This window comes from Synechococcus sp. Tobar12-5m-g (assembly GCF_024345415.1).
In the GTDB taxonomy this organism is placed as follows: domain Bacteria; phylum Cyanobacteriota; class Cyanobacteriia; order PCC-6307; family Cyanobiaceae; genus Regnicoccus.
Genome location: NZ_JAGQBB010000007.1, coordinates 1 through 54132, shown reverse-complemented (window position 1 = coordinate 54132; position 54132 = coordinate 1). Strand labels below are relative to the sequence as shown.

59 protein-coding genes, 1 tRNA gene and 1 pseudogene (1 of these 61 only partly in view) are annotated in these 54132 nt (G+C 68.9%); 29 read left to right on the top strand and 32 right to left on the bottom strand.

The genetic code is table 11. The annotated features are described in order from the left end of the window. The 3 genes in view from devC to KBY66_RS06155 are tightly spaced (at most 23 nt apart) and all read right to left on the bottom strand, a layout consistent with a single transcriptional unit that may run on beyond the window. Positions 1 to 472 carry the start of an ABC transporter permease DevC gene (gene devC, locus KBY66_RS06165; RefSeq protein ID WP_399224949.1) on the bottom strand. 716 nt of this gene lie to the left of the window's left edge, so the window shows 472 of its 1188 coding nt (coding positions 1-472); its start codon is at positions 470 to 472; its stop codon lies off the left edge, out of view. Continuing rightward, complete coding sequence (locus tag KBY66_RS06160) at positions 469 to 1326, bottom strand: HlyD family efflux transporter periplasmic adaptor subunit (RefSeq protein ID WP_255088376.1); 858 nt, start codon at positions 1324 to 1326, stop codon at positions 469 to 471. Before KBY66_RS06160 ends, devC begins: the two co-directional genes overlap by 4 nt. Before the next feature lie 23 nt (positions 1327 to 1349). Next, entirely contained in the window at positions 1350 to 2198 is an 849-nt protein-coding gene (locus KBY66_RS06155; RefSeq protein WP_399224971.1) for a phycocyanobilin:ferredoxin oxidoreductase, read from the bottom strand. Here KBY66_RS06155 and KBY66_RS06150 point away from each other — a divergent pair. Both KBY66_RS06150 and KBY66_RS06145 read left to right on the top strand, forming a co-directional pair. Beyond that, positions 2177 to 3445: a M16 family metallopeptidase gene (locus KBY66_RS06150; RefSeq protein WP_255088374.1), complete on the top strand. Its 1269-nt coding sequence runs from the start codon at positions 2177 to 2179 to the stop codon at positions 3443 to 3445. The genes KBY66_RS06155 and KBY66_RS06150 overlap by 22 nt on opposite strands. Then, the gene (locus tag KBY66_RS06145) at positions 3442 to 4758 is read left to right on the top strand and encodes a M16 family metallopeptidase (protein WP_255088373.1); all 1317 of its coding nucleotides are present in this window, start codon (positions 3442 to 3444) and stop codon (positions 4756 to 4758) included. Before KBY66_RS06150 ends, KBY66_RS06145 begins: the two co-directional genes overlap by 4 nt. Here KBY66_RS06145 and KBY66_RS06140 read toward each other — a convergent pair. Next, positions 4719 to 4976: an NAD(P)H dehydrogenase assembly family protein gene (locus KBY66_RS06140; protein ID WP_255088372.1), complete on the bottom strand. Its 258-nt coding sequence runs from the start codon at positions 4974 to 4976 to the stop codon at positions 4719 to 4721. The two genes, KBY66_RS06145 and KBY66_RS06140, sit on opposite strands and share 40 nt — an antisense overlap. Positions 4977 to 5036: 60 nt before the next feature. Here KBY66_RS06140 and KBY66_RS06135 point away from each other — a divergent pair, with 60 nt between their 5' ends. The 4 genes from KBY66_RS06135 to KBY66_RS06120 are packed head-to-tail and all read left to right on the top strand — an operon-like array spanning position 5037 to position 9870. Beyond that, the gene (locus KBY66_RS06135) at positions 5037 to 5612 is read left to right on the top strand and encodes a biotin transporter BioY (protein ID WP_255088370.1); all 576 of its coding nucleotides are present in this window, start codon (positions 5037 to 5039) and stop codon (positions 5610 to 5612) included. A gap of 10 nt (positions 5613 to 5622) precedes the next feature. Next, positions 5623 to 6102 carry a signal peptidase II gene (gene lspA, locus KBY66_RS06130; protein WP_255088369.1) on the top strand — a complete coding sequence of 160 codons (480 nt, stop codon included), beginning with the start codon at positions 5623 to 5625 and terminating at the stop codon, positions 6100 to 6102. Further along, complete coding sequence (locus KBY66_RS06125) at positions 6041 to 8278, top strand: transglycosylase domain-containing protein (RefSeq protein WP_399224952.1); 2238 nt, start codon at positions 6041 to 6043, stop codon at positions 8276 to 8278. Before lspA ends, KBY66_RS06125 begins: the two co-directional genes overlap by 62 nt. Beyond that, positions 8278 to 9870 carry a YcjF family protein gene (locus tag KBY66_RS06120; RefSeq protein WP_255088368.1) on the top strand — a complete coding sequence of 531 codons (1593 nt, stop codon included), beginning with the start codon at positions 8278 to 8280 and terminating at the stop codon, positions 9868 to 9870. The genes KBY66_RS06125 and KBY66_RS06120 overlap by 1 nt, the downstream gene beginning before the upstream one ends. Before the next feature lie 80 nt (positions 9871 to 9950). On the opposite strand, the gene KBY66_RS06115 is transcribed toward KBY66_RS06120, so the two are convergent. Continuing rightward, positions 9951 to 11393, bottom strand: a complete 1443-nt coding sequence (locus KBY66_RS06115; protein ID WP_255088367.1) for a pyridoxal phosphate-dependent decarboxylase family protein — start codon at positions 11391 to 11393, stop codon at positions 9951 to 9953. 179 nt (positions 11394 to 11572) lie between these two features. Here KBY66_RS06115 and KBY66_RS06110 point away from each other — a divergent pair, with 179 nt between their 5' ends. Further along, on the top strand, positions 11573 to 12070 hold the full coding sequence (locus KBY66_RS06110; RefSeq protein ID WP_255088448.1) for a nucleoside deaminase: 498 nt from the start codon (positions 11573 to 11575) through the stop codon (positions 12068 to 12070). Here the strand turns inward: KBY66_RS06110 and KBY66_RS06105 are convergent. Further along, entirely contained in the window at positions 11988 to 13199 is a 1212-nt protein-coding gene (locus KBY66_RS06105) for a pyridoxal-phosphate-dependent aminotransferase family protein (protein ID WP_399224974.1), read from the bottom strand. The two genes, KBY66_RS06110 and KBY66_RS06105, sit on opposite strands and share 83 nt — an antisense overlap. 76 nt (positions 13200 to 13275) lie before the next feature. Further along, on the bottom strand, positions 13276 to 13794 hold the full coding sequence (locus KBY66_RS06100) for an allophycocyanin subunit beta (protein WP_255088365.1): 519 nt from the start codon (positions 13792 to 13794) through the stop codon (positions 13276 to 13278). 224 nt (positions 13795 to 14018) lie between these two features. Between KBY66_RS06100 and KBY66_RS06095 the strand changes: the two genes are divergently transcribed. After that, a complete protein-coding gene (locus KBY66_RS06095; protein ID WP_255088364.1) occupies positions 14019 to 15080 on the top strand; it encodes a class I SAM-dependent methyltransferase in 1062 nt (353 codons plus the stop codon). Between the two features lie 4 nt (positions 15081 to 15084). Here KBY66_RS06095 and KBY66_RS06090 read toward each other — a convergent pair whose 3' ends face one another. Further along, positions 15085 to 15363, bottom strand: a complete 279-nt coding sequence (locus KBY66_RS06090) for a hypothetical protein (protein WP_255088363.1) — start codon at positions 15361 to 15363, stop codon at positions 15085 to 15087. Positions 15364 to 15399: 36 nt separating this feature from the next. Between KBY66_RS06090 and KBY66_RS06085 the strand changes: the two genes are divergently transcribed. Continuing rightward, positions 15400 to 15741 (top strand): DUF6439 family protein, encoded by a 342-nt coding sequence (locus tag KBY66_RS06085; RefSeq protein ID WP_315855486.1) that lies wholly within the window; start codon positions 15400 to 15402, stop codon positions 15739 to 15741. A 9-nt stretch (positions 15742 to 15750) separates the two neighbouring features. Here KBY66_RS06085 and KBY66_RS06080 read toward each other — a convergent pair whose 3' ends face one another. Beyond that, on the bottom strand, positions 15751 to 16161 hold the full coding sequence (locus KBY66_RS06080) for an ATP-binding protein (RefSeq protein WP_255088445.1): 411 nt from the start codon (positions 16159 to 16161) through the stop codon (positions 15751 to 15753). A 106-nt stretch (positions 16162 to 16267) separates the two neighbouring features. After that, a complete protein-coding gene (locus tag KBY66_RS06075) occupies positions 16268 to 16990 on the bottom strand; it encodes a GUN4 domain-containing protein (protein ID WP_255088362.1) in 723 nt (240 codons plus the stop codon). Positions 16991 to 17061: 71 nt separating this feature from the next. Here KBY66_RS06075 and mnmH point away from each other — a divergent pair, with 71 nt between their 5' ends. Genes mnmH through KBY66_RS06055 form a run of 4 tightly spaced genes read left to right on the top strand, consistent with a single transcriptional unit; the run spans position 17062 to position 20626 of the window. Continuing rightward, positions 17062 to 18111 carry a tRNA 2-selenouridine(34) synthase MnmH gene (mnmH, locus tag KBY66_RS06070; RefSeq protein WP_255088361.1) on the top strand — a complete coding sequence of 350 codons (1050 nt, stop codon included), beginning with the start codon at positions 17062 to 17064 and terminating at the stop codon, positions 18109 to 18111. 24 nt (positions 18112 to 18135) lie between these two features. Beyond that, entirely contained in the window at positions 18136 to 18537 is a 402-nt protein-coding gene (gene psb28, locus KBY66_RS06065; RefSeq protein WP_255088360.1) for a photosystem II reaction center protein Psb28, read from the top strand. Beyond that, a complete protein-coding gene (locus tag KBY66_RS06060) occupies positions 18534 to 19613 on the top strand; it encodes an AI-2E family transporter (protein WP_255088359.1) in 1080 nt (359 codons plus the stop codon). The genes psb28 and KBY66_RS06060 overlap by 4 nt, the downstream gene beginning before the upstream one ends. Beyond that, positions 19610 to 20626: an AI-2E family transporter gene (locus KBY66_RS06055; RefSeq protein ID WP_255088358.1), complete on the top strand. Its 1017-nt coding sequence runs from the start codon at positions 19610 to 19612 to the stop codon at positions 20624 to 20626. Before KBY66_RS06060 ends, KBY66_RS06055 begins: the two co-directional genes overlap by 4 nt. Before the next feature lie 32 nt (positions 20627 to 20658). Here KBY66_RS06055 and KBY66_RS06050 read toward each other — a convergent pair whose 3' ends face one another. The 8 genes from KBY66_RS06050 to KBY66_RS06015 form a co-directional block, all read right to left on the bottom strand. Further along, positions 20659 to 20841: a hypothetical protein gene (locus KBY66_RS06050; protein ID WP_255088357.1), complete on the bottom strand. Its 183-nt coding sequence runs from the start codon at positions 20839 to 20841 to the stop codon at positions 20659 to 20661. Then, positions 20838 to 21815 carry a protein translocase subunit SecF gene (secF, locus tag KBY66_RS06045; RefSeq protein ID WP_255088356.1) on the bottom strand — a complete coding sequence of 326 codons (978 nt, stop codon included), beginning with the start codon at positions 21813 to 21815 and terminating at the stop codon, positions 20838 to 20840. The genes KBY66_RS06050 and secF overlap by 4 nt, the downstream gene beginning before the upstream one ends. 20 nt (positions 21816 to 21835) lie before the next feature. Beyond that, positions 21836 to 23350, bottom strand: coding sequence for a protein translocase subunit SecD (gene secD, locus KBY66_RS06040; RefSeq protein ID WP_255088355.1), 1515 nt, complete (start codon positions 23348 to 23350; stop codon positions 21836 to 21838). 1 nt (position 23351) lies between these two features. Then, positions 23352 to 24335, bottom strand: coding sequence for a pyruvate dehydrogenase complex E1 component subunit beta (locus tag KBY66_RS06035; RefSeq protein ID WP_255088354.1), 984 nt, complete (start codon positions 24333 to 24335; stop codon positions 23352 to 23354). Between the two features lie 216 nt (positions 24336 to 24551). After that, positions 24552 to 24875, bottom strand: coding sequence for a DUF3082 domain-containing protein (locus KBY66_RS06030; protein ID WP_255088353.1), 324 nt, complete (start codon positions 24873 to 24875; stop codon positions 24552 to 24554). Further along, positions 24872 to 25822, bottom strand: a complete 951-nt coding sequence (gene ispE / locus KBY66_RS06025) for a 4-(cytidine 5'-diphospho)-2-C-methyl-D-erythritol kinase (RefSeq protein WP_255088352.1) — start codon at positions 25820 to 25822, stop codon at positions 24872 to 24874. Before ispE ends, KBY66_RS06030 begins: the two co-directional genes overlap by 4 nt. Positions 25823 to 26222: 400 nt before the next feature. Beyond that, entirely contained in the window at positions 26223 to 27038 is an 816-nt protein-coding gene (gene rsmA / locus KBY66_RS06020) for a 16S rRNA (adenine(1518)-N(6)/adenine(1519)-N(6))-dimethyltransferase RsmA (RefSeq protein ID WP_255088351.1), read from the bottom strand. A gap of 54 nt (positions 27039 to 27092) precedes the next feature. Continuing rightward, positions 27093 to 27485 carry a YraN family protein gene (locus KBY66_RS06015; RefSeq protein ID WP_255088350.1) on the bottom strand — a complete coding sequence of 131 codons (393 nt, stop codon included), beginning with the start codon at positions 27483 to 27485 and terminating at the stop codon, positions 27093 to 27095. A gap of 53 nt (positions 27486 to 27538) precedes the next feature. Here KBY66_RS06015 and KBY66_RS06010 point away from each other — a divergent pair, with 53 nt between their 5' ends. From KBY66_RS06010 to KBY66_RS05995, 4 genes are read left to right on the top strand one after another with little or no spacing between them, the layout of a single operon-like run. Beyond that, complete coding sequence (locus tag KBY66_RS06010) at positions 27539 to 28057, top strand: pentapeptide repeat-containing protein (RefSeq protein WP_255088349.1); 519 nt, start codon at positions 27539 to 27541, stop codon at positions 28055 to 28057. Positions 28058 to 28070: 13 nt separating this feature from the next. Beyond that, positions 28071 to 28490: a hypothetical protein gene (locus KBY66_RS06005; protein ID WP_255088348.1), complete on the top strand. Its 420-nt coding sequence runs from the start codon at positions 28071 to 28073 to the stop codon at positions 28488 to 28490. Positions 28491 to 28544: 54 nt separating this feature from the next. Continuing rightward, entirely contained in the window at positions 28545 to 28928 is a 384-nt protein-coding gene (locus KBY66_RS06000; RefSeq protein WP_399224960.1) for a LexA family protein, read from the top strand. A 35-nt stretch (positions 28929 to 28963) separates the two neighbouring features. Then, complete coding sequence (locus KBY66_RS05995; protein WP_255088347.1) at positions 28964 to 30271, top strand: Y-family DNA polymerase; 1308 nt, start codon at positions 28964 to 28966, stop codon at positions 30269 to 30271. Between the two features lie 2 nt (positions 30272 to 30273). Here KBY66_RS05995 and KBY66_RS05990 read toward each other — a convergent pair whose 3' ends face one another. Continuing rightward, the gene (locus tag KBY66_RS05990) at positions 30274 to 31593 is read right to left on the bottom strand and encodes a Rieske 2Fe-2S domain-containing protein (protein WP_255088346.1); all 1320 of its coding nucleotides are present in this window, start codon (positions 31591 to 31593) and stop codon (positions 30274 to 30276) included. A gap of 54 nt (positions 31594 to 31647) precedes the next feature. Then, positions 31648 to 33741 carry a DNA primase gene (gene dnaG / locus KBY66_RS05985; protein ID WP_255088345.1) on the bottom strand — a complete coding sequence of 698 codons (2094 nt, stop codon included), beginning with the start codon at positions 33739 to 33741 and terminating at the stop codon, positions 31648 to 31650. Positions 33742 to 33847: 106 nt separating this feature from the next. Here dnaG and KBY66_RS05980 point away from each other — a divergent pair, with 106 nt between their 5' ends. Next, positions 33848 to 34669, top strand: coding sequence for a DMT family transporter (locus KBY66_RS05980; RefSeq protein ID WP_255088344.1), 822 nt, complete (start codon positions 33848 to 33850; stop codon positions 34667 to 34669). Here KBY66_RS05980 and KBY66_RS05975 read toward each other — a convergent pair. After that, complete coding sequence (locus tag KBY66_RS05975; RefSeq protein ID WP_255088343.1) at positions 34653 to 35132, bottom strand: hypothetical protein; 480 nt, start codon at positions 35130 to 35132, stop codon at positions 34653 to 34655. The two genes, KBY66_RS05980 and KBY66_RS05975, sit on opposite strands and share 17 nt — an antisense overlap. Before the next feature lie 22 nt (positions 35133 to 35154). On the opposite strand from KBY66_RS05975, the gene ruvA reads away from it, so the two are divergent. From ruvA to KBY66_RS05960, 3 genes are read left to right on the top strand one after another with little or no spacing between them, the layout of a single operon-like run. Beyond that, positions 35155 to 35802 carry a Holliday junction branch migration protein RuvA gene (ruvA, locus tag KBY66_RS05970; RefSeq protein WP_255088342.1) on the top strand — a complete coding sequence of 216 codons (648 nt, stop codon included), beginning with the start codon at positions 35155 to 35157 and terminating at the stop codon, positions 35800 to 35802. A gap of 53 nt (positions 35803 to 35855) precedes the next feature. Next, positions 35856 to 36125: a 30S ribosomal protein S15 gene (gene rpsO / locus KBY66_RS05965; protein ID WP_255088341.1), complete on the top strand. Its 270-nt coding sequence runs from the start codon at positions 35856 to 35858 to the stop codon at positions 36123 to 36125. Between the two features lie 9 nt (positions 36126 to 36134). Beyond that, the gene (locus KBY66_RS05960; protein ID WP_255088340.1) at positions 36135 to 36575 is read left to right on the top strand and encodes a PAM68 family protein; all 441 of its coding nucleotides are present in this window, start codon (positions 36135 to 36137) and stop codon (positions 36573 to 36575) included. Between the two features lie 10 nt (positions 36576 to 36585). Here the strand turns inward: KBY66_RS05960 and KBY66_RS05955 are convergent, their stop codons facing one another. From KBY66_RS05955 to KBY66_RS05915, 9 genes are all read right to left on the bottom strand, one after another. Beyond that, positions 36586 to 40122 (bottom strand): DNA polymerase III subunit alpha, encoded by a 3537-nt coding sequence (locus tag KBY66_RS05955; RefSeq protein WP_255088339.1) that lies wholly within the window; start codon positions 40120 to 40122, stop codon positions 36586 to 36588. Between the two features lie 38 nt (positions 40123 to 40160). Further along, positions 40161 to 41627: an Asp-tRNA(Asn)/Glu-tRNA(Gln) amidotransferase subunit GatA gene (gatA, locus tag KBY66_RS05950; protein WP_255088338.1), complete on the bottom strand. Its 1467-nt coding sequence runs from the start codon at positions 41625 to 41627 to the stop codon at positions 40161 to 40163. A gap of 29 nt (positions 41628 to 41656) precedes the next feature. Next, a complete protein-coding gene (locus KBY66_RS05945; RefSeq protein ID WP_255088337.1) occupies positions 41657 to 41905 on the bottom strand; it encodes a DUF1816 domain-containing protein in 249 nt (82 codons plus the stop codon). Between the two features lie 64 nt (positions 41906 to 41969). Beyond that, entirely contained in the window at positions 41970 to 43661 is a 1692-nt protein-coding gene (gene rlmB / locus KBY66_RS05940; protein ID WP_255088336.1) for a 23S rRNA (guanosine(2251)-2'-O)-methyltransferase RlmB, read from the bottom strand. After that, positions 43658 to 44062: a ribonuclease III domain-containing protein gene (locus KBY66_RS05935; RefSeq protein WP_255088442.1), complete on the bottom strand. Its 405-nt coding sequence runs from the start codon at positions 44060 to 44062 to the stop codon at positions 43658 to 43660. Before KBY66_RS05935 ends, rlmB begins: the two co-directional genes overlap by 4 nt. 67 nt (positions 44063 to 44129) lie before the next feature. Next, positions 44130 to 44480, bottom strand: coding sequence for an STAS domain-containing protein (locus tag KBY66_RS05930; protein ID WP_255088335.1), 351 nt, complete (start codon positions 44478 to 44480; stop codon positions 44130 to 44132). A 104-nt stretch (positions 44481 to 44584) separates the two neighbouring features. Beyond that, the gene (carA, locus tag KBY66_RS05925) at positions 44585 to 45766 is read right to left on the bottom strand and encodes a glutamine-hydrolyzing carbamoyl-phosphate synthase small subunit (protein WP_255088334.1); all 1182 of its coding nucleotides are present in this window, start codon (positions 45764 to 45766) and stop codon (positions 44585 to 44587) included. Further along, positions 45763 to 46818, bottom strand: coding sequence for an anthranilate phosphoribosyltransferase (trpD, locus tag KBY66_RS05920; RefSeq protein WP_255088333.1), 1056 nt, complete (start codon positions 46816 to 46818; stop codon positions 45763 to 45765). Before trpD ends, carA begins: the two co-directional genes overlap by 4 nt. 146 nt (positions 46819 to 46964) lie before the next feature. Beyond that, positions 46965 to 47291 (bottom strand): DUF3288 family protein, encoded by a 327-nt coding sequence (locus tag KBY66_RS05915; protein ID WP_255088332.1) that lies wholly within the window; start codon positions 47289 to 47291, stop codon positions 46965 to 46967. A gap of 81 nt (positions 47292 to 47372) precedes the next feature. On the opposite strand from KBY66_RS05915, the gene KBY66_RS05910 reads away from it, so the two are divergent. From KBY66_RS05910 to KBY66_RS05880, 7 genes are all read left to right on the top strand, one after another. After that, the gene (locus KBY66_RS05910; RefSeq protein ID WP_255088331.1) at positions 47373 to 49121 is read left to right on the top strand and encodes an ABC transporter ATP-binding protein; all 1749 of its coding nucleotides are present in this window, start codon (positions 47373 to 47375) and stop codon (positions 49119 to 49121) included. Positions 49122 to 49223: 102 nt separating this feature from the next. Continuing rightward, complete coding sequence (locus KBY66_RS05905; RefSeq protein WP_255088330.1) at positions 49224 to 49487, top strand: hypothetical protein; 264 nt, start codon at positions 49224 to 49226, stop codon at positions 49485 to 49487. Between the two features lie 72 nt (positions 49488 to 49559). Beyond that, the gene (gene msrA, locus KBY66_RS05900; protein ID WP_255088329.1) at positions 49560 to 50270 is read left to right on the top strand and encodes a peptide-methionine (S)-S-oxide reductase MsrA; all 711 of its coding nucleotides are present in this window, start codon (positions 49560 to 49562) and stop codon (positions 50268 to 50270) included. 31 nt (positions 50271 to 50301) lie between these two features. Then, on the top strand, positions 50302 to 50631 hold the full coding sequence (locus tag KBY66_RS05895; RefSeq protein WP_255088327.1) for a hypothetical protein: 330 nt from the start codon (positions 50302 to 50304) through the stop codon (positions 50629 to 50631). A gap of 5 nt (positions 50632 to 50636) precedes the next feature. Then, complete coding sequence (locus tag KBY66_RS05890; RefSeq protein WP_255088326.1) at positions 50637 to 50822, top strand: hypothetical protein; 186 nt, start codon at positions 50637 to 50639, stop codon at positions 50820 to 50822. Positions 50823 to 50828: 6 nt separating this feature from the next. Further along, on the top strand, positions 50829 to 51191 hold the full coding sequence (locus KBY66_RS05885; protein ID WP_255088325.1) for a hypothetical protein: 363 nt from the start codon (positions 50829 to 50831) through the stop codon (positions 51189 to 51191). A 15-nt stretch (positions 51192 to 51206) separates the two neighbouring features. Next, positions 51207 to 51280: transfer RNA gene (locus tag KBY66_RS05880), tRNA-Pro, on the top strand. An 83-nt stretch (positions 51281 to 51363) separates the two neighbouring features. Here the strand turns inward: KBY66_RS05880 and KBY66_RS05875 are convergent. Both KBY66_RS05875 and KBY66_RS05870 read right to left on the bottom strand, forming a co-directional pair. After that, positions 51364 to 52245: a transglutaminase family protein gene (locus KBY66_RS05875; protein ID WP_255088324.1), complete on the bottom strand. Its 882-nt coding sequence runs from the start codon at positions 52243 to 52245 to the stop codon at positions 51364 to 51366. 70 nt (positions 52246 to 52315) lie between these two features. Then, complete coding sequence (locus KBY66_RS05870) at positions 52316 to 53854, bottom strand: ABC transporter permease/substrate-binding protein (RefSeq protein ID WP_255088323.1); 1539 nt, start codon at positions 53852 to 53854, stop codon at positions 52316 to 52318. 151 nt (positions 53855 to 54005) lie between these two features. Between KBY66_RS05870 and KBY66_RS05865 the strand changes: the two are divergent. Continuing rightward, positions 54006 to 54132: pseudogene (locus tag KBY66_RS05865) on the top strand (phycocyanin subunit beta); the annotation flags it as partial.

Sequence of the window (54132 nt, the reverse complement as noted above, 5' to 3'; positions counted from 1 at the left end):
GCTCGTCGAAGAGCACCCGGTCCCGCTGGGTGAGCAACTGGGCCTTGGCCTTCAGGCTGGGATCGAGGAACAGGGGATCGTTGGGCTCGAAGCCGATCGCCAGGATCGAGCGGGTGCTTTTGTTCTGGGGGTTCCGCCAGAGCAGGAAGTTCCAGTTCACCGGCGTGATCCCTTTCACCTCCGGATCGCCCAGGGCCTGAACGAGGCGCCGCCGCGGAAAGCCCGACATGCTGATCGAGCTGATCGTCCGCGGACTGATCAGCACCAGGTCGGCGTCGAAGAGCTTGTGGATGGTCACGCTGGCGTCGAACAGCCCGTCGCGGAAGCCCAGCTGCATGAACATCAGGATTCCGGCGAAGCTGATCCCCGCCAGGGCCACCGCCAGGCGCACGGGCTGGCGGGTGAGCAGCAACCAGGCGAGAGGTATCTTCCGGGACCTCCAGAGCAGGCCCACAGCGGGCAGCTCACTCACGGCTGGAAGCGGGTGATGGTTTTCATGCCCACCAGGTTGCGCACCCGGCGGGCATCGGCGGGGTCGAGTTCGAGGCGCACTTCCACCACCCGGGCGTCGGCGTCGCCGGTGGGGTCGGTGGAGAGCACCTGCCGCTGGCGCACCTGGGGGCTGATCCGGATCACCCGGGCCTGGAGGGTGCCGCTGAAGCCGCCGTTCTCACTGGTGATGGTGGCCGTCTGGCCCGGGCGCAGCCGGTTGATGTCGCTTTCATAGACCTCCGCGACGGCCTCCATCCGGTCACTGGCTCCGATCTCGAGGATGCCGTCGTCGCCTGGTCGCTCCCCTACCCTGGCCTGCAGACGAAGCACGGTGCCTGTGATCGGCGAGCGCAGTTCGGTGTTTACCAGATCCGTGTCGGTTTTAAGCAACAGGTTTTGCGCCTCCAGCAGGCTGCCCTTCAGCTCGATCAGTTTGAGTTCGCGGGCCTCCAGATCGGCGGCCGCAGTGGCGCCTGCCCTGGCCAACTGTCGGTAGCGGTTGATCTCCCGCTCCAGCACCGTCACCTGGCTGGTCAGGTTGGCGATGCGGCTGCGCAGAAGCTTCCGCTCGGCCTGCAGGGTGGGGCCGTTGTCGAAGCGGGCCAGCAGTTGCCCCTTCTCGACCCGATCGCCCTCCTCGACCAGCAGGTCTGACAACCGCGGGCTGCCACCGAAATCGGTCATCGGGGCGGCCAGTTTGCGGACATCACCGGCCGGCTCGAGCCGGCCAAGGGCGGAGACCGCTTCAACGACAGCTGCTGGGCGGGTGCGGGCAGCCGGCGCCGGCCCTGCGCTGCGCTGCCTGGCTTGCCAGATCACGACACCGCTGCCCACCAGCAGCAATGCCGCCGCACCGATCAGCAGCTTGCGCCCACGTCCGGATCCGCCGCTCGGATCGGAGGAGGATTGTCGAACAGGAGTTCCTCGATGTAGCGGTTCGCCCAGGCTGGGTTGAACGCCTTCTCCAGGACCCGCCGGGTCTTGTCGTTGCGTTTCTGCTGCTGGCAATACGACAGCTGGCCATGGTAGCGATTGATCGTAGCCGGGTGATCGAGGGACTGTTCCTGGGCCTCCGCGATGGCGGCGGCGAGCACCGTGAGCAGGCCGTTCACCTCCGCGATGAACCAGCCCTCCTCGGTGGCCCCCACTGGCCGCACGAAACGGACGAAGGGGGAGAAGATCGTGCCCCAGCCTGGAAGCTCCCGGACCTGGCTGAAGGGATGGACCGGCAGGGCCTCGAGGCCGGCCACGATTCCCGGAGGCAGCAACCCCACGGTGGGGGAAAGGTCAGCGATGGCGGCGGAAACCCCCGCCGGCCCGGCCACGATGTCGGCACCGAACACGGGCAGATCGAAGCGGGGATCCGGGAAGAACACACAGTGAAGGATCTGCAGACCGGCCCCGAGGCGGGCCGTTTCCAGGTGGAGCTTGCGCAGGCCGCGGCACTGCTTCAGCTCGTTGCGGATGAACAGCCGTTCACCGTCGAGGCTGCCTGTGATCGCCTCGAGGTCTGCAGCGATCGGCAGGGGCTCCAGGCCTGGGAGGGAGAGCCAGCTCGCCCGGATCTGCTCGGCCAAGGCATCCACCAGGGGATGGACGCCGCCGGCGCTGGGTGCGGTGCTGGTCACGAACGCTGCCTCAGCCAGCAGAATGCTGATCCTGCCACGTGTGATCGGTCCAGCCCTTGCCCCTGTCGCCCGATTCAGAGGAAATCTTTCCGTCCCCTCACGCCTTCAGTCTCGAGAACGGGGTTCGGGTCGTCACCATCGACCAGGAGCAGGCACCTGTGGTCTGCCTGGATTTCTGGTGTCAGGCGGGAAGCCGCACCGAGGCTCCAGAGGAATTCGGTCTCGCCCACTTTCTTGAGCACATGGTCTTCAAGGGCAGTGGTCAGCTGGCGGCAGGGGAGTTCGACAGGCGCATCGAGGCCCTCGGCGGCAGCAGCAATGCGGCCACCGGCTTTGACGATGTTCATTACCACGTGTTGATTCCGCCCGCCGCGGCCCCGGAAGCCCTGGATCTGCTGCTCGACCTGGTGCTGCATCCGCGCTTGAACGCAGCTGATTTCGGCCTCGAGAAGCAGGTGGTGCTGGAGGAACTGGCCCAGAGCGAAGACCAACCCGAGGAGGTCGCCTTCCAGCGCCTGCTGGCCCTGGCCTGCCCCGGGCATCCCTACGGCCGCCCGATCCTGGGCGACCGGCAGGCTTTGCTCGACCATGACCCGGAGCGGATGGCGCGCTTCCACCGCCGCCGCTATCAACCCCAGCACTGCAGCCTGGCCATGGCAGGCGCGGTTGAAGACCTCGACCTTGAAGCCTTGCTGGCCCCCAGCCCCCTGGCACGCCTCGAAGCCACCGATCTCGAAGCCACCGATCGCTTCCCGCCGTTGCGACTCCAGAGCGGACGCCACCAGCTCAGGCTTCCCCGGCTGGAGGCTGCCCGGCTGTTGCTGGCCTGGCCCTTTCCGGCGGCGGCCGACCTCGATGCGGTGGCCGGCGCCGATCTGCTCACCACCTTGATGGCCGAGGGAAAACGCAGCCGGCTGGTGCAACGGCTGCGCGAAGATCTCCGGCTTGTTGAAAGCATCGATCTGGATCTGAACGTGCTGGAGGCGGGCAGCCTCGGCCTGCTGGAGGCGGTCTTTGAGCCGGACCAGGCGGAGACGGTGGAGGCCCGGATTTCCCAGGTGTGGCAGGAGCTCTGTTCGGCGCCCCCCACGGACCAGGAGCTGGAGCGGGCGCGTCGCCTCGTGGCCAACGGCTACCGCTTCGGGCTGGAGTCGGCTTCCGCCGTGGCCGGGCTCACCGGCCACCAGGGGCTCTGGGGACGCCTTGCCCCCCTGCGCCATCCCCTCGACCTGCTTGACGCCTGGTCGGCGGAGCGGATCCACCAGGAGATGGTGCCGCTGCTCGATCCCGAGAAGGCATGCCGCCTGCTGGTGCTGCCGGCATGATCGCCTCCCTTCATCCCCCCCTGCCCACCCCGGAGACGTTCACCCTTTCAGGCGGTTGCCCGGTGTGGGTGCTGCGCCGGTCCGGTCCTGCGATCGTTTCCGCGAAACTCTGGATCCGGGGCGGCAGTGGCGCCGATCCCAGGGGTCAGCGCGGCCGCGCCCAGCTGTTGGCGGGCCTGCTCAGCCGGGGCTGCGGCGACCTCAGTGGCGAGGCGATGGCCGATCTGGTCGAGGGCCTCGGCGATGAGCTGCGCTGCGAGGCCTCTGAGGATGGGCTGCTGATCAGCCTGAAGTGCGCCAGCGCCGACAGCGCTGCCCTGTTGCCTCTGCTGCACACGATGGTGCTGAATCCCTGGCTGGCGAGTGACCAGATCAGCCTGGAGCGACAGCTCAACCTGCAGGCCCTCCATCGCCAGCGGGAGGACCCGTTCCAGCAGGCCCATGACCGGCTGCGCCACCAGCTCTATGGGGACGGCCCCTACGGCCACGATCCCCTCGGCGTGGAGGAGGAACTGGCGGGTCTGGAGAGGCCCCTTCTGCTCGAGGCTGCCGGCCAGCTCGGCGGCGAGGGGGCCGTCCTGGTGATCAGCGGTCAGCCGCCGCCGGATCTCCGCACCCTCCTGGAGCCTGCGGCCGCTCCCCTCTGGCCCGCCGTGGCGCCCCTGGCGGCTGCGGGGCCTGGCGGCCGCTCAATTGCCGCCCTGGTGAGCGAAGAACTCGACACCGAGCAACTCGTGCTGATGCTGGGGGCGGCCACGGTTCCCCTGGCTGACCCCCGCTCCCTGGCCCTGCGCCTGCTGCAGTGCCATCTGGGGGTCGGCATGTCCAGCCGACTGTTCGTGGTGCTGCGGGAGGAGCAGGGCCTCGCCTACGACGTGGGTGTGCACCTGCCGGCCCGGCGTGGCGCCGCCCCCTTCGTGATCCACCTCTCCAGTTCGGCGGATCGGGCCGCCGAAGCCACCGGCCAGCTGCTGCAGGAATGGCAACGGCTGCTGGATCAGCCCCTGACCACCAAGGAGTGGCAGCTCGCTCTCGCCAAGTTCCGCGGCCTTGTCGCCGCCGGTCGCCAGACCTGCGGTCAGATCGCCGATCGCCAGGCCCTGGTGCTGGGCCATGGCCTGGCCTGGTCCTATCCCGATGAGGCCAGTGAACGGGCGGAGGCCCTCGATCCAGCTGCCCTGTGGGAGGTTGCCCGAACCCTGCTGGCTCACCCCAGCCTGAGCCTGTGCGGGCCGGCCGCGGCGTTGTCCGCCGCCCAGAGGGCCTGGGCCGCTCACCCCCTGGGCCGCTCCGCTTCGGCGCTGCTGAGCTGATCGGCCCGCAGCAGAAAGGTGCCACGACGGAAGCGAACGGCCAGCTGGTCCAGGGCCCTGAGGGCGGTCACCTGACCGATCTCGCCGGCGTCGACCAGATCGGGGGGCCGCAGCATCGGCATCGGATCGGCGGTCTTGAGAAAGGGGGGGCTGCCGTTCAAGCGCACCCGGGTGCCGATCGTCAGGGGATTGGGCTGGTCGGTTTCTGGTGACTCCATCGTTCGATGCACTTCACTGCCCTCCACTACAGCAGGATGGGGGAAGCCAGATTCCTTCGATTGCGGGCCTTAGCCAACTGGAGCGGCGCCGTCGTGGGGCTGCTGCTGATCATCAGCGGTGGTCTGATTCAGACCTTCTTTCCCTTGCCTGCACCGGGGGGTGGCCTTGCCCTCCAGGAGCTGCCCGTCACAGCCCAGGTTCCGGCCCTGCTGCTCACGGCCCTGGTCTGCGGACCCAGGCCAGCCCTGCTGGCGGCCGTGGCTTACCTCAGTCTCGGGCTGCTGATGCTGCCGGTATTCCACGGCGGTGGCGGCATGGCCTACTTGCTCGATCCGGGCTTCGGCTTTCTGGCCGGGTTCGTGCCGGCCGGCTGGCTGGCCGGGCGACTCGCGCGTCAGGAGGGGATGGGGGAGCTGCTTCGTCTGCTTGGGTCGGCCGTAATTGGCCTGCTGGTGATTCAGCTCTGCGGCATCGCCAACCTGCTGATCGGCGCCCTGGCGGGCCGTTGGGGTGGCAGCCTTACGGATCTGCTGCTCAGCTACAGCCTCGGCCCGCTGCTGCCACAACTTCTTCTTTGCTGCGCCGTTGCGGTTCTGGCGGTGCCGCTGCGCAAGCTGCTGCTCGTCCAACCATGAATGACGCGTGATGACGCCACCCGCCAAGCCATGGCGACGGGTTGCCTGGCTGGTCGCCACCGCCGTTGTTCTGCTGGACCAGTTCACCAAGGCCTGGGCCGTTGCAACCCTGGCACCATCGGCGTCCCAGCCGTTCCTGCCCGGCCTGCTGCGCCTGCGCTTGCTGTTCAACACCGGTGCCGCTTTCAGCCTCTTCCAGGCATCCACCGCCCTGCTGGGGGTGGTGAGCCTCCTGGTGGCCCTGGGCCTGATCATCTGGATTCAGCGGCAGAGCTCCCTGCGGCGCTGGCAGGCGCTGGGGGTGGGCGCCCTGCTTGGGGGCGCCCTGGGAAATGGCCTCGATCGCTGGCGCCTGGGCGGGGTGGTCGATTTCCTGGAGCTGGTGCCGATCCAGTTCCCGGTGTTCAATCTGGCCGACGTGGCGATCAATGTGGCGGTGGCCTGCCTGGCCGTGGACCTTTGGGAGGGACGGGGCGGTGCTGGGCGCTGAACGGTTGAAACCGCTGGTTGCCCGGTCTACCCTCCCCTCGGAGGCCCTGCTGGAGATCTTCCTGCCCGGCCATCCCAGCCGCCGCATCAACCTGCACGGCGGCCTCTATCGCCTTGGCCGCGACAGCCGGCTGGAGGTCTGCCTCGACCACCCGGCCGTCAGCAAGCGGCACGCCCTGCTGGAGCAGATCGGTTCGGATTGGCTCCTGCGCGACGACGGCTCCACCAACGGTCTGTACTGGCGCGGACAACGCATCCGGCAGCTCCTGCTCTGTGATGGCGATGCGGTGCGTTTCGGGCCGGCGAGTGAGCCGGGCCTGCCGGAGCTGGTCTTTCAGCGCCGACCGATTCCCCGCCTGCCGTCCCTGGCGCGGGCGGCCGTCGCCGCCGCCACCGCCGCGGCCACGGCCGGCACCCTGCTGCTGAGCTTGTCGGTGCTGCAGGTGCCGGTGCGGGGCAGCCTGGCGCCTGTGCGGGGCCCGGTGGCCCTCTACGACCGGCTGAATCGGCCGCTCAGCTCGGCCGATTCAAGCGAACACCGCGAAAACAAGGCGCTGAGCAACTATCCGAGCGTGCTGGTGGAAGCGTTGCTGGCCAGTGAGGACAGCCGCTTCTGGTGGCACCCCGGCGTGGACCCGATCGGCACCGGCCGGGCCCTGGTCACCAACCTGCTGGGGGGCCGGGTGCTGGAGGGGGGAAGCACCCTCACCCAGCAGCTGGCCCGCAGCCTTTATCCCGATCAGGTGGGGGAGGGGGAAACCCTGCTGCGCAAGTGGCGGGAGCTGCTCGTGGCCCTGCAGCTGGAGGCGCGGTTCAGCAAGGGCGCCTTGCTGCTCAGCTACCTGAACCGGGTCTATCTCGGGGTGGGCTGGGGGTTTGAGGATGCCGCCCGCTCCTATTTTGACAAGCCCGCCGCCAAGCTCAGCCTCGAGGAGGCTGCCCTGCTGGTGGGGCTGCTGCCATCCCCCAACGGCAACGATCCCTGCGCCAACCCCCAGGCCGCCCTGGAGGCCCGCAACGGGGTGTTGCTGAAGATGGCCAACACCGGCCGGATCAGTGCCGATCTGGCCCGTCAGGCCCGCCGCCGCCCGGTGCAGCTCGGTGCCGGTGCCTGCCGCGGCGGGCGCATCCGGCCGGTGCCCTTCTACACCGACCAGGTGCGCAGCGACCTGGAGAATCTGCTGGGCTCCGATGTGGCCGCCGAAGGCAACTTCCTGGTTGAAACCCACCTGGATCCCCTGCTGCAGCAGGTGGTGGAGAGCCAGTTGCGCCAGCGGCTCGATTTTGGCGCGCCGGCCGGGGTGAGCGAGGGGGCGGTGGTGGTGCTCGACAGCCGCAACGGCGGCGTTCTGGCCATCGCCGGCGGCCGGGACTACCGCCGCAGCCAGTTCAACCGAGCCAGCATGGCCCTGCGCCAACCGGGCAGCACCTTCAAGCTGTTCACCTATCTGGCGACCCTGCAGCAGGGGACCAAACCGACTGCCAGCGTCAGCTGCGGCCCCCTGAGCTGGGCCGGCCAGACCTTCGCCAGCTCCTGTGGCGGCAATCTCAGCCTGGCGCAGGCCTTTGCGATCAGCAGCAACACCGCCGCCCTGCGCCTGGCCCGGCGGGTCGGGCTGGAGAAGGTGGAGCAGATGGCGCGGGATTTGGGCATCACCACGCCGATGCAGGCGGTGCCCGGCCTGGCCCTCGGCCAGAGCGAGGTGCGTCTGATCGAACTCACCGCCGCCTACGCCGCCGTCGCCAACGATGGGGTCTGGCATGCCCCCAGCACCGTCCGCCGTCTCACCGACGCCGAAACCTGCGGCGGGCTCGACAGTGCCCGCTGCCGCAAGCAGGCCGGTGGCCGGGGCCGCACGGTCAGTCCGTCACGAACGGTGGTCAAACCCGAGGTGGCCAGGCAGATGCAGGGGCTGTTGCGGGGGGTGGTGCGGGGCGGCACAGGCACCGCGGCCTACCTGGGCGGGGAGGAAGGGGGCAAGACCGGCACCACCAACAAGGGCCACGATCTGGTGTTCGTGGGCTATGAGCCGAGCCGCCACTGGGTGATGGGCATCTGGCTGGGCAACGACGAGAACCGCCCCACGGCGGGCTCCAGCGCCCTGGCCGCCGGTCTGTGGGGCGACATCATCCGTGCGGCCGGCCGGGGCTCCCAGCCGGCCGCGGCCAAGCCCTGATGCGCCGGTTCCGGCCCTGGCTGTGGTTGGGGCTTGCCCTGGTGGGGGTTGTGGCTGTTTCGCTGCTGCTGGGGGCCTTCAACAATCTCCTCTGGCAGCTGAGTTATCTGCTGCCCTACTGGCTGGTGGGCCCGGTGACGCTGCTGCTCTTCGGCGGCGGAGCCCTGCTGGCGTTGCGGTTGGCCTGGCCCTGGCTGGTGGCCTGGCGCCAGCCCCGCCCGGGCGGGGCGCCACCGCCCAAGGCCCTGGGACCGCTCGGCAGCCGTCAGGAGGCGGCCGAGCGCAACCTGCAGGCGATCGACCAGGTGCTCGAGCGGGTTCGCGACGACGTCGAGCGGCAGGCCCTCCAGCAGGAGCGGCAGCGGGTTGAGGCCGAACTCGCCCGGGGCGACCTGGTGTTGGTGGTGTTCGGTGCGGGGTCCACCGGCAAGACCTCCCTGATTCGGGCCCTGCTCAGCGAGGTTGTTGGGGAGGTGGGGGCGCCGATGGGGTCCACCGCCGAGTGCCACACCTACCGATTGCGCCTGAAGGGCCTGCGTCGCGGCCTGAAACTGGTGGATACGCCCGGAATCCTGGAAGCGGGAGCCGATGGCCGTGGGCGGGAAAGCAACGCAAGGGAACAGGCGGCCCGGGCCGATCTGCTTCTGCTGGTGGTGGACGGGGACCTGCGGGCCGCCGAGCTGGAGGTGTTCGAAGCCCTGGCCGGCCTGGGCAAGCGCTTGCTCCTGGTGCTCAACAAGTGCGACCTGCGCGGTGAACAGGAGGAGCGGCGCCTGCTCGAGCTGCTGCGCCAGCGCGCCGCCGGCCGGATCGATGCCGATGACGTGATCCCGGCCAGTGCGGCGCCCCAGTCGGTGCCGATGCCTGGCGGGCGGCCCCTGCAGCCGGAGCCGGAGGTGGAGGGCCTGCTGCGGCGTCTCGCCACCGTGCTGCTCCAGGACGGCGAGGAATTGATTGCCGACAACATCCTGTTGCAGAGCCGTCGCCTCAGCGATGCCAGCCGCGAGTTGCTGGCCCGCCAACGGCGGCGGGATGGCAGCGGGATCATCGAGCGCTACATGTGGATCGGGGCGGGGGTGCTGGTGGTGAACCCGCTGCCCGTCGTCGACCTGCTCGGCACCGCGGCGGTCAACGCCCAGATGGTGGTGGAGATCGCCCGGGTGTACGGGGTCAATCTTTCCCGCGAAACGGGGCAGGAGCTGGCCCTGTCGGTGGGGCGCACCCTGGCGGGGCTCGGCGTGATCAAGGGAGGCCTGGGCCTGATCACCTCGGCCCTGACCTTGAATCTGCCGGCGCTGGTGGTCAGCAAGGTGGTGCAGGGCGTCAGCGCGGCCTGGTTGACCCGGATCGCCGGCTTGAGCTTCCTCACCTACTTCGAGCAGGACCAGGACTGGGGCGAAGGTGGCCTGCAGGAGGTGGTGCAACGTCAATACGACCTCAACCGCCGCGACGGGGCCTTGAAGCGATTTCTGGATGCCGCCTTCAACCGGGTGGTGGAGCCGTTGCAACGCCGGAAGGATCTGCAGTTGCCGCCCCGGCCAGGGCCTCGGGGGGAGGCGGCAGGAGAGGGCCGCGGGCGTCGAGCACCGTGATCAGGCCGAGATAAAGCACACCGATCAGTATCGAGATCGCTCCGGTGAGGATCGCCACCCAGCGCCCGCGGCGGCTGCTCTCAGCCATGGAGCGACTGCCTCACCACCCTGCTCAGCCGCTCCAACTCGGCCTCGCCGGTGTGGGGGTTGCCCAGCACCGCCTTGAGATGGTGGTGGCCCTGGTAGAGCGGCCGCGACAGCATCAGCTGCTCCGCCAGCAGGGCGCTGCGGCATTGGGTCGACCAGCGCTCCGAAGCCTCCGCATCGAGGCCGCCGGGCCGGAAGGCCAGCAGATGGAGCGGGCCGCTCAGCAGCACCAGGGCTCCCTCGGGCAGCCCCTCCTGGAGCTGTTGCCGCAAGCGTCGCCGTCGATCGATCGCCGCTTGGATCAGGTGATCAATCCCCGCCAGACCCAGCTGGCGCAAGCCCAGCCAGAGCTTGAGAATCTCGGCACTGCGGGTTCCCTGCAGCCCGCATTCGCCCCCATGGGCGCCGCCCCAGCTCGGCTCCATGTAAGGGAGCCCGGTGCCGAAGGTGCGCTGCAACTCGGCGGGATTGGCCAGGAGCAGCAGGGAGGACGTCTTGGTGATCCCCAGCAGTTTCTGGGGGTTCAGGGTGATCGAGTCGGCCAGGCCCATCCCCTCCACCCGGTGGCGGTGTCGCTCGCTCAGGGCCAGCACCCCTCCGATCGCCCCATCCACATGCAGCCAGACCCCCTGGCGGCGGCAGACCGCCGCCAGGGCCCCGAGGGGGTCGACCGCCCCCCGCACGGTGGTGCCGGCGGTGGCGACGACGGCGATCACCGGCTTCCCCTGCCGCCCCAGGTGCAGCAGCTCATCCTCCAGCCGGTCTGGCTGCAGTCGCCCGGCCGCGTCGACCGGCAGGCGCCGCAGGGCCTCGGGAGGCAGGCCCATCACCATCAACGCCTTCTCGATCGACACATGCAGGTCGGAGCTGCCGAGCACCACGGCGTCCTGGCGTGTTCCCAGGCCGCGGCTCTGCCGCGCCGTGACCAGGGCCATCAGATTGCTGAGGCTGCCGCCGCTGGCCGGAACACCGCTGGCGTTCTCCCCCAGGCCGACCCGGCGGGCCAGCCAGCCGCAGAGGCCCCGCTCCAGGCGGCTCAGGGAGGGGGAGAGTTCCTCGGCCAGGAGGTTGTTGTTGAGGCCTGCGCAGATCAGGTCCCCCACCACTGAGGCGGTCAGCGGCGGCGGGTCAAGGTGGGCCAGGGCCCCCGGATGGCTGGGGTTGTAAGCCCCTTCCATCAGCTGCTGAAGATCCGAAAGCAGCCGTTCCCCGCCGAGACCCTCCCTGTGCGGTTCAATCCCGGGCAGCAGGCTGAGACCGGGCAGGGGGGGGCGGCTGGTGGCTGAGCCCAGCCAGCGGCAGAGCTGGTGGGCGGCATCCTGCAAAAAGGATTCCAGGCCGGGATCGAACTGGCCAGGCGATGCGAAGGGCAGCGGCCCTGCGTCTCCAACCTGGTTGGGGGCTACGGCCGCTGGCAGGGTGATCGGGCCGGTCATTCTCCTGGGGTGCAGCGCATGGTCCTGTCCGGTGATCCTTGCCTGGAGAGGACCGCACTCTGGCGTGCTGTCAGCCTGAGCGGATCAGACGCTGATGAGCACGCCCGTTTCGCCCCTTTCGCGACCGCCAGCCATTGCCCACCCCTTCTCCCCACGCAGAAGCCCAGCGACGGCTGTGGATGGAGCGGTTGCTGCGCCTGGCCCGCCGTGCCGGGGAGATCGGGGAAGTGCCCGTGGCCGCCGTGGTGCTGGATGGTGGCGGTCTCTGCCTCGGCTGGGGCACGAATCAGCGTCAGACCCAGCAGGATCCCCTCGGTCATGCGGAGTTGGTGGCCCTGCGGCAGGCTGCCGCCCTCCGTGCCGACTGGCGCTTCAACGACAGCACCCTGCTGGTGACCCTGGAACCCTGCCCGATGTGTGCCGGGGCCCTGATCCAGGCCCGGATGGGGACCGTGGTGTTTGCTGCCGCCGATCCGAAGCGTGGTGCCCTCGGGGGCTGCCTCGATCTCTCCGCAGATCCGAGTGCCCACCACCCGATGGTGGTGGTGGGGGGGGTGCTGGAGCCGGAAGCCCAGGCGTTGCTGGAGGGCTGGTTCAGGCGGCGGCGACGGCAACAGCGGCTTGATCGCTGGGGCGTTCGGCCCGGAAAGACGGAAGCTCCGTTTCCAGCAGATTGAGAAGCCGGTCGACGTTCTCGGCCCGGCTGTTGTACCCCATCAGGCCGATCCGCCAGACCTTGCCGGCCAGGCTGCCCAGGCCGCCACCCACTTCGATGCCGTGGCTGTTGAGCAGGTGAAGGCTGAAGGCCTTGCCATCGATCCCCTCCGGAATCCGCACCGTGGTGAGGGTGGGCAGCCGCAGGGGCTCGGGCACGTGCAGTTCGAGCCCAAGCGACTCCAGACCACTCCAGAGCCGTTCTGCGTTCTGGCGATGGCGGGCCCAGGCGTTTTCGAGGCCTTCTTCGGCCAGCAGCCGCAGTGCTTCGCGCATGCCGAAGTTCATGTTGACCGGGGCCGTGTGGTGATAGATGCGGTTGCTGCCCCAGTACTGGTTGAGCAGGGAGACATCGAGGTACCAGTTGGGCACCTTGCCGCTGCGGGCAGCCAGCTTGGCCTCGGCGCGGGGGCCCATGCTGAAGGGCCCCAGGCCGGGGGGGCAGCTGAGGCCCTTCTGGCTGCAGCTGTAGGCCAGGTCCACTCCCCAGGCATCCAGGTGGACCGGCACGGCCCCGAGCGACGTGACCGTGTCGAGCAGGAGCAGGCAGTCGTAACGGCGGCAGAGTTCACCGATCCCCTCCATCGGCTGGCAGACGCCGGTGGAGGTTTCGGCATGAACGATCGCCAGGATTTTGGGGCGATGCCGTTGCAGCGCGGCTTCGATCTCTTCGAGGCTGAAGGCTTCGCCCCAGGGACGCTCGATCGTGTGAACCTCGGCTCCATACCGCTGCGCCATGTCGACAAGCCGAAGACCGAAGTAGCCCTTGACAGCCACCAGAACCCCGTCGCCGGGCTCGACCGTGTTGGCGAGGGTGGCCTCCATCGCCGCGCTGCCGGTGCCACTCATCGGAATGGTGAGGCGGTTGTCGGTTTGCCAGGCGTAGCGCAGCAGTTCCTGCACCTCCCCCATCAATTCGATGTAGAGGGGGTCGAGGTGGCCGATCGGGCTGCGGGCCAGGGCCGCGAGCACGGTGGGATGGGCGTTGGAGGGTCCAGGGCCCAGAAGCAGCCTCTCCGGAGTGGCGATCGGCCCGAGCGAAAGGCGATGACGATCGCTGATGGGGGCAGACGAGAACTGGGTGACCAAGATCCAGTGGCGCGATAGGAAGGTGTTGCGAAGCCTACGCAGCGATGGGACGCAGGCACGGGGCAAGGCTGGATGCGGCCTAGCGGGCCCGGAGATTGGTGGCGCCCAGCCCCCGGACCATGTGGTTGAACGGCATCCGGACCACCTCGGCAGGCCCCAGCCCGGCCTCTTCGAGACGCTCACTCACCACATCACCCAGCAGGTTGATGCTGCGCACGGTGGGTCCGGTGGGCACGCCCAGACTCTTGTAGGTGTCGTCGAGGCCGTTGAGAACCCGTTCATTGAGGATGGAGGGGTCGCCAGCCACCAGGGCATAGCTGGCGTAGCGGAGGAAGTAATCCATGTCCCGCAGGCAGGCTGAGAGGCGGCGGGTGGTGTAGGCGTTGCCGCCGGGGAGCAGCAGCTCGGGATCCCCCTCGAACAGCCGCCGGCTGGCCTCGCGCACGATGTCGGCGGCATCACGGTTGATGATTTCCGCCGCCGCCAGGCGCAACTGGGACTGGGCGAAGTAGCTGGAGATGCGGTCGATCGCGTCGCGATCGAAATAGCGCCCCAGCTGGTCATACCGACCGATCAGGCCGGTAATGGCATCGCGCATGACGTGGAGATCCATTGACCTGGGTTGGAAACTAGCATCTGCGACCCGGAAGAACCCTGTCCAGCCATGGGATTTCAAGAATCCGACAGAAACGGTTACGCGGGTGCCTGGTTCGCTTCGAGGTCCTGTCGGCCCTGGTGCCGCCGGCCCAGGACGGCTCGCGGCACCAGGGCCGATCCGTTGGAATGGGGGTCCAATCCAGGCTCAGACCCCTGATCCAGCCGATGCCCGATCCGGTCAGCAAGCTCGCGTACCAGACGCTGCAGCAGGGCAAGAGCCTGATGGGCCTGGCCCACAAGGAAGTGAGCACCAGGCTCCTGGAGATGCTTGCGCCGGGAACCCTGCCCCAGACCGTGCCGGTTCCGCCGGGAATGTTCGAGCAGTTCCGCGCCTCGATGAACAGGCTCCTGGAGATCGATTGGCAGGACGCCGAGCGGGGGGTTTACCCATCTTCGCTGTTGTTCGAGGCTCCCTGGCTGGAGTGGGCCAGCCGCTATCCCCTGGTCTGGCTCGATCTGCCCAGCATCTGGAGCCGCCGCAGCCAGCGCAAAGTGCGCGATCTGCCCCGCGCGGTGGAACCCGCCGACTTTCCCGGCTACTACCTTCAGAACTTCCACCACCAGACCGACGGCTACCTGAGCGATCGCTCCGCCGTTCTCTACGACCTGCAGGTGGAGATCCTCTTCAACGGAACGGCTGACCCGATGCGCCGCCGCCTGCTGGCGCCGTTGCGGCGGGGGCTGCGGGCGTTCTCCAGCCGCACCCCCGGCCAGCTGAGGGTGCTGGACGTGGCCACCGGCACCGGCCGGACCCTGCGGCAGTTGCGGGCCGCTCTTCCTGGCGTTCAGCTGGTGGGCCTCGATCTGTCCACCGCCTATCTGCGGGAGGCCAACCGCTTCCTGGCCCAGTTGCCCGGCGAGCTGCCCCAGCTTGTTCAGGCCAATGCGGAAGCGATGCCGTTCGCCGATGCAACCTTTCAGGCGGTGAGCTGTGTGTTTCTTCTGCACGAACTTCCCGGAGCGGCCCGCCAGAAGGTGATGGCGGAGTGTTTCCGCTTGCTGGAGCCTGGCGGCACCCTGGTGATGGCCGATTCCGTTCAGATGGCTGACTCGCCCGAATTCATGCCGGCGATGGAGAACTTCCGCCGGATGTTCCACGAGCCCTACTACCGCGATTACATCGGCGATGGCATCGATGGGCGCCTGAGGCAGGCGGGATTCGCCGCGACTCAGGCGGAGTCCCATTTCATGACCCGGGTCTGGACCGCCACCAAAGCCGCCACCTGAGCGATCAGCGCTGGAGCAACCAGGCCAGCACCATCCCTCCGCCCCCCCAGCGCAACGCCTTCCAGAGCCACTCCTCCTGCCCGTTTCCAGCGCGCAGGGGTTTGGGCAGTGGATCCAGCAGCCGCTGGCCCAGTTCAAGGTGCTGACGCAGACGGCGGGCCCCGCTGCCGCCGTCGTCGGGTTGCAAGCGTTCCCCTCGGGCCGCCACCGCCAGCAGGGAGGAGAGGCTGTGCAGCCAACCCGATGGTCGGCGGCGGCTGGATCGGCGCAGGCCTTTTGGCATGGCGCCAGGATGGAGCCCCCTGCCGCTTCGCGTCCAGTGACGCTTTCCCCCGACCCCAGCATCCCCGTGGTTGCCGCCGCTGGCGATCCTTCCCCACCGGCTCAGCGCCCATGGCCGGAAGGCAGCCGCCAGCTGGCTGAGGCCCTGCACCGCCTCCTGGCGATCGAGGGGCGTGACTGGCACGCCCTCAAAGCGCAGAAGCCCCGCCGCGGAGCCGAGCAGATCGCCGCCGCCCTGGTGCAGCTGATCGGTGACGACAGCCCTCCGCACCGCCTGGGGGGAGAGGGCCAGGAGCGGGCCATCGCCCTGCTGGACCATGGCCTGGCCTGGCTGAAGGGGGATCTCAAGGATCCGGGTTGCCCCAGCCACGGCCGTTGAGCGGCCCGCTCAACGCCGGCGTTGGGCCGCCAGTTGGAGCCGGTTACCCCGACCGCTCCAGCGAACGTCATCGAAACAGTGGTGAATCAGGAAGAAGCCCCTGCCGCAGCAGGCGGCCGGGTTCGCCGGCAGCTCCTTCGTGCGGCTGGCCGGCGGCACGCCGAAGCCCTCGTCCTGGATCTGCCAGATGATCCAGCGGGGAGAGAGGATGCGTCGGATGCGCAGGCACTTGCTCGGATCGCCGCCGTTTCCGTGGCGAACGGCGTTGACCAGGGCTTCATGCAGGCCGAGCTGAAGTTCAGGCAGGTTGGCCGCTTTCGCCATCGGCTCGAGCAGCACCTCAAGCAGCGGAGCGAGCTGCAGGGTGGAGGGGATGGTGAAATCGGTCCAGCGACACACGGCCCAGGGGAGCACTCTCAAATGAAAACCTGTCCAGGGACGTGGTGGCCAGGGAAGCCTTGGGGTGATCAAACGCCGGGGCATTCACTCCATCGACCACTGGATTTGACCCTAACTGGAGGCTTCCTCAGCTGGGTATGCGCTGTTGCAGAGCGGGATGGGAGAGCAGGGCATCCATCAACCGCACCCCGCGCAACTGGTTCACCAGGGGCAGGTGCCCTTCCGGCGCCTCCAGCGTCCAGGAGAAGCCAGCGGGATAGCGGGTCCAGGCCCCGCCGGTCTTCCAGCCCAGCTTCGGCCACAGCAGTGGCCAGCGCCCGCCGACGCTCCGCAACAGCCGACCCTGGACGGAGAAGCCGAACCTCCCGAGCGAGTAGCAGATCCAGAGCCGGTCGAGGCTTTCCAGATCCACCGCCCCGATCGAAGCCACCTCACTGAAGTACACGTAGCCGCGCTGCTCGGCTGCCGGCCCGGCCAGCTGGCGCAGGATCGCACTGGTGAGACGGTCGGCCTCCTCGAAGGACTTGGCCATCAGGGCGCTCTGCAGCGGCTGATGGTCGATGCCCTGGGCGCTGCCCAACGCCAGCCAGCCCTGGGGGTAGCGGGAGAGGAAGTCGCCAGCCAGGGCATCCGGCTGGCCCAGCAGCAGATGGATCAGGGCGCCGGCGGCCCAGTCGTCGCCGTTGGCATCGAGATGGGCCAGGCAGTCGATCAGCAAAGGACGCAACTCGTCGCTGCGGGCTTCGAGCTGGGGCAGTAGGTTGCGCCGCTGCCGCAGCGAACTGGTCAGAAACCGCTCCAGCAGCTCTTCGGCGCTGACGGTGGTGGAGGCGGACGGTCCTGAGAGCATGACGTTCAGCTGGCCTGATCGGGGCCAGCGTGGGCCCACTATGTCAGGGCAGGTCGGTCCCGGGTTGGAGGATGGCGGTGCGGCTGGCGATCGAGCCTTTCCTGGCCGCCCAGGGGCCGCTGATCGATGGGCGCAGCCCCGCCGAGTTCGAGCGGGGCCACATCCCCGGTGCCCAGAGCCTGCCCCTGTTCAGTGATTCCGAACGGGCCGAGATCGGCACCCTCTACAAGCAGCAGGGTCGCCAGGCCGCTGTTCAGCTCGGCCTGGCCCTGGTGGGTCCGCGGCTGGTCGAACTCGGCGAAAGCCTCCTGGGGCTCGATCAGGGCAGCCCACTGCGGATCCATTGCTGGCGGGGCGGCATGCGGTCCGCCAGCCTGGCCTGGCTGGCGGAAACCCTTGACCTGCCCGTGCTGCTGCTGGAGGGGGGGTACAAGGCCTACCGGCAGTGGGTGCTGGGGCGCTTCGAGCAAGCCTGGCCGCTGAGGCTGCTGGGGGGTCGCACCGGCACCGGCAAAACCGACCTGTTGCTGGAACTGGGCCGGCGCGGCGTGGCGGTGGTAGATCTGGAGGGGCTGGCCCACCACCGCGGCAGCAGCTTCGGCGGCCTGGGCCTGCCGCCCCAACCCAGCACCGAGCACTACGAAAACCGACTGGCCGAAGCGCTTCAGCGCCTCGGCGAGGCCAGGGAGATCTGGCTGGAGGCGGAGAGCGTTCAGGTGGGCCGCTGCCGGATTCCCGCCGGCCTGTGGCGGCAGATGCAGGCGGCGCCCCGGCTGGAGCTGCGGCGCCCGCTGGAGGAGCGGGTGCGGCGGCTGGTGGCGGTTTATGGGGTCCAGAACGGGGCGGAGCTGGCGGAGGCCACCGCGCGGATCGCCAGGCGGCTCGGTCCGGCCCGGACCAAGGCGGCCCTGGAGGCGATCGCCGCCGCGGATTGGGCGGCAGCCTGTCGTCAGATGCTCGATTATTACGACCGTTGTTACGATCACGAAGCGAAACAACAGCCCTTGTCTGCGGGGATCTGTCTGCCGCTGCAGGGGGATGGGGTCGATCTCGGCGACTGGCCCGAATCAAAAGCTGCGGAGTGGTTGCTCGAGCAGGGCCGCATCAGGTGTGATGTTTAGGATCGTTTTTTCGTGCCGCCTCCGATGACTGCGATTCAGTTCTTTCGTGGGGTGGATGAGCCCGTGGTGCCCGATATCCGCCTGACCCGTTCCCGCGATGGACGCACCGGTCAGGCGGTGTTCGTGTTTGAGGAGCCCGAGGCCCTGGCCCCCGAAACGATGGGCGACATCACCGGCATGTTCCTGCTCGATGAAGAGGGAGAGCTGGTCACCCGGGATGTCAATGCCCGCTTCGTGAATGGCCGGGCCAGCGCCATCGAGGCCACCTACACCTGGAAGACCGAGGCCGATTTCGATCGGTTCATGCGCTTCGCTGATCGCTACGCGGCCGGCCATGGCCTGGGATTCGCCGAGAAGGATGGCGAGCAGCCGGAAGACAAGCCGGATGCGGAGCCGGAGCCTGAGACGGAGCCGGAAGCGATTTGAAGTTCGGCCAGTGGCTGGGTCTGGCCGCAACGGGCGCTGCCGTCGCGCTGCTCTGGAGCCTGCGTGATGTGCTCGTGCAGGTTTTCGCCGCCATCGTGCTGGCGATGGCGCTCTGCACCCTGGTCGGGTTCGTGGGCCGGCAACTGCGTTGCAGCCGCTCCCTCGCCCTGCTGCTGAGCCTGCTGGGTCTGCTGGTGTTGCTGGTCCTGGGCGTCACCGTGCTGATCCCTCCTTTCGCAGCCCAGTTCGCCGAACTGCTCACCAAGGTGCCAGCCGCCGCGGCGCTCTTGCTGAAGATGGGTCGCAGTGCCCTCACCGAGACGGCCCAGATGATCTATGGGCGCCAGGACGCCACCCTGGAGCTGGACTGGCTCCAGGAGATCCTGCCCGGCAGCTCCGACGGCAGCGCCGCGCTGGCCAGCGGCCTGGGCGAGGGACTCAACCGCCTGCTCGGCCTGGCCGGCAACCTCGGGGGTGCGGTGCTGCAGCTGCTGTTCGTCGTGGCGGTGAGTGTGATGGTGGCGCTGCAGCCCACTGCCTACCGGGATGTGGCGGTGCTGCTGGTGCCGTCCTTCTATCGGCGCCGGTTCCGCCAGGTGCTCGATTCCTGCGGTGCGGCCCTGAGCGACTGGATGGTGGGCGTGCTGATCAGCTCCTGCTGTGTGGCGCTGCTCTCGGGCATCGGCCTGATGTTGCTCGGGGTGAAGCTGGTGGTTGCCAATGCCCTGCTCGCCGGGTTGCTCAATGTGATCCCCAACGTCGGCCCCACCTTGAGCACCGTTTTTCCGATGTCGGTGGCCCTGCTCGATGCCCCCTGGAAGGCGGTGGCCGTGCTCGGCCTCTACTTCGTGATTCAGCACCTGGAGAGCTACCTGATCACCCCCTCGGTGATGCAGCACCAGCTCAAGCTCCTGCCCGGCCTCACGCTTTCGGCCCAGTTTCTGTTCACGGTGCTGTTCGGGCCGCTGGGGCTGTTGCTGGCCCTGCCGATGGCGGTGTGCCTGCAGGTGATTGTGCGGGAGGTGCTGATCCACGACGTGCTCGATCCGTGGAAGCGCCAACGGCAGGCCGCATGAACACCCGTGCCCTGCTCGGTTGCCTGGCCCTGGTGGTTCTCGGCCTGTTGCTCTGGGAGCTGCGCTGGGTGCTGCTGGTGTTGTTCGGCGCCGTGGTGCTGGCTGTCGCCCTCGATGTGCCGGTGACCCAGTTGCGCCGTCGCCTGCCGCTCAACCGGCCGACCGCCCTTGCCCTGGTGCTGGCGGTGCTGGCGGTGCTGGGCTGGAAGGTGTCGGAGCTGCTGCTGCCGGAGTTGGTGCAGCAGGCCAATGAGTTCACCCAGTTGGTGCCGGTGCTGATCCAGCGCCTTGGCGCCCTGGCCGGCCAGTTCCGGGGGCTCCAGACCCTGGAGGAGCAACTGCTGGATCTGGGCAGCTGGGACCGGCTGCAGCCCCTGGGCTCCCAGTTGCTCGGCGTGGCTGGAAGCACGGCCAACACCACGATCCAGATGCTGCTGATGGGCCTGCTGGCCGTTCTGTTCGCCCTTGATCCCCGCAGCCACCAACGCCTGTTGATCGCCGCCACGCCGCGCTTCTACCGACCGACGATGCAGGGGCTGCTCCACGATTGCCGCCAGGCCCTCGGCGGCTGGTTGGCCGGCATGACGATCTCGGCGGTGACGGTGTTCGTGCTCACCTGGGCTGGACTGGCCTTGCTGAAGGTGCCGCTCGCCCTGCTGAGTGGGTTGGTCTGCGGCCTGCTCACCTTTGTTCCCACCATCGGCCCCACCGTGGCGACCCTGCTGCCCATGGCCGTGGCCCTGTTGATCTCTCCGGCCAAGGTGGTGCAGGTGCTGATCCTGCGGCTCCTGCTCCAGAACGTGGAGGCCTTCGTGCTCACCCCCGTGCTGCTCAGTCGGACGGTGAACCTGCTGCCCACCGTGGCCCTGATGGCCCAGCTCAGCCTCGGTGCCCTGCTGGGTCTGCCGGGTGTGTTGCTGGGTCTGCCCCTGGTGGTGGTGATCCAGGTGGTCTGCCAGCGGGTGCTGGTGGAGCAGATCATGGACCGCTGGACCCTGCCGGGTGGGGGCTAGTGGGAGCCTTGGCGGGAGCTGGGTGGCGGGGCTCAGCGGAAGCGACGCCACAGGCTGGGAGCGAGCAGCAGCACCGCCACGGCGAGGGGATGCTGAACCAGGGCCGCCCTGAGCGTGACCCAGGTGAAGTGATCGCTGAGCAACTGGAGTTCCCCCCGCAGATCCCAGAGCGCCAGCAGAATCAGCAGCACCGGCACCAGGGGCTGGCGCCTCATGCGGGGCTCCGGACCGGGGCCGGGGCGTTGAACAGGGGCAGAAGGGTGGGCGCCACCCCGATGCTCGACCAGCTGCCCACGGCGATGCCGATTGTGAGCGCCACCGCGAACCAGAACAGGCTGCTGCCGCCGAAGAAGATCAGGGCCAGGAGTGGCAACAGGGTGGTGAAGGAGGTGTAAAGGGAGCGGGTGAGGGTGGCATCGACGGCCACATCCACCTGCTCAGCGACGGGGAGGTGGCTCAGGCTGGTTTTCTGTTCGCGGATCCTGTCGAACACCACCACCGTGTCGGTGACCGAGTAACCAGCGACGGTGACCAGGGAGACGGCGAACAGCGAATCCACCTCGATGCCCAGGATCAACCCCAGCCAGGCGAAGGCCCCGCAGGTGATCAACACGTCGTGGGCCAGGCAGAGGAGGGCGAGGAAGGCGAAGATGCGGTCGTAGCGGAAGGTGATATAGAGGGCGATCGCCGCAAAGCTGACCAGCAACGAGATCACGCTGCTGGTCAGCAGCTGGGAGCCCAGGGTGGGCCCGATCGTGTTGATGGCGGTGCCGGCCGCATCCAGGGGCCCGATCGCGGTGGCCAGATCGGTGATCACCGCGGCGCTCTGTTCGGTGCTGAGGGCCGGCAGGCGCAGCAGCACGGAGCTGCCGCGATCGAGCACCTGGACACTGGCGCCACCCAGGTTCGGAGCCCGCTCACCCTCACCGGGGGGCAGGGCCAGGCTGGCCAGCCGTTGCTGCAGCTCCGGCGCCGTGAGCGGCGGGCATGCCCCCGCGCAGCTCCGCTCCAGCTGGATCTGGGTGCCGCCGGTGAAGTCCAGGCCTGGCCTGAGCGGAAAGCCAATCGACGGGGTGAGCCAGCAGAGAGCCAGGCCGATCACGCTGAGCAGGCAGGCCAGCCCCGATCCCACCCAGGCGAGGCGCCGGTAGCGGCTGATCCGAAAGCGGGGGGAGGGGCTGTTGGTCACAGGCTGGGGTAACAGGGACTTCAGGCCAGGCCGGCTGGACGCTGGCTGGCGGGCAGGAAGTAGGTGGGGCGGCGCAGGGCCGGATAGCTCATCAGCAGCCGCAGCAGGGTGCGGGTGCAGGTGAGGGCAGTGAACAGGCTGAGCAGCAGGCCGATCGCCAGGGTGACGGCAAAGCCCTTGACCAGGCCCGTGCCGAGGGTGAACAGGGCGAGGCAGCTGATCAGGCCGGTGACATGGCCATCGAGGATCGAGCTGAAGGCCAGGGAGAAGCCGGTGTCGATGGAGCGGATCAGGGTGTTGCCGCCGCGCAGTTCCTCCTTGACCCGCTCGAAGATCAGCACATTGGCATCCACCGCCATCCCCACGCTGAGGATGAAGCCGGCGATGCCCGGCAGGGTGAGGGTGACGGGGATCAGGGAATAGACCGCCAGGTTGAAGAGCGAATAGAGGCTCAGGGCCACCACGGCCACCGCACCGGGGAGCCGGTAGACCAGCACCATGAACACCCCCACCAGCACCAAGCCGGTAAGGGCCGCCACCAGGCTGGTGCGGATGTTCTCGGCGCCGAGGGAAGGGCCGACGGTGCGCACCTCGATGATCTTGACCGGCAGGGGCAGGGAGCCGCCCCGCAGTTGCACCTCCAGATCCCTGGCCTCCTCCGCCGTGAAGTTTCCGGTGATGCTGGCCGCTCCGCCGGTGATGCCGGCGGCGGCGAACTCCTTGCTGACGCTCGCTTCGCTGATCGAGCGGCCATCCAGCACGATGCCCAGCAGCCGGCCCGTCCCGGCGATTGACTGGGTGAGCTTGGCGAAGGCCTCGCCCCCCTCGCGGTTGAAGCCGAGGGTGACATCCCAGCCGGGACCGCTGCTTTGCTGCTGGCGACCGGCCGTGATCAGCCCCTTGCCGGTGAGGGCGGCCGGTTCGTAGAGGGCCACCACCCTTTTGTTCACTTCGTCGAGCAGGGCCTTGATCTGGCCGGCTTCACCGGCGCTCTCCGGCACTTTGACGCCAAGGCCGGCGAGCGCCTTGGCCAGTTCGGCGGCAGGGAAGCTGGGCGGTGGCGGAGGGGCCTGGCCCGGCGGCAGCCCCTGGGCTGGCGTGGCCGGGCTGCGCCGCTCCAGGCGGGCCAGGACGGCTTCGGCCTGGCGCTTCAGGCGAAGCAGTCCCTGCATCTCCTCTTCGGTGCCGGGCTTCTGGGCGCGGAACTCCAGCAGGGCCGTGGTGCCAAGCACCTTGGCGGCGCGGGTCGGGTCCTGTTCCCCGGGGAGTTGGAGCAGCAGCTGGTCGTCGCCGATGGTCTGGAGGGTGGATTCCGCGACCCCCAGGCCGTTGATGCGGCGATCGAGCACGTCCTTGACGGCTTCGAGCTGCTCCCGTTGCACCTTGGTGATCGATCCGGCCGGCATCACCTGCAAGGTGAGCTGGCTGCCGCCGCGCAGGTCGAGGCCCAGCTGGAGGGGGAAGGAGACCAGAACGGCGCCGGCGGCGATGGCCAGGGCCAGGATCAGGGCAAACCACCCCTGTTGGCGTGCCATCTCAGAAGCTGCCCGACTTGAGCTGGGTGGCGGCCTTGACGATCTGGTGGGGCTGAATGATCGTGAGATTCTCCAGGGCGCCGTTGTAGGGGGTGGGGATGTCCTGGCTGGAGAGCCGCAGGGGCCGGGCATCGAGATCATCGAAGCAGTGCTCGGTGATCAGGGCGATCAGTTCGGCGCCGATGCCCCCGGTTTTCATGCATTCCTCCACCACCATCACCCTGTGGGTCTTGCGGATGGAGCGCGTGATTGTTTCGAGATCGAACGGCTTGAGGCTGATCAGATCGATCAGTTCCACATCGACACCCTCGGCCTCCAGTTGCTGCACGGCCTTGAGGCAGTGGTGGCGCATGCGGGAATAGGTGAGAATCGTGACATCCTTGCCAGGTCTGACCACCTCGGCCTGGTCGAGGGCGCAGATGTAGTCGCCCTCTGGGAGTTCCTCGCTGAGGTTGTAGAGCAACACATGCTCGAAGAAGAGAACGGGGTTGTTGTCGCGGATGGCGGCCTTCATCAGGCCCTTGGCATTGGTGGGGGTGCTGACCGCCACGATCTTGATGCCGGGCACCGCGTGGAAATAGGCCTCCAGACGCTGGCTGTGCTCGGCGCCGAGCTGACGGCCCACCCCGCCGGGCCCGCGCACCACCGTGGGGATCGTGTAGTTGCCGCCGCTGGTGTAGCGCAGCATCCCCATGTTGTTGGAGATCTGGTTGAAGGCGAGCAGGAGAAAGCCCATGTTCATGCCTTCCACGATCGGGCGCAGGCCGGTCATCGCAGCGCCCACAGCCATGCCGGTGAAGCTGTTCTCGGCGATCGGGGTGTCGAGCACCCTCCATTGGCCGTATTTCTCGTAGAGATCCTTGGTGACCTTGTAGGAGCCGCCGTACTGGCCGACGTCCTCTCCGAACACACAGACCATGGGGTCGCGGGCCATCTCCTCGTCGATGGCGTCACGCAGGGCGTTGAAGAGGAGCGTCTCAGCCACGGGAAGGGAGCGGGCCCGGCCATTGCCGGTGGAGCGGCCAACCTATCTCAGGCTGTTGGGCCCAGCTTTTCCGGTGGTGGCTCAGCCGCCGGCGGCGAAGGTGGCCAGCAGCAGCACCGACAGCAGCATTCCCGGTGAGAGCAGCAGGGCGAGCAGGCCCAGGTCGTGGGGGGTCATTGCAGGGGCTGGTGGTGGTTGGATCACGCCGCCGTCAACCTAGGAGGATTCTTCTGACCGGGCCGGCACCAGGCTGCGGATGAACACCAGGAACAGCCCCAGGCCAATGAAGGCACAGCTGAAGGTGGCCAGGAAACTCATGCCGACGACCAGGGTTTTCACTGCGGTGGCGATGCTTTGGGCGATCGGCTTGCTGTACTGCGGCGGGTGGAGCGCGTAGTAACCCAGCACCCGTTGGCTGAGCAGCAGGAACACCCAGGCCAGCAGGAAGCTGGTGAGGGCGCCGGAGAGAAAGCTGAGCGGACCTTTGCGGGGCGGTGCGGCGGAACTGGCTTCAGCGGGGGAGGGAGGCGGAACGCTCATGGGGATGGGGCAGCGCCCTTGAGTCGGGCCCCCATGCTGCTGCAGCAGCAACACCAGGCGTCGAAGCCCGCCTGCTCCAGGGCCGCAGCGAGCTGGGCCCTGGCCGCTTCGGCCTGCTCCAGATCGGTGAACAGGGCGAACAGGCTGGGGCCCGAGCCGCTCATCGCCACACCCAGCTGGCCATTGGCCTGGCGCAACAGAGCCAGGCCCTGGCGCACGCTGTCCTGCTCCGGTTCGACCACCGCCTGCAGATCGTTGCGCAGGGGCGGGATGAGCCGCTCCCCCCGCAGGGCCGCAAGCAGGGGGCCGTGGCGCAGGCTGGCGCGGCGTTGCTCGAAATCCAGTTCGTGATCGAGGTAGAAATCGCCACGCAGGTCACGGCAGCGGCCGTAGGCCCAGGGGGTGGAGACGCTTGCCGCCGGATCCTTGATCAGCAGCACCGCCAGCGGCTCCGAGGCGCCGGGGTCGACGGCCTCCAGCCGCTCGCCCCGCCCGAAACAAAGCTGGGTGCCGCCGACCAGGCAGAACGGCACATCGGAGCCGAGTGCCGCCGCCAGGGCGCGCAGTTCGGCTTCGTCCAGCGCCAACTCCCAGAGCTGGTTCAACCCGAGCAGGGCCGCGGCACCGTCGCTGGAGCCCCCGGCCAGGCCCGCCCCGACAGGGATCCGTTTGGTGAGGGCAAGATCGGCGCCGAGTTCTGGCCGCCCGGCCCGCTGCCGCAAGAGCGCAGCGGCCCGCACAATCAGGTTGGTGCCATCGGTGGGAAGCCCCGGCTCATCGCAGGACAGAATCAAGGCCCCATCGCTGCGGGGCGACAGGGCCAGGCTGTCGACCAGGTCGAGGCTCTGCATCACCATGGCCAGCTCATGGAAGCCATCGGGCCGCAGGCCGAGCACCTCCAGGTGCAGGTTGATCTTGGCCGGGGCCTGAACAATCAGATCAGCCATGGGCAAGGCGCTTTGGCTTCAGCGGTGATCGACCCGATTCAAGCTCGCCACGCCCAGATCCTGCCCGGGGGGCAGCCCATGGTCAGCCTCGCCAGCTGGGCAGGCCCCCACCCAGCAGGCGGCCCCGGTTCAGCCAGAGCGTCCTGGAGCTGATGGTGATGCCCCGCTCCGCCGCCAACTGGGCAGCTTGTTGTGGTGATTGCGAATGGGATAGGGCCTCCGCAAAACCAGGATCTCTGTGGGCCAGAGCGCGCATGGATTGGAGCGCATTGGAGGTTTTGGTGTGTACGTTCATGGTGTTTCTTCTCTCTGATCACAGCCTAGAGCGGCCAACGATCAGCAGAGATGAGTACAAACACCGGGGCTGGACATCGCTTCTTTGAGCACCCTTGTGTTGGCGCTATCTAGGGCTTTCTCTGCTCAGGTTTCGCGCCATCGCCACCCAGCGCTCCGCAGCCAGGTCCTGGGGGCGCTGCTGGAGGTCGAAGCCCGCCTGGGTGGCCAGGGTGGCCAGGGCTTCCGGGGGCAACAGGCCGGCCAGGCTGTTGCGCAGCATCTTGCGGCGGCTGGCGAAACAGCGGCGCAGCAGCTGCTCCACCCGGGCGGCGAGCCCCGGCTCCAGGCGCCGCTCCGCCGGCAGGGGATCGAGCACGATCACCTCCGATTGCACCTTCGGCGGTGGTTGAAAGCAGCGAGGAGGCACCGGGCACACCGACCGGCAGTCCGCCAGCAACTGCATCCGCACGCTCAGGGCGCTGAAGGCGCCGCTGCCGGCCCGGGCCCGGATCCTCTCTCCCACCTCCTGCTGCACCAGCAGCACCAGGCGCCGGTAGGGGATTGGCGCCGGCCGATCCAGCCGCCCCACCAGCCGCTCCAGCAGCGGACCTGTGATGTTGTACGGAATGTTGGCCACCACCTTTTCGGCAGCCGGCAGGGGCACCGCCAGGGCGTCGCCTTCCAGCAGCTCGAAGCGTGGGTCGGCGCCGAACCGCTGGCGCAGGCCCGCCACCAGGTCGCGGTCGAGCTCCACGGCCCGCACCAGCTCCGCTGGAGAGGCGAGCAGCCGTTCGGTGAGGGCGCCGCGGCCCGGGCCCACCTCCAGCACCGTGTCGCACGGTTGCAGCTCAGCCGCCGCCACGATCTGCTGCAGCACGCCAGCATCGTTGAGCCAGTGCTGGCCGAAGCGCTTGCGGGCGCGGTGGGCCCCGAAGGTCATGGCGGCAGATGGGGGCGACGCCACCAGCGTGGCGCCTGGCCCAGCCGGCGCGGCTCAGCCCCATTGATCCAGCCTCAGCCAGCGCACCGCACCCCGGGCCGGTGGCAGGGGCACCAGGGCGAACACCACCTCCAGCGGCAGCTCCGCCCGCTCCGGATGGGCCGCCAGCCAACAGGCCCAGGCCCTGGCCAGCCGGGCCCGTTTATGGGGCCCCAGGGCCGCCGCCCCCCAGCCGTCAGGCCCGCGGCAGCGCCGGCCCTTCACCTCCACCAGCAGCAACCGACCCGGTTTGGCCACCACCAGATCCAGTTCGCCCCAGCGGCAGGGCCAGCGCCGTGCCACCAGCTGCCAGCCGCGGCTGCGCAACAGCCGCAGGGCGCGCTGCTCGGCCCACTGGCCGGGGATCCGCCGCTGGTTTTTCGACTGTTGCGGTGTGATCGCCGCCATGGAACCGCCAGGCCCACTGTTCCTAGAGTTCCCTTGCCTGTCCCACCGCCGCCATGGCCGCCCCGCTGCGTTCGCTGTTCACGGGCTTGCTGTTTGTTCTTGTGGGTGGACTGTGGGGGCTGGCCGCCTGCCTGCTGCTGGGCTGGCCGATCGCGCCGGCCGATGCCGCGATGGACTACGCCAAGCAGGTGTTGATCGGCGCCGATTTCCACGACAGCGACCTCAACGGGGTGACCTTCAACCTCACAAATCTGCGGGATGCCGATCTCTCCGGTTCCGACCTGCGCAACGCCAGCCTGTTCGGCGCCAAGCTGCAGGATGCCAACCTGCGGGGCGCTGATCTGCGCCAGGCCACCCTCGACTCGGCGGTGCTGGAGGGCACCGACCTGCGCGATGCGGTGCTGGAAGACGCCTTCGCCTTCAACACCAAGTTCGATCAGGTGGCAATCGACGGGGCCGACTTCACCAACGTGCCCCTGCGGGCCGATGTTCTCAAGAAGCTCTGCGCCAGCGCCACCGGCACCAACCCCGTCACCGGCCGCGTCACCCGCGACACACTGGGATGCTCCTGACCCTGCCGTGGTGATGGCCTTCGACCCCCGCAGCCTCGAGCGCCTCAAGGAACTGGGCCGCCGCCTCCCCCAGCCCCTGCCTGTGCCGGCACCACCCCCCGCCGCTGCGGCAGTGCCGGCCAGCGAGCGGCGCCACCGGGTGGAAACGGAAACCGACCCCGAGGCCCTGTTCCATGAACTGATGCAGGTGAGCCCCGATGGCACCGTGCCGCCCCACCTGCTGCAGCGGCTGCGGCAGGCGGAGGAGCAACGGCGCCAGAGCCAGCGCCCGGCCGCGGCACCGGCCGCCGGGTCTGGCGCCCCTTTCGCTGGGCCTGCCCGTAAGCCCTTGCGGCCCACGGAGTTGGGCCAGCGGGATCCCCGCGCCGCCGCCGAGCATCCCGAGCTGTACACCGCGTTCCAGCAACTGCTGCTGGAGGGCGAGGAGGACTGACCTTCAGGATTTCAGTACACCTGTACTAGCCTGGAGCGCCCGCGACTGCACCCCGTGCGCCTTCCTTTGGTCACCGAATCGGTGGCGGCCGGCTTCCCCTCCCCCGCCGATGACTACGTGGAGGCGGGCATCGACCTCAACGAGCACCTGATCGCCCGCCCCAGCAGCACCTTCTTCCTGCGCGTCAGCGGCGATTCGATGATCGGCGCCGGCATCCACCACGGCGACCTGCTGATCGTGGATCGCAGCCTGGAGCCGCGCCCCGGCCGCATCGTGGTGGCGGCGGTTGAGGGGGCCTTCACGCTCAAGCGTCTGGTGCGGCACCAGGGCCGCCTGCGGCTGGAGGCGGCCAACCCGGCCTATCCGCCCCTGGAGCTCAGCGATGCCGACGACACCCGCCTCTGGGGCGTGGCCATCCAGGTGATCCACCCGCTCTGATCCAGCCGCGCTGAACCCTCCGCCCTGCACAACCGATGGCGTTCGCCACCGTGCTGATCGACGGCAACAACTTCTACGCCTCCTGCGAGGCGGCCCTGGATCCCGCCTTGATCGGCCGGCCGCTGGTGGTGCTCTCCAACAACGACGGCTGCATCGTGGCCCGCAGCGCCGAGGCCCGCGCCCTCGGCATCGCCATGGGGGTGCCCTACTTCCAGGTGCGTCGCCAGCTGGAGCGCCAGGGGGTGGTGGTGCGCAGCTCCAACTACGCCCTCTACGCCGACATGAGCCAGCGGCTGATGGCCACCCTGGAGCCCTGGGTGGAGGAGCTGGAGGTCTATTCGATCGACGAGGCCTTCGGCCGGCTGCACCGCCCTGCTGGCGCTGGGCCCGGCAAGGGCTCCCGTGGCGGTGACCTCAGCGCCTGGGGCCTGGCGCTCCGCCGCCAGGTGCGGCGCCACCTGGGCCTGCCGGTGGCGGTGGGCATCGCCGGCAGCAAGACCCTGGCCAAGGTGGCCAACCGGCTGGCCAAGCAGAACCCGATCCAGCAGGGCGTGTTCGATCTGGGGGCCGTTCCCGATCCCGACCCCTGGCTGGAGCAGGTGCCGGTGGAAGAGGTCTGGGGCATCGGCCGCAAGCTCTCGCGCTGGTGCCGCCTGCGCGGCGTGGCCACGGCCCGCCAGCTGCGCGATCTGCCCAGCGGCGAGCTGCGGGCCCGCTGCGGCGTGGTGGGCCTGCGCCTGCAGCAGGACCTGCGCGGCCACAGCTGCCTGTTGCTGCAGAGCGTGGTGCCGGCCAAACAGGAAACCTGCGTGAGCCGCAGCTTCAGTGAGCCGGTCACCAGCCTGGCGGCCCTGCGCGAGGCGATCGCCACCTACCTCAGCCGCGCCGCCGAGAAGCTGCGCCGCCAGCGCCAGCGCACCGGCACGGTCACCGTGTTCGTGCGCAGCAGCCCCTTCAACGGCACGAGCCTCTACGCCAATGCCGCCACCACCACCCTGCCGCTGGCCAGCAACGACACGGCCGTGCTGCTCGCCGCCGCCCTGCCCCTGGCCGAACGCCTGTTCAAGCCCCACAAACCGCTGCAGAAGGCCGGCGTGCTGCTGCAGAACCTGCAGCCGGTGGAGCAGCTGCAGCACCACCTGCTGGTGCCGCTGCCGCCGGAGCAGCAGCAGCGGCGCGAGGCGTTGATGGCCACGATCGACGGCCTCAACCGCCGCTACGGCCGCGGCACCGTGCAGTGGGCCGCCTGCGGCCTGCGGCCCGCCTGGGCGATGAAGCGGGAGCGGCTCTCGCGCTCCGCCACCACCCGGCCGGCCGACCTGCCGGTGGTGTGGGCCGATTGACTTCAGCTCCGGTTGCGGGGTGGCACCGGCTGGCCGAGGCGCAGCTGCCGTCGCCAGCGGCCGGCCTGCAGCCAGGCGCCCGCCGCCAGGACGGCCACCAGCAGGGCAGCAGCCCCCGGGGCGCAGGCCCCCCACCAGGCGGCCGCAGCCAGGCCGAGCAGCACCAGCGCCGCTGCCCCCGGCTGGAGCTGGGCCAGGCGCCGGTCGGCCGTGCGGCAGCTGCGGCAGTGACGGGTGTGGCTGTCGTAGCGCTCCAGCAGGGGCGTTTCCCCCAGCCGCTCCGGCAGGGGCGCCTCCCCGAACGGACCGCCGCCGCTGCGGCCCACCCAGTCGTGCAGCGCCCGCACGTAGAGGTCGGAGCGGGTGGCCAGATAGCAGGCCTGGGCCAGGGCCGCGCCGCCCCCCCGGGCCTGCAGCACCCGCTCCTGCCAGTGCAGGAAGACTTGGTCGTCTTCGAGCACCACGTGGTTGCCCAGGTGCTGCAGCCACTCCGGCCGCAGCCCCAGCAGCCGGCGCGGCAGGGCCGATTCGAAGCGGAAGGGGAAGCGGGCGAACAGCCGGCATTCGCCCGGTCGGATCGGTGTGGCATACACCACCGTGAGGATGCGGGCGAAGCCCTTGGCGGTGAGGTCGTGCCACATCAGGCAGGGGGCCTGGAAGGTGGTGAACTGGGTGCCGAGCGTGCCTCGTCGCGGCCCCTCGGGCCACACGCCGGTGAAGCCCTCCGCTCCGCTGGTCTTCAGCTCCAGGTTCACCGGGCCGGCCGTCTCCCGCTTGCCCACCGTGGCGTGGTGGGTGAAGGGCACATGGCTCACGTCCAGCACGTTCTCCAGCAGGGTGAGGGCGTCGTAGGGGAGATCGCGGAAGGTGTCCTGTACCGACCACTGCTCCGGCTCCTCCTCCAGCAGTGGCAGCAGCGGCAAGGGCGCCGCGCTCGCCGCGGCGGGATCGCCGGCGAAAACGAACAGCAGCCCCTGCCCTGTGGCGGTGGCGTAGGCGCGGCAGCGGCTGCGGGGCGAGTCGATGGTGGTGCCGGGATCGGCCTGGGGAATCGCCGTGCAGTGCCCGTCGCCGTTGAAGCTCCAGCCGTGGTAAGGGCACTCCAGCTCGCCATCCCCGTTGAGGCGGCCCTGGGAGAGGGGCACCAGCCGGTGTGGACAGACATCGGCGAAGGCGCGCCATTGGTTGGCCTGCTGGTCCCACCAGAGCACCAGGTCGTCGCCGAGCAGGGTGAAGGGGGTGGGGCGGGCCTGCTCGAGGTCCTTGATGTAGGCCACCGGGTACCAGGCGCGGCGCCAGGGGGAGTCGGGGAGAGAGGGCATCACCGCGGGCGGTCTGGGTGCTGCCGATGCTGGCAGGACCGCAGGGGCCACCGCTCAGGCGGCGGCTGGCGCGGCGGCGAGGGTTTCGGCCAGGCCGGGGCAGCGTTGTCGGTCGAGGTGGCCGATGTGCTTCCGCTCGTTGTAATAGAGCTCCTGGAAGCGCAAAGCATCGCGGTTGAGATCGGCGAACAGGGCGTCGATGCGGGTTTCCATGTTCAGGTTCAGCGGCGCGGGGGCTTCGGTCGTTTCCTGCTCCAGCAGCAGGGCGATGCAGCGCTCCAGGGTTTCCAGCCGCTGGCCGCACCAGGCATCGAGCAAGTGGCGGCAGCGCTTGAGGCAGCGCTGCCGCTCCAGCACCGCCGCGGTGCCGCGCAGCTGCAGCAGGGGCGCCGAGAGGGTCATGGTCTGGAGCTCATTGGGCTCCAGCAGGGGGGTGAGGCGATCGAGCAACGCGCTCTGCTCCACCAGCAGTTGATCGGCCAGCAGCCGGGGCAGGTCGAGATCGGCCAGGTCATCGCCGGGATCCTCGCCCCGGTTGATCGCCTCCAGCCGGCCGACGCCGAGGTTGTCCTCCTCCCGTTCGCTGATTGCCGCCCAGAGCAGGCGGTGATGCTGCAGGGCGAAGTCGTCGAGTTCCCGCAGGCGCAGCTCCCGGCGGATCGCGCCGCGATGGCGGGCGGCGTGGAGATAGAGCCTCAGCAGCTCGGCTTCGGCCCGTTCGCGCAGGCCGATGTCACCGGGCTGCTCCCATTTCGTCGAGCGGCCGTGCCAGCGCTCGCCCTTCACCTGCTGGCGCAGGTCTTCCTCCAGTTTCTGGGCCAGGCGGGCCTGGCCGCCGGAGAGGCGCTCGGCCACCTGCTGCAGGTAATGGCTGCGGACGGCGCTCTGGGGCAGCTTGCCCAGCAGGGCCACCAGGGCCGAGACCGCCTGTTGGAACTGGTCGGAGCGGGCCAGATCCTTGCCTTCCAGCGCCTGCTCGATCTGCCAGTCGAGCCAGAGCGGCGCCCCCTCGAGCAGGGCACGGTACTCACCGGCCCCATGCTCTTTGAGGAAGTCGTCGGGGTCTTTGCCGGCGGGCAGGTGCAGCACCCGCAGCTCCAGCTGGCCCTGCAGCGCCAGCTGCTCCACTTCGCCGATCGCCCGCTGGGCGGCCCGCACGCCGGCGCCGTCGGTGTCGAAATTGAGGATCAGGCGGCGGCTGTCGCAGCAGCGGCAGAGCTGGGTGATCTGCTGGCTGCTCAGGGCCGTTCCCAGGGAGGCCACGGCGTTGGTGATGCCGGCGGCATGGAGGGCGATCACGTCGAAGTAGCCCTCCACCACCACCGCCTGGTCGCTGGTGCGGATGGCGGCAGTGGCGCGATCCAGGCCGAACAGGTGCTTGCCCTTCTCGAACACCTCCGTTTCCGGCGAGTTGAGGTATTTGGGTTCGCCGCCATCGAGGCTGCGGCCGCCGAAGCCGATCACCCGCCCCTGGCGGTCCTTGATCGGCACCATCACCCGGTGGCGGAAGCGGTCGTAGACCCCCTCGCCCCCTTTGCGGGCCACCACCAGCCCGGCCGCCTCGAGCAGCTGGGGGCTGAGGCCCTCCACCTGGCCAAGGTGCTGCAGCAGCCCCTCCCACTGGTCGGGGGCGTAGCCGAGCTCGAAGCTCTCCAGGGTGGTTTCACTGAGCCCCCGCTGCTCCTTCAGGTAGGCCAGGGCGCCGGCGCCGGCGGGGCTGCGCAGCTGGCTGCGGAACCAGCCCGAGGCCAAAGCCAGGGCGCGCAGCAGGGCCTCGCGGTGGGAGAGCTGACGGCGCAGCCGCTCCTGCTGGGGACCATCGAGGGTTTCGATCGGCAGCTGATACTTGCCGGCCAGCTCCAGCACCACCTCGCTGAAGCTGGTGCGCTGCAGCTCCATCAGGAACTTGATCGCGTTGCCGCCCGCCCCGCAGGAGAAGCAGTAGTAGAACTGCTTGGCGGGCGACACCGTCATCGACGGTGACTTGTCGTCGTGGAAGGGGCAGATCCCCACGAACTCGCGGCCCTTCTTCTTGAGCACCACGTGCTCGCCCACCACATCCACGATGTCCGCACGCTCCTTGACGGCCTCGATCGTGCGGGGGTGGAGGCGGGGTTGGAACTTGGGCTGGAGCGGTGGCTGGCTCAAGGATTGGCGCTATCGGTGGAGTCGATCCAGACTCCATTCTGCCGCAGTACACCATCTCTGGGGAGCGGCCGATCCGGATCCCGAGGCCTTAGCTGCTGTGCTGTGGATGCTGGCCAGCGCCCTGGCCTTCAGCCTGATGGGCGTCTGTGTCAAGGCGGTCGGCCCGCGGCTGCCGGTGAGCGAGCTGGTGCTGGCCCGTTCGGTGGTGAGCCTGGTGCTGAGCCTGGCCATGCTCAGGCAGGCCGGTCTCTCCCCCTGGGGCCAGCGCCAGGGGTTGCTGCTGGTGCGGGGTCTGCTGGGCAGTGTGGCGCTCTACTGCGTCTTTGCTGCCCTGACCCGGTTGCCCCTGGCGGCCGCCACGGTGATCCAGTACCTGCACCCCACCTTCACGGCGCTGCTGGCCTGGGCCTTGCTCGGTGAGCGGTTGTCCTGGCGGGTGCTGCTGGCGGCGGTGGTCGGCTGGATCGGCGTGCTGCTGCTCACCGACCCGGCCGGATTCGGCGCCCCGGGGGCGGGTCTGCCCTGGACAGGGGTGATGCTGGCGCTGGCGGGGTCGCTGCTCTCGGCCCTGGCCTATGTGAGTGTGCGGGCCCTGGGGCGCAGCGAGCATCCCCTGGTGATCGTGTTCTATTTCCCGCTGGTCGGGTTGGCGCTCAGCCTGCCCCTTGTGCTGCTGGATCCGGTGCTGCCCAACCGCGCCGAACTGGGCTGGCTGCTGGGGGTGGGGGTGCTGACCCAGCTGGGCCAGCTGGCCCTCACCCGGGGCCTGCTGGGGCTGCCGGCCGGCCGGGCCACCGCCGTGAGCTACGTGCAGGTGCCGCTCGCCGCCCTCTGGGGCCTGCTGTGGTTCGGCGAATCCCTCGATCCCGACATCCTGGCCGCCGCTGGACTGGTGCTGGGTGCCACCCTGCTCAGCCTGGGGCCTTGAGGGGCAGCGGATCGGTGACCCAGCCGGGGCTGCCGCCCTGGTCCCTGGGCCTGGCCAGCCGCCAGCTCTGGCCTTTCTCGCCCCGCTGCAGGAACAGCTCGAAGCCGCTGTCGACCCGGTAGGGGGCGTCCGCCAGCCGCCAGTCGAACTGGCCGGTGAGGTGCAGCCCCTTGCCCTCGCCGATCGACACGGCCTCCTGCCGCTCCACCCGCACCCGGCTCACCTGCGCCGGCCCGGGCGGCGGCAGCTCCAGCGCCCGGGCGATCGCTTGCTGGGTCAGGGCAATCTGCAGCTCCAGGGCATCGAGCAACACCTGGCGGGGTGGCTGGCCTTCGCCCTGGCAGCCCGTCAACCCCAGCAGCAACCCCAGCAGCAACACCAGCAGCACAGGCAGCAACACCCGCAGCGGCGCCGGCAGCGGCAGAACCCAGCGACTGGCGGGAACGGGCAGAGCGGGCAGCATGGGATGTCCTCGACACGTCCCCATGATCGGCTGGCTGCAGGGCACCGTGGCGGAGCAGTGGCAGCAGGGCAGTCGCTGCGGCCTGCTGCTCTCCTGCCAGGGGGTGGGCTATGAGGTGCAGCTCACCCGGGCCCACTTCGACGGGCTGCCGCCCGCCGGCAGCAGCCTGGTTCTGTACATCCACCAGGCGATCCGCGAAGACAGCTGGACCCTGTTTGGTTTCGGGGCGCGCCAGGAGCGCGACCTTTTCCGCCTGCTGGTGGCTGTCAGTGGCGTGGGCCCCCAGATGGCCCTGGCCCTGCTCGGGGCGATGCCCCTCGAGGAGTTGGTGCGGGGGATCGTGCAGGCCGATCTCCGGCTGCTTGCCCGGGCGCCCGGGGTTGGCAAGCGCACGGCCGAGCGGCTTTCGGTGGAGCTGCGCAACAAGCTGGCCGAGGCGTTCGACCCCGGTGCGCTGGCGATCGAAGACGAGGCTTCAGGATCCGAGCCCGGTGGCCCGCCGCCCGCCACCCGCGACGACGTCCAGATCACCCTGGCGGCCCTCGGTTACGAACCTCTTGAGATCAACCGGGCCCTGCGGGCGGTGGGTCGCCAGGGTCTGGAGCCGGAGCTCGGCCCCGATGCCTGGTTGCGGGAGAGTTTGCGCTGGTTGGCCCAGCAGGTCGCCTGAGGACCGCCGGGACGGTAGGTTGTCGGTTTGCACCGTCAGGGCTCAACGTCGGCATGCCGCTCAATACCACCAAAAAGCAGGAACTGATCAACAGCCACCAGACCCACGGCACTGACACCGGCTCCGTCGAGGTCCAGGTGGCGATGTTGAGCGAGCGGGTCGTGCAGCTCACCGGCCATTTGCAGCAGAACAAGCACGATTTCTCCTCTCGCCAGGGGTTGCTCAAGATGATCGGGCGCCGCAAGCGGCTGCTCGGCTATCTCCGCGCCCAGAGCGAGGAGCGCTACAGCCAGTTGATCGCCAAGCTCGGCATCCGGGGCTGAGCGATCGTCATGGCGGCCAAGCGCAAGCCCCTGCCGTTCAAGCCCGACAGACCTGCGGCCGCCAGGGCAGGGGGTGGTGCCAAGTCCCAGCCCAAAGCCAAACCGGCCAAGACCTCCGGCTCCCAGGTGATCCCGTCGGTGGTGGCCAACCGAATGGCCCGCCGCATCTCCATCGCCACCGGGGTGCCTTCTTTCCTTGGAATGGCGGTGTTCGTGGCCAGTTATCTGCTGGTGAGCCGCGATATCCTCCCCATCCCCACCGTGGTCACCCTGGCTGCCTCCGGCGGCTGTTTTTTGCTTGGCCTGCTCGGCCTGAGCTATGGCGTGCTCTCGGCCAGCTGGGAGGAAGCTCCCGGCAGCCGGTTGGGAACCGAGCAGATCGGCCTGAACCTGGGGCGGGTGAGCGCTTCGCTCAAGGCGATGCGGCAGGGGGGCAAGGCTTCAGGTTGAGCCGCCCCGCTCAGGCCAGCTGCAGCGGTGAGCGCAAGCGGGCTGTGAACGAGGCGGCGGTGAGGCTGGCCACGGCCGCTTCGCCATCGCGCACGCAGAACTGGTGGCCGAGGCGCACGTAGCAGGACTCATTGGCCTGGTGCACAAGGGCCACCACCGGCACCCGCACCCCCGCCTCCTCCTGCTCGGGCCGGTGGCGCACCAGGCACTCGCGCAATTGGTGCTGCACGGCGATGTCGGCCGCCTGCTCCGCCTGCAGCTCCACCATCAGGAAGCGCAGGTCATCAATGGCACGGCAGTCGTCGACGATCAGCTGCACCCGCTCGTCGCGACGATCCACCGACGCCCAGATCAGCAGCCGGGCATCGGGCATCAGGTGGTCGGCCAGGCGGGCGAAGGTTCTGGGGAACACCACGGCTTCAGCGCTGCCGCTGAGATCTTCGAGCTGCAGCACCGCCATCCGATCGCCCTTGCGGGTGGTGACGGGGCGCAGTTCCGCAACCATCGCCACCACGCTGACGCGGGCCTTGTCGGTCTGCTCCTGGAGGCTGGCCAGCCCGATCGGGGTGAGCAGGCGCATCGGCCGGGCCAGCTGCTTGAGCGGGTGGTCGGAGAGGTAGAAGCCCACCAGCTCCTTCTCCAGCTTCAGCTTCTCGTTGGGGGGGTAATCGGCCACCGGGGCGGCCTTCGGCGCCGTGGAGAGGTCACCCCGCAGTCCTGCCGGCTCCGGCGTGGTGCAGGCATCCGTGTTGCCAAACAGATCGAACAGGGTGCCCTGGCCGCTGGCCCGATCCTTGGCGCGGGAGCCGGCCCAATCCAGCACCAGATCCAGATCCGCCATCAGCTGGGCCCTGTTTCCCGCCGGCTCCAGGCCATCGAGGGCACCGCAGTGGATCAGCGATTCCAACGCCCGGCGGTTCATCAGGTTCGTGGGGATGCGGTCGCAGAGGTCGGCCAGGGAGGCGAAGGGGCCATCTGTGAGGCGGGCCTCCAGCAGCTGACGGATCGCCCCTTCGCCGAGGTTGCGCACCGCCGAGAGGCCGAAGAGGATGCGATCGCCGGTTGGGGTGAAGTCGATGCCGGAGGCATTCAGATCGGGGGGCATCACCTCGATGCCCATCGCCTGGCAGTTGGCGATGTACCGCTGCACCTTGTCGGTGGCGGAGGCATTCACCGTGAGCAGGGCGGCCATGTAGGCCACCGGGTAGTGGGCCTTGAGGTAGGCGGTTTGATAGGTCACCGCTCCATAGGCCGTGGAGTGGCTCTTGTTGAAGCAGTATTCGGCGAACAGCACCATCTGCACGAACAGGGCTTCGGCCACCGCCCCGTCGACGCCCCGTGCCGTGGCGCCCTCCACGAACTGGCTGCGGTGCTTCTGCATCTCCGACACCTTCTTCTTGCCCATCGCCCGCCGCAGCAGATCGGCTTCGCCGAGGGAATAGCCGGCCAGATCCTGGGCGATCCGCATGATCTGCTCCTGGTAGACCATGATCCCGTAGGTTTCCCTGAGGATCGGCTCCAGGGCCGGGCAGGCGAAATCGATTGCCTCGCGGCCGTGTTTGCGGTTGATGAACTTGGGGATCAGGCCGGCATCGAGCGGACCTGGCCGGTACAGCGCCAGGATCGAGGAGATGTCCTCGAGCGAGGAGGGTTTGAGGTCGCGCACGATCTGGCGCATGCCACTCGATTCCAGCTGGAAGATGCCTTCAAGATCGCCGCGGGCCAGCAGGTCGTAGGTGCCGGGGTCATCGGCCGGCAGCGCATCCGGGTCGAGGCGTTCACCACTGCTGCGCTCCACCAGATCGATCGTCTTGTCGATCATGGTGAGGTTCTTGAGGCCCAGAAAATCCATCTTCAGCAGGCCCATCGCCTCCACGTCCTCCATGAAGTACTGGGTGATCACCTGGCCGTCGTTGTTGCGTTGCAGCGGCACCAGCTGATCGAGCGGTTCGGCGGCGATCACCACGCCGGCGGCATGGACGCCGAAGGTTTTGTTGGTGCCCTCGATCCGCCGCGCCATGTCGACCCAGCGGCGCACGGTCGGGTCCTTTTCGTACTTCTCGCGGAACTCCGGCGCCGGTGAATCGGGCCCGATCATCTCGGCCAGCTTGGCGGGTTTGCCCCGCACAACGGGAATCAGCTTGGCCAGCCGGTCGGCGTCGCCGTAGGGGATGTCGAGCACCCGGGCCACATCCTTGAGCACCGCCTTCGAGGTCATGCGGTTGAAGGTGATGATCTGGGCCACCTTGTCTTCGCCGTAGCGCTGGGTGACGTAGTCGATCACCTCGCCGCGGCGCTCGATGCAGAAATCGGTGTCGATGTCCGGCATCGACTTGCGTTCGGGGTTGAGGAAGCGCTCGAACAGCAGGCCGTGCACCACTGGGTCGATGGTGGTGATCCCCAGGGCGTAGGCCACCAGCGAACCGGCTGCTGACCCCCGACCGGGGCCCACCGGGATGCCGCTCTCCCGGGCGAACCTGATGTAATCCCACACCACCAGGAAGTAGGTGGGGAAGCCCATCTGCTCCATCACCTGGAGCTCGAAGGCAAGCCGCTCGCCATAGAGGGGATCGATCGGATCATCGACGGCAAGCCGGAGCCGCTCGCGCAGCCCCTGCTCGGCCACAGCCGTGAGATAGCTCACCGCCGTGTGCCCATCCGGGATCGGGAAGCGCGGCATCTGCTGTCGCCCGAGGATGTCGTAGGCCTCCACCTTTTCGGCCACCCGGGCGGTGTTGGCGATCGCCCGGGCGGTCACGTCGGGCTCCAGATGGTCGGCGAACAGCCGCCCCATCTGCGCTTCGCTCTTGATGTATTCGGTGCCCGTGTAGCGCAGGCGCTTCTCGTCGGTGACGAGTTTGCCGGTGAGCACGCAGAGCAGGGCGTCGTGGGCCTCCACATCGGCGCTGCTGAGGTAGTGGGCGTCGTTGGTGGCGATCAGCTCGATGCCCAGCTCAGCGGCGATCCGTACGATCTCCCCGTTGACGATCCGGTCTTCCGGTGAGCCGTGGTCCTGGATCTCCAGGTAGAAATCGGCGCCGAAAAGGCCCTGGTAGAAGCGGGCCACGTCGCGGGCCACATCGGGGCGGCCCTTGAGGATCGCCTGGGGAATCTCGCCGCCCAGGCAGGCCGTGGCCACGATCAGGCCCTCGCTGTGCTGCGCCAGCAGTTGCTTGTCGATGCAGGCGCGGGAGAAGATGCCCCGGCCGCGCATGCCCCGCAGGTGGCTGATGCTGGTGAGCTTGACCAGGTTGCGGTAGCCGGTGGCGTTCTTGGCCAGCACCACCAGGTGGTAACGGCGTTCCTTCTTCGGCTGCGGATCCTCGATCGAGCCGTTGATCACATACATCTCGTTGCCGATGATCGGCTTGATGCCCGCCTTCGTGCAGAGCTTCAGCAGCTCGATGGCGCCATACATCACACCGTGGTCGGTGAGGGCCAGGGCCGGCATGCCCAGCTCCACGGCCCGCTCCACCATCTGCGGCAACTGGCTCGCCCCATCCAGCAGGCTGTAGTCGCTGTGGTTGTGGAGGGGGACGAAAGCCATGGCGTCGAGGGGCATCACCACCACAGGATGCGCCCAGCCTACCGGCGAACCACCAGATCTGGTGCTTGGTGCCCTTCCATCACCCGCGCCGCCTGCTCGTAGTGGTGGGCCACCTGCAGCAGGCGCGGCTCCTCGAGCACGCCGGTGATCAGCTGCAGGCCGATCGGCAAGCCCGCCGCATCGAAGCCGCAGGGCAGGCTGATCGCCGGCAGCCCGGCCAGGTTGGCCGGAATCGTCAGCAGGTCGGCCAGATACATGGCCAGGGGGTCATCGCTGTGGGCGCCGAAGCGGAACGCCGTGGTTGGGCAGGTGGGGGCGAGCAGCACGTCGACGCCCTCGAAAGCCCGGTCGAAGTCACGGCGGATCAGGGTGCGCACCTGCTGGGCCTTCTTGTAGAAGGCGTCGACGTAGCCCGCCGAGAGGGCATAGGTGCCGATCAGGATGCGGCGCTGCACCTCCGCGCCGAAGCCTTCGGTGCGGCTGCGGGCAGTCATCTCGGCGAGGCTGCCGGCCTGCTCGGAGCGGTGGCCGTACTTCACGCCGTCGTAGCGGGCCAGGTTGGCTGACGCCTCCGACGGGGCGATCACGTAGTAGGTGGCGATCCCGTCGTTGAAGCGGGGGCAGCTCACGTCCACCAGCTCGCAGCCGAGGGCCTGCAGCTGGTCGGCGGCGGCCATCACGGCGGCGGCCACCTCCGGCGCCAGGCCGTCCTGGTCGAAGCATTCCCGGATCAGCCCCACCCGCAGGCCGGCCACCGGCTGCTGGAGGGCGGCGGCGTAGTCGGGCACGGCAGCCTGGAGGCAGGTGCCGTCGCGGGGGTCTTCGCCAGCGATCACCTGGAGCACTTCAGCCGCATCAGCCACGGTGGTGGCAAACGGGCCCACCTGATCGAGGGAGCTGGCGAAGGCCACCAGCCCCCAGCGGCTGACCCGGCCGTAGGTGGGTTTCAGCCCCACAACACCACAGAAGGAGGCGGGCTGGCGGATCGAGCCGCCCGTGTCAGAGCCGAGGGCGGCCATGCATTCGCCAGCGGCCACGGCGGCGGAGCTGCCGCCTGAGCTGCCGCCTGGCACCCGTTCCGGGTCCCAGGGGTTGCGGCTGGGCCCGAAGGCGGAGGTTTCCGTCGAGCTGCCCATGGCGAACTCGTCGAGATTGGTCTTGCCGATCAGCACCGCCCCCGCCTGCCAGAGGCGCTCGGTGACGGTGGATTCGTAGGGCGGCAGGAAGTGCTCCAGCATCCGGCTGGAGCAGGTGGTGGCGATGCCCTTGGTGCAGAGGTTGTCCTTGATGGCCAGGGGGACGCCGGCCAGGGGGGGCAGTGGCTCGCCGGCGGCCAGGGCCGCATCGATCCGATCGGCATCGGCCCGGGCCCGCTCGGTGGTGACCTCCAGAAAGGCATGGACGCTGGGATCAACGGCCGCGATGCGGGCGAGATGGTGATCGGTGAGTTCACGGGCCGAGAGCTCGCCTCGCTTCAGTTGCTCCCGCCACTCGGCGATCCCCATGGCGTTCTGCAGGCAATGGGGCGACGCTATCAGCCAGGCCCGAGCTCTTCGGTGAGTGGCTCGCTGCGGCGCAACCGCAGCACCTCGTGGCGGATGGAGCCCGGAGCTTCGGCCTGCAGGTCGGCGAGAAAGGCCGGCAGCTTCGTCTCCAGTTCGTGGCGCCGCAGGAAGGGGCCGAACCAGTAGATGACGTCAGGGGAGGCGGTCTGGACCTTCGCCCACCAGGCCAGGCCCAGACCATTGGCCAGGCTGCGGAGGGGCTGAAGGAGCGGGTTCATGGGGACCGTTCGATTCAGCCCATTGTGCCCTTGCCGCCCCAGCCCGGGGGTCGGCTGGGGTCATTCAGAGCTGGATGTCGCCTTGAAACGCGCACGGAAGCTCCGGGGCCCCGGCTTGTTCCCCATCGGCGAGGTCTCCCGGTTCGCCGAGGCTGGAGTCCGGCCCGCTTTCGAGATCGATGACGGGAGAGTGGGGAACGGAAGCGAGGTCGTCCTCGGTGTCCATCGCCAGGCTGGATTCGGCGTTGATCGGCGCTTCGATGGAGGGCTCCAGCTCCACCGCCAGCTCGGGCTCCAGCTCCAGCTCGGGCCCAGTCGAGGCGGCCTGGCTCGGTAGCTGGGGCCGCACGATCCGGGGCGCCGGAGAGGTTCCCATGATTGTCTTCATCCAGCCGCGGCGGGCCACCTCGTAGAGCAGCAGGGCGGTGGCCACCGAAGCGTTGAGGCTCGGGGTGGCTCCCCGCAGGGGGATGCGGATCAGCTGGTCGCAGTGCTTGCGGGTGAGCATCGAAAGCCCCTGGGATTCCGAGCCCGTCACCACCACCAGGGGACCATCGAGATCAGCCTCGATCAGGCTGACCGTGCCCTCTTCGGCCAGACCGACGATGCGGTAGCCCTCGTCCTTGAGCTGCTCCAGCGAACGGTTGAGGTTCACCACCTTGGCGACGGGCAGGTGCTCCAGGGCCCCGGCGGCCACCTTGGCAACCGATCCGGTCAGCCCGGCATTGCGTCGCTGGGGCAGCACAAGCCCGTGGGCCCCGAGCGCCTCGGCGCTGCGAACGATCGCGCCGAGGTTGTGGGGATCGGTGAGGCCGTCCACCGCCATCAGCAGGGGTGGTTCCCCGATTCCCCGGCAACCCTCGATCAGGCTGGCGAGATCCAGGGTGTCGGCAGCGGCTGCCTGCAGCACGATGCCCTGGTGCACGGCGCCGCCGGTGAGCTGGCCCAGTCGCGCCCAGCTCACCTCTTCGACCAGCACCCCACCCGCCTTCGCTTCGCGCAGCAACTGCAGGAACCGGGGGGCGAAACGCAGCTCCGGGGTGCACCAGATGCGGTGGATGGGCCGGTCGCTCTCCAGAGCGGCCTGGGCCGAATGGCGGCCCCAGATCATGTCCTCGGCCGGCTCGGCGCCGAACCGTTCGGATTCACCGGTGGGTTCGACGGCATCCTCCCGCTCCCGGACCTGGTCGGCCGGCCTCTCCCGGAGGTTGGCGCCCGGTGCGCTCGGGCGCCGATCGGCGAAGCGGGATTTCTCGTAGGCCGGCTTGCTGAAGGAGGGCTTTCTCGCGAACGATGGCTTGCCGAAGGCCGGTTTGCCGAAGGCTGGCTTGCCGAAGGCGGGCCGATCACGGTCACCACCCGAAGTCCTGGATCCGAAAGCTGCTCTGGCGCCAAAGGCCGGTTTGCCAAACGAGGGCTTGCCGTAGGCGGGTTTGGCCCCGGCGGGCCTTCCGCCCGGTTCGATCCGGCGCGCGCCAGGCCTGGCTGGAATCACGCGGGCGGGGCGGCCGTCGCCACTGGGCCGCTTGAAGTTCTCACGCCGATCGCCGGGCCGGGGCCCCCTGCGGCTCTCGGCCCCTTCACGGCCTTCGCGTCCCTCCCTTCCCTCGCGGCCTTCGCGATCCGGAGCCCCGCCCCGCCAGTCGGGCCTTGGACCGCTGAAGCGTGCTGGTTTGCCCCCACGGGCCCCGGGGCCTGGCCGGTCGTCGCCGCCCTCTGACCCCCTCGGCCTGCGGCGCTCAAATCGTTGGGTCATGGAAGATCAGGCAAAGGGTCGGGTCCGGGCTGTTCAAGATGATCCAGCAGCTGAGCGAGCCGTCCGGGGTTCCGCAGAAAGAGCCAGCCCACCATTGTCTCAAATCCCGTGGCCTGGCCATAGGTCGCCGCGTTGCCGCGGCGGGGTCCCCGGCCAGCCCGGTTGCGTCCCCGCCGCACCCAGTCCCGCTCCTGGTCGGTGAGCAGGGGATCCAGCCGGGCAAGGGCCTCGGCCTGGGCCCCGGCGCGCACCTCCTCCACGACGGCCCGGTGCAGGGCATCGCTGCGCCCCGGCTCCCGGCAGTGGCGCAGGCGCTGGTGCAGTTCCCAGACCGCATCCCCGAGCCAGGCCAGCTGCAGGGGGCCCAGTTCGGCTGCTTGAAGGCCCGCGCCCTGAGGCAGCCAGTTGGAACAGGCTGATCGCTCCTCCCGGTTCAGGTGCCGGCCAGGGGGCTCATCTGGCAGCCGATCAGGCGGTGGCGAGGGCACGAAGGGCCGCGTTCAGGTCGCTCTGGAGGTGGAGGAACTCCTCGAGCCTCACGAGCTTCACGGTCTGGACGACCCGGGCATTGCCCACCACCAGGAACCGGATGCCGGCGTCGCTGCAGAGCTTGGCGAGTTGCACCAACACCCCCAGGCCGGAGGAGTCGATGAAATCGATGTGGGTCAAATCGAGCACAAGGGGCAGGGTGCTGGTGCCCTGGTGCAGGAGGACGAATTCCTTGAACTGTTTGTCCGAGTAGGCATCCAGTTGGCCTGTGAAGCTGAACAGCAGACAGAGGGCCTGCCGCTCAAAACCACCCCGCAGGGACACGGTCAAACGCTGCAGTTCAGGAATCTCCCCAGGCCTCGATGCGAAACGGCGATCGAAGTGTAGAGAGTGAACGGAAAAGGGGAATCAAGACCACACACAATCGGAACGATTCAGGGGCTGCGCCGTTCGGCCATCAAGGTGACGAAACGGCCGAAGTGGTGGTCGGCATCGTGGGGGCCCGGACTGGCTTCCGGGTGGTACTGCACCCCGAAGACCGGCTGGTGGCGGTGGCGCAGGGCCGCCACTGTGCCGTCATTGAGGTTGTGGTGGGTCACGGTGACTTGATCTTGGGGCAGGGAGGCGGCCTCGAGGGCGAAGCCGTGGTTCTGGCTGGTGATCTCCACGATCCCCTTGCCGCCGCAGGGATGGTTCAGGCCCCGATGGCCGAAGGTCAGCTTGTAGGTGGTTCCGCCCAGGGCCAGCCCCAGGATCTGATGGCCGAGACAGATGCCGAACAGGGGCAGGGTTGGCTGGCCAAGCAGGCCCTGCGCCAGGCGGATGCCGGCCTGAACCGCGGCCGGATCGCCCGGGCCGTTCGAGAGAAAGACACCCTCGGGATCGAGCGCCAGCACCTGATCGATCGTGCTGTCGGCCGGCAGCACCTGCACCTGGCACCCGTGGGCGGCCAGGCGCTCGAGGATGGCTCGCTTGATGCCGAAATCGATCGCCACGACCCGGTAGGGCCGAGCTGGCCTGGCCTGCAGGCGCTGGTCGAAGTCGGCCCGGCAGAGCTTCTCCCACCGGTAGGCCTGCCTGGTGCTGACCTGCTCCGCCAGGTTCAATCCTTCCATGGAGGGGCTGCTGCGGACGCGCTCCAGCAGGTTGTGGGGATCGCTGCCATCACTGCTGATCGCCCCGTTGATGGCGCCGCCCTCCCGCAGCCGTCGCACCAGGGCACGGGTGTCGACCCCTTCGATCCCCACGACGCCATGGCGGGCGAGCCAGGGGGCCAGGCTTTCGGTGCAGCGCCAGTTGCTGGGGAGGGGGGCCAGCTGGCGGGCGATCACCCCCCGCACCTGGGGGCCGTCGGCCTCCTGATCCTCGGGGTTGATGCCGGTGTTGCCCAGCTCCGGATAGGTGAAGGTGACCAGCTGACCGGCGTAGCTGGGGTCGGTGATCACTTCCTGATACCCGGTCATGCCGGTGTTGAACACCACCTCGCCGATCGCGGTGCCCTTCGCTCCGAAGGCCCTGCCGCGCAGGACGGTGCCATCGGCCAGGACAAGCAGGGCCTCGCCGGTGACGGGGGGGGGAGCAACGGTCAAGGGGGCCAGGCTTGTGGTTTCGATCATCCCGCAGCAGCCACCTCGGGCAAGGGATCCAGGGCCTGGCGCAGGGACAGCAACCGCTGCCAGCCGGCCCCGGCGGCCAGGCTGGCGCGGGCCAGATCCAGGCCCTCCTGCAGCGAAGGGGCGCGACCGGCGGCCCACAGCACCATGGCCGTGTTCAGGGCCACCACATCCCGTTGCGGGGCACTGCCGCCACCGCGCAGCACGGTTTCGAGAATGTGTCGGTTGGTCTCGAGATCACCGCCGGCCAGGGCCTCCAGCGGGGCAAACTCGAGGCCCATCGCCGCCGGGTCGATCAGCTGGCGACGAATCGCCCCCTGCTCCACCAGCCGCAGCTCGCTGGCACCAGAGAGGGAGGCCTCGTCGAGGCCGCCGTGGCCGTGGACGACGACGGCCCGCTCCAGCCCCAGGTGAACCAGGGCCTCGGCCATCGGCTCGAGCAGCTCGGGGCGGGCGACTCCCACCACCTGGGCTTCGGGCCGCAGGGGGTTGACCAGGGGTCCGAGCAGGTTGAACACCGTGCGAATGCCCAGGCATCGACGCAGCGGCGCCAGGCCGACCAGGGCCGGATGCCAGCCGGGGGCGAACAGGAAGGTGACGCCACTGCCGGGCAGGGCGCCGACCACGGTTTCGGCGGGAGCCTGGAGGTTGAGGCCGAGGGCTTCGAGCACATCGGCGGAGCCCACCTTGCCGCTGGCGCTGCGGTTGCCGTGCTTGGCGACGCTGGCACCGCAGGCGGCGGCCACGAATGCCACGGCGGTGGAGATGTTGAAGCTGCCGGCGCCATCGCCGCCCGTCCCGCAGGTGTCCACCAGCAGGAGGGGGGGGCGCTCACAGGGCAGGACAACGGCGTTGCGCAGCACCCGGGCCATGGCTGCCAGCTCGGTGCCACTGACCCCCTTGGCCCGTAGGGCGGCCAGCAGGGCACCGGTGAGTTCCGGTTCGATCTGTCCATCGAGCCAGCCCTGCATCAAGGCGGTGGCTTCGCCCTCCCCCAGGCCAACCCCTTCCAGCAGGGCGTCGAGCAGGCCAGGCCAGGCGGTCGTTGGGGCCATCGATCGGCGTTCAGGAGCCCGAGCGTAGACAGCCGCAGCGGGCTGGCGGCCAAAAAAAAGCCCGGGTGCAAGGCACGCCGGGCCGGGTGATGGGGACGCCTCCACTATCACCCGGGAACGGGGAATCTGACCAATACCAGAGCGGCTCAGGGGCTGTCCTGGGCGGCCGTATCGAAACCGCTGCCGACCGCTTCGGCTCCGGCCGCCATGCCGGGGCGGTGACCGGCGGCCCAGATCGCCCGGGTGCGCTGATGCAACTGCTCCAGGTTCAGGCCCCAGTGGCTCAGGCTCTTGGCCAGATCCCGCTGCAGATCGTCGGCACCGGGAAAGCCCTCGTAGCGCATCAGCAGCCGGGCCAGATCCACCAGATCACCCTCAGCGGGCCGCTCCAGCGCCAGCAGCCGGTCCACCACGCTCCGGTCCGTGTCGTAGAGCGGATGGGCCTGGGGTTCCCCTTGGTCGCGGTCGGTCATCGAATCCCCGGCAAAGGCAGGCGGCCGCCGACTCTCGCACCGGTGGCTGGATTCGTAGGTTGGGGTCCCTTGCCCCGTTCCATGGCCGCCATCCGCCCCGGCCTGCTCTGGAAGTACCTACGCCCCCACCGCAAGGTGCTGCTCCAGGGGGCCGCGGCGCTGCTGGTGGTGAACCTGCTCAGTGTCACCATCCCGCTGATGGTCCGCGGCGTGATCGATGACCTTCACGACGGCTTCGCCATCTCGGCCGTGCTGCGTCAGGCCGGCTGGATCGTTGTGCTGGCCTCCTTGATGGGGGTGGCCCGGCTGGTTTCGCGGATGCTGGTGTTCGGGGTCGGCCGACAGGTGGAAGCCAGCCTGCGCCAGCAGGTGTTCGAGCACATGCTCCGCCAGGAACCTGGCTGGGTGCAGACCACCGGAAGCGGCGATGTGATCAGCCGCTCCACCAGCGATGTGGAGAACGTGAGGCGGCTGCTCGGTTTCGCCATGCTCAGCCTCACCAACACCGCCCTGGCCTATGCCCTCACGGTGCCGGCGATGCTGATGATCGACCCCCTGCTCACCCTGGCGGCCCTCGGCCTCTACCCGGGAATGCTGATGGTGGTCCGCCTGTTCGGGGGCCGCATGATGCGCCAGCAACGGCGCCAGCAGGAATCCCTGGCCAGCCTCAGCGACCTGATCCAGGAGGACCTCTCCGGCATCAGCGCCATCAAGATCTACGGCCAGGAACACACCGAGCAGGAGGCCTTTGCCCGGCGCAACCGCCACTACCGCGATTCAGCCCTCTCCCTGGCTCGCACCCGCAGCACCCTGTTTCCGCTGCTGGAGGGGATCTCCTCGATCAGCCTGCTGCTGCTGCTGGCCTTCGGCAGCGGCCAGCTCGAGAGCGGCCGCCTGAGCATCGGCAACCTGGTGGCCCTGATCCTCTTCGTGGAGCGACTGGTGTTCCCCACGGCCCTGCTCGGTTTCACCCTCAACACCTTCCAGACCGGCCAGGTGAGCCTGGAGCGGGTGGAGGAGCTCCTCTCCAGGCAGCCCCGGGTGGTCTCGCCCGTCCGGCCCGAACCGGCGGCGGTCGGGGGGCGGGGTGCCGTTGAGGCCCGGGGCCTCAGCGTTCGCTACGACGGCGCCCAGCGGGAGGCCCTCAGCGATGTGAGCTTTCGGATCCATCCCGGTGAACTGGTGGCCGTGGTGGGGCCGGTGGGATCCGGCAAGACCACCCTGGCCAGGGCTCTCGGTCGCATGGTGGAGGTGCCTGAGCGCACCCTGTTCCTTGACGGGGTCGATGTCACCGCCCTGGCCCTCGAGGCCCTGCGCCGCCAGGTGGCGCTTGTGCCTCAGGAGGGCTACCTGTTCACCGCCACCCTGGCCGACAACCTGCGCTACGGGGTCCCCGAGGCCCCTTTGCCCCTGGTGGAGGAGGCGGCGCGGCAGGCCCGACTGGAAGGCGACATTCGCGGTTTCCCCGACGGCTATCAGACCCTGGTGGGGGAGCGGGGCATCACCCTCAGCGGCGGGCAGCGACAGCGGGCCGCCCTCGGCCGTGCCCTGATGGTGGAGGCCCCCTTGCTCGTGCTCGACGATGCCCTGGCCAGCGTGGACAACAACACCGCCGCCGCGATCCTGGACTCGATCCGGGAGCAGCAGGGCCGAACGATCCTGATGATCAGCCACCAGCTCTCGGCGGCGGCGGCCTGTGACCGGGTGCTGGTGCTCGACGATGGCCGGCTGGTGCAGCAGGGTCGCCATCAGGACCTGCTGAAGGTGCCGGGTACCTACCGGCGGCTGTGGGAGCGGCAGCAGGCGGAGGAGCAATTGCAGCTGGCCTGAAGCAGCAGGCCCAAATCAGCATGCCCGAATCAAACGAGTTGTTGATTCCGGCCCCCACGCGCCGGTTTCTCGTCTTAGCTGGGGATACCCAGTGCGCTCGCCATGGAGCCCGCCAAGGCCTACAAATTGCGCTGCACGCTCACCTTCGGTGACATCTACGGCCAGGTGCTGATCTGGATGGTGGTGATCTTCGTGAGCCTGGCCGCCGGCCTTGCTCTGATGGGCTCGAGCAAACCGTTGTTCGCCCTGGTTGGTGTGGGCATGATCCTGGTGCTCTCCCTGCCGTTCCTGCTGTTCGCCTTCACGACCACCCTGCTGAACCACATCGCCCTGGAGCCTTCAGCGCCGCTCGAAACCCCCGCCTAGGCTGGCAGGAGCGGCATTCGATCGGTGTTCGGTCTCTTCGGTTCAACGGCGAGCAGCCCCAAGCAGAGGATCGTGACCGCGGCTGAGGCCTTGCCGGGCCGCACCAAGCCGATTGCCACCGGCTCCCGCCATGTGGTGCTCGGTACCGACATACAGGCCCCGCTCCAGGAGGGCCAGGAGGCGGCCATCTTCGGCTGCGGTTGCTTCTGGGGCGCGGAAAAGGGTTTCTGGCGCCTGCCTGGAGTGGTGACCACGGCGGTGGGCTATGCCGCAGGGCACACCCTCAATCCCACCTACGAGGAGGTTTGCTCGGGGCGCACAGGCCACACGGAGGTGGTGCGGGTTGTCTGGAACACCACCCAGGTGGGATTCAGCGATCTGCTCAAGCTGTTCTGGGAATGCCATGACCCCACCCAGGGGCTGGCCCAGGGCCATGACACCGGCAGCCAGTACCGCTCGGCGATCGTGGCGAGCGACCTGGCTCAGTTCGCTCTCGCCGAAGCCAGCCGCTCCCATTACCAGGGGCAGCTGGAGGCCGCCGGTTTCGGTCCCATCACCACGGAGATCACCGTGGGCCAGCCGTTCTACTTTGCCGAAACACCCCACCAGCAGTACCTGGCCCGCCCCGGCAGCCGTCCCTACTGCTCCGCCCGTCCCAGCGGCGTCAGGCTCACCCCCTTCCCCGGCAGCGCCTTCCTCCTGCCGAGTGAGGTCTGGAATCAGTACGACTGGTCGGTGCAGCACTGTGTGCTGCGCAGTTCCAATGAGCCGATCCGCCTCTGATGCCCCCTCCAGAACGATGAAACCCTGGTTGTTGGCGCCCTGGTCCATCCTGATCGTCTTGACCGGCTCGGCCCTGTTGGCTGGGCGGCCGGCTCAAACCATGGGCTCGCCCTGGTGGGAGAACTACGACACCCGCGAAAGCTTTCTCTGCCGTGACAACAACAAGGTGGTGCTGGAGCGCAACGATGCCCAGGCCGCCCTGATCTCCGGCCGCTCAAGCACCACCCTGTTTCGCGAACCCTCCGACCTGCCTGGCCTCCGCTACGGCAATGACGCCCTGCGGCTGATCCTCAGGGGTGATGAACTCACCCTGGAGCGGCTGCCCCAGCGGGTTCTTTGCCTGCGCACGGATCAGGTTTGAACGGCATGGGACCCCTCCCCGATCGCACCGCCCTCCTGGCCATCGCCGTCACCTTCGGGCTGGTGTTCGCCCTGGTCTTCTGGTATGCCCGCTTGAATGGGCCGGTGGAAACGCCTTTCCTGTGGAAGGAGTCCCCCGCTCTGGAGGCTCCCCGGCCGCCGGCACCGCAACCAAAGGGCACCCTGCTCTGAGCCGCCTTGGATCCTCCCCCCGGCCCAGAGGCCAAACGCCACCTTCACCCCTTGCCGAAAGGCTTGGTCGAGTTCTACGGCCTGCTGGCCGTGTTGTTCGTGCTGGTGCCGGAGTGGATGGCGGATGGGGCCCTGCAGGGCTGGCCTGGCCAGCGGCGGGGCGATTCGATGCCCGTGAGCGCCAGTGCCTGGCGGCGTCAGCCCGAACTTCGCCTGGCGGGCCTGAACCTGGCTGACCTGCGCCTGCTGGCCTGTCGCCTGCGGCTGTGCGGCTATGCCGGCCTCAGCCGGGAGCGCCTCACCGCCCGGATCCTGAAGCGGCTCAAACGCAGCCGTCGCTGGGAGGAATGGCTGCCGCGGGAGCTGTGATAGCTTCCCTTTTGACGGGGCGTAGCGCAGCTTGGTAGCGCACCACTTTGGGGTAGTGGGGGTCGTGGGTTCAAATCCCGCCGCTCCGATGTCAACGGGTTCACTCCAGCTTTTTCCCCATTCAGCCCCGCTTCGTCGGGGCTTTTTGCTGTGCTGCCCTGTGCTTCTGTCCTCAGGCCAGGGGGCAGCAGGAGGGAGACGCGATCGGTCCGATGCTGATCGTGTAATCCATCGTCGAGCCCACACCGGTGCCTCGGTAGCTGCCCACCACCGGAGCGGCCAGCCGGTGGTCGGGCGCGGAGGCGAGGGCGACGTGCCCATCGGCGACGGCGAGGCCGAGGCTCGGGTCGTAGCCCCGCCAGCCGCCCCCGGGCAGGTACACCTCAGCCCAGGCGTGAAGCTCCTGTTCGGTGACCTCCGGCGGATGGTGGATCGAATACCCACTCACGAACCGGGCGGCCAGCCCCTGGCTGCGGCAGGCTGCCACGAACAGCATGGCCGTGTCGCGGCAGGCGCCGGTTCGGCTCTCGAGGGTGTTCTCCGGCGTCTGGGGGTCTCCATCCATCCGGCCGATGTGGTGGAAGCTGGCATGGATCTGATCGCACAGATGGATCAGGAAGGTGGTGGTGGAGCGATCCACCGTGGCGGCCAGGCCCTCGGCCCAGGCCGCCACGGTGGGGCTGGCGTGATCAGGCCGTGCTGGAGCCAGCGAAGCGGCCAGGGCCGGGGCGTAGGCCAGCGGTAGCCGCTGGGCCCGGGGGTCGGTGAAAATCCAGTCGAAGGGGTTCTCCCGCAGGGTGCGCACCTCCGACTCCACTGTGAGCTCCAGGTTGTCGCGTTCCTCGCTGAACCAGAGCACGGCGGCCTCGTTGCCATCGGGCTCGATGGTCCACGCTGTCCCGGTCGGTGCGGCCGTCACCCGCAGGGAATGGCGCAGCCTCTGCTGGGTGGCGTCCTGCCGGGGGGAGAGCCGCACGGTCATCGGCTCCAGGAACACCGGCCGGTCGTAGCGGAACCGCAGGGTGTGGTGGATCCGGAGCAACATCACTGTCATGGCGGCCGTTGCGAAAAGGCCAGCTGTGCGGCCATCCTGATCCCCTGGCCCTGCTGGGGCGATTCAGGGCTCAGGCCCAACCCTTCTCGGCGCGGAAGCGGCGCACCACCTCCGCCACCGCCTGGCCCTGCCCATCCACCGCGGCATTCAGCCGGCGCATCTCGACTTCGCTGACCTGGCCGGCAAGGGCTTCGATCACCGGTACCAGCTTGGGTAATCGACGCAGCACGGCGCCATTGAACACCGGCACGGCTTGGTAGGGGGGGAAGTAGTGACGGTCATCGGCGAGGGACCTCAGGGCCAGGGTCTCGATCAGGCCATTGGTGGAATCTCCGGCGATCAGGTCGACCCGTCCTTCGGCCAGGGCCCGGTAGGTGATGCCCAGATCCATGGCCAGGGGCGGCTCCTTGAAGCGCAGACCGTAAACCTGGGCCAGCCCGGCATAGCCATCGGGGCGGTTCAGAAATTCAAAACCGAAGCCCGCCCGCCATTGCGGCGCGTGGGGCGCCAGCTGGGAGAGGCGGGTCAACCCGTTCGCCTCGGCCTGGGCGGCGCGAACCAGGATCGCGAAGCTGTTCTGAAAGCCCAGGGATGGAAACATCTCCAGATCGAACCGCTGCCGGTACAGCGCCCGGGCCCGCTCGAACACCGCCCCGGCCCTCTCCAATCCCGGCTTGGATTGCAAGGGCGCCTGGTTGAGAACCGAAGCCCAGGCAGTGCCGGTGTACTCCACATAGCCGGCAATCTGGCCGGAGCGCACCGCCTGCTGGCAGATCTGGGTGCCGCCGAGGCCAAAGTCCCGCCGCACCGCCAGGTTGGTGCCCGCTTCGATCTGCTGGGCCAGCAACTCCCCCAGCACCAGCTGTTCCGTGAAGGCCTTCGAGCCGATCGCCACCGTCGTCGTGGCCGCCGGCCCACTCAGCCACAGCCCTGCCGAGAGGGTCAGGCCCAGGGCTAGCCCGATGGCCAGCCTGCGGCGGCTGGCGAGCGCCCAATCGGCCAGCAGGGCCATCAGGGCGGCCGGCACTGCCCCCAGCAGGATCAGCCGGTTGTCGACCGTGGCGATGCCGCGGAACAAGAACACCCCCAGCCCTCCGGCCCCGATCGCTGCGGCGATCGTCGCCACCGCGATCGTGAGCACCGTGGCCACCCGCACCCCGGCCATCACCACCGGCAGGGCGACCGGCACCTCCACATGCCACAGCCGCTGCGCCGGGGTGAGTCCGAGGGCCATCGCCGCTTCCCTCAATCCCACCGGCACCTGGGTCAGCCCCGTGACCACGCCCTGCACCAGGGGCAGCAGCGCATAGAGGGTGAGGGCCACGATCGCTGGCCGTGCCCCCAGGCCGCCCACCAGCGGCACCGAGATCAGCACCCCGAAGATGGCCAGGCTCGGGATTGTCTGGATGGCACTCACCACGGCGAGCACGGGGCCGGCCCAGCGGGGGCTGCGGCTGATCCAGAGGCCCAGGGGCAGGCTGATCGCCAGGGCCAGGGCCATTGAGATCGTCACCAGCAGGCCATGCTCCAGGCAACGGCGCAGCAACTCCTCTCTGATGGCGGCGCCTGGATCCATGGCCCCCAGCCGGCTGCGAAGGGTGCTGCTCATTCGAGCACCCCGGCCATCCCGGACCACGCGTTCTGTGCTGCGCATTCAGGCACGGGCTGATTCAATGACCTTTTGTCAAGGGACCCACACAGCGCAGCCGCCATCGTCCAAGGTTTCCTTGCTCCTTTCTTCCGGACCCCGGAGACCCCTGATGTTCGACGCCTTCACCAAGGTCGTTGCCCAGGCTGATGCCCGCGGCGAATTCCTCAGCTCATCCCAGATCGATGCCCTGGCTTCGGTCGTTGCGGACAGCAACAAGCGCATGGATGCCGTCAACC

Coding starts and splice junctions, on each gene's coding strand:
- KBY66_RS06145 (WP_255088373.1), top strand. CDS start 3,442: ATGATCGCCTCCCTTCATCCCCCCCTGCCCACCCCGGAGACGTTCACC.
- KBY66_RS06140 (WP_255088372.1), bottom strand. CDS start 4,976: ATGGAGTCACCAGAAACCGACCAGCCCAATCCCCTGACGATCGGCACC.
- lspA (WP_255088369.1), top strand. CDS start 5,623: ATGACGCCACCCGCCAAGCCATGGCGACGGGTTGCCTGGCTGGTCGCC.
- KBY66_RS06125 (WP_399224952.1), top strand. CDS start 6,041: ATGTGGCGGTGGCCTGCCTGGCCGTGGACCTTTGGGAGGGACGGGGCG.
- KBY66_RS06120 (WP_255088368.1), top strand. CDS start 8,278: ATGCGCCGGTTCCGGCCCTGGCTGTGGTTGGGGCTTGCCCTGGTGGGG.
- KBY66_RS06115 (WP_255088367.1), bottom strand. CDS start 11,393: ATGACCGGCCCGATCACCCTGCCAGCGGCCGTAGCCCCCAACCAGGTT.
- KBY66_RS06110 (WP_255088448.1), top strand. CDS start 11,573: ATGGAGCGGTTGCTGCGCCTGGCCCGCCGTGCCGGGGAGATCGGGGAA.
- KBY66_RS06100 (WP_255088365.1), bottom strand. CDS start 13,794: ATGCGCGATGCCATTACCGGCCTGATCGGTCGGTATGACCAGCTGGGG.
- KBY66_RS06095 (WP_255088364.1), top strand. CDS start 14,019: ATGCCCGATCCGGTCAGCAAGCTCGCGTACCAGACGCTGCAGCAGGGC.
- KBY66_RS06090 (WP_255088363.1), bottom strand. CDS start 15,363: ATGCCAAAAGGCCTGCGCCGATCCAGCCGCCGCCGACCATCGGGTTGG.
- KBY66_RS06075 (WP_255088362.1), bottom strand. CDS start 16,990: ATGCTCTCAGGACCGTCCGCCTCCACCACCGTCAGCGCCGAAGAGCTG.
- mnmH (WP_255088361.1), top strand. CDS start 17,062: ATGGCGGTGCGGCTGGCGATCGAGCCTTTCCTGGCCGCCCAGGGGCCG.
- psb28 (WP_255088360.1), top strand. CDS start 18,136: ATGACTGCGATTCAGTTCTTTCGTGGGGTGGATGAGCCCGTGGTGCCC.
- KBY66_RS06055 (WP_255088358.1), top strand. CDS start 19,610: ATGAACACCCGTGCCCTGCTCGGTTGCCTGGCCCTGGTGGTTCTCGGC.
- KBY66_RS06050 (WP_255088357.1), bottom strand. CDS start 20,841: ATGAGGCGCCAGCCCCTGGTGCCGGTGCTGCTGATTCTGCTGGCGCTC.
- secD (WP_255088355.1), bottom strand. CDS start 23,350: ATGGCACGCCAACAGGGGTGGTTTGCCCTGATCCTGGCCCTGGCCATC.
- KBY66_RS06030 (WP_255088353.1), bottom strand. CDS start 24,875: ATGAGCGTTCCGCCTCCCTCCCCCGCTGAAGCCAGTTCCGCCGCACCG.
- ispE (WP_255088352.1), bottom strand. CDS start 25,822: ATGGCTGATCTGATTGTTCAGGCCCCGGCCAAGATCAACCTGCACCTG.
- rsmA (WP_255088351.1), bottom strand. CDS start 27,038: ATGACCTTCGGGGCCCACCGCGCCCGCAAGCGCTTCGGCCAGCACTGG.
- KBY66_RS06015 (WP_255088350.1), bottom strand. CDS start 27,485: ATGGCGGCGATCACACCGCAACAGTCGAAAAACCAGCGGCGGATCCCC.
- KBY66_RS06010 (WP_255088349.1), top strand. CDS start 27,539: ATGGCCGCCCCGCTGCGTTCGCTGTTCACGGGCTTGCTGTTTGTTCTT.
- KBY66_RS06005 (WP_255088348.1), top strand. CDS start 28,071: ATGGCCTTCGACCCCCGCAGCCTCGAGCGCCTCAAGGAACTGGGCCGC.
- KBY66_RS05995 (WP_255088347.1), top strand. CDS start 28,964: ATGGCGTTCGCCACCGTGCTGATCGACGGCAACAACTTCTACGCCTCC.
- KBY66_RS05990 (WP_255088346.1), bottom strand. CDS start 31,593: ATGCCCTCTCTCCCCGACTCCCCCTGGCGCCGCGCCTGGTACCCGGTG.
- KBY66_RS05980 (WP_255088344.1), top strand. CDS start 33,848: ATGCTGGCCAGCGCCCTGGCCTTCAGCCTGATGGGCGTCTGTGTCAAG.
- KBY66_RS05975 (WP_255088343.1), bottom strand. CDS start 35,132: ATGCTGCCCGCTCTGCCCGTTCCCGCCAGTCGCTGGGTTCTGCCGCTG.
- ruvA (WP_255088342.1), top strand. CDS start 35,155: ATGATCGGCTGGCTGCAGGGCACCGTGGCGGAGCAGTGGCAGCAGGGC.
- rpsO (WP_255088341.1), top strand. CDS start 35,856: ATGCCGCTCAATACCACCAAAAAGCAGGAACTGATCAACAGCCACCAG.
- KBY66_RS05960 (WP_255088340.1), top strand. CDS start 36,135: ATGGCGGCCAAGCGCAAGCCCCTGCCGTTCAAGCCCGACAGACCTGCG.
- KBY66_RS05955 (WP_255088339.1), bottom strand. CDS start 40,122: ATGGCTTTCGTCCCCCTCCACAACCACAGCGACTACAGCCTGCTGGAT.
- gatA (WP_255088338.1), bottom strand. CDS start 41,627: ATGGGGATCGCCGAGTGGCGGGAGCAACTGAAGCGAGGCGAGCTCTCG.
- KBY66_RS05945 (WP_255088337.1), bottom strand. CDS start 41,905: ATGAACCCGCTCCTTCAGCCCCTCCGCAGCCTGGCCAATGGTCTGGGC.
- rlmB (WP_255088336.1), bottom strand. CDS start 43,661: ATGACCCAACGATTTGAGCGCCGCAGGCCGAGGGGGTCAGAGGGCGGC.
- carA (WP_255088334.1), bottom strand. CDS start 45,766: ATGATCGAAACCACAAGCCTGGCCCCCTTGACCGTTGCTCCCCCCCCC.
- trpD (WP_255088333.1), bottom strand. CDS start 46,818: ATGGCCCCAACGACCGCCTGGCCTGGCCTGCTCGACGCCCTGCTGGAA.
- KBY66_RS05915 (WP_255088332.1), bottom strand. CDS start 47,291: ATGACCGACCGCGACCAAGGGGAACCCCAGGCCCATCCGCTCTACGAC.
- KBY66_RS05910 (WP_255088331.1), top strand. CDS start 47,373: ATGGCCGCCATCCGCCCCGGCCTGCTCTGGAAGTACCTACGCCCCCAC.
- KBY66_RS05905 (WP_255088330.1), top strand. CDS start 49,224: ATGGAGCCCGCCAAGGCCTACAAATTGCGCTGCACGCTCACCTTCGGT.
- KBY66_RS05890 (WP_255088326.1), top strand. CDS start 50,637: ATGGGACCCCTCCCCGATCGCACCGCCCTCCTGGCCATCGCCGTCACC.
- KBY66_RS05875 (WP_255088324.1), bottom strand. CDS start 52,245: ATGACAGTGATGTTGCTCCGGATCCACCACACCCTGCGGTTCCGCTAC.
- KBY66_RS05870 (WP_255088323.1), bottom strand. CDS start 53,854: ATGAGCAGCACCCTTCGCAGCCGGCTGGGGGCCATGGATCCAGGCGCC.